This is a genomic window from uncultured Psychroserpens sp. (genome assembly GCF_947494225.1).
In the GTDB taxonomy this organism is placed as follows: Bacteria; Bacteroidota; Bacteroidia; order Flavobacteriales; family Flavobacteriaceae; genus Psychroserpens.
This window is the reverse complement of sequence record NZ_CANLUG010000007.1, coordinates 115,344-173,014: the sequence shown is the minus strand read 5'-3', so window position 1 is coordinate 173,014 and position 57,671 is coordinate 115,344. Positions and strand designations below refer to the sequence as shown.

At 34.4% G+C, this 57,671-nt stretch carries 63 protein-coding genes (2 of these 63 cut by a window edge); 50 read left to right on the top strand and 13 right to left on the bottom strand.

Annotation, left to right across the window (positions count from 1 at the left end; all coding sequences use genetic code 11):
* A protein-coding gene (locus Q0893_RS15790) for a DUF4136 domain-containing protein (protein ID WP_299277413.1) crosses the window boundary here: on the top strand, window positions 1–241 show its 3' portion. The gene continues 284 nt to the left of window position 1, outside the view; only the last 241 of its 525 coding nucleotides appear in the window; its start codon lies off the left edge, out of view; it ends in the stop codon at window positions 239–241.
* Between the two features lie 84 nt (window positions 242–325).
* On the top strand, window positions 326–874 hold the full coding sequence (locus tag Q0893_RS15785; protein ID WP_298903662.1) for a DUF664 domain-containing protein: 549 nt from the start codon (window positions 326–328) through the stop codon (window positions 872–874).
* 38 nt (window positions 875–912) lie between these two features.
* Here Q0893_RS15785 and Q0893_RS15780 read toward each other — a convergent pair whose 3' ends face one another.
* Both Q0893_RS15780 and Q0893_RS15775 read right to left on the bottom strand, forming a co-directional pair.
* A complete protein-coding gene (locus Q0893_RS15780; protein ID WP_298903661.1) occupies window positions 913–1,284 on the bottom strand; it encodes a DoxX family membrane protein in 372 nt (123 codons plus the stop codon).
* 66 nt (window positions 1,285–1,350) lie between these two features.
* Complete coding sequence (locus Q0893_RS15775) at window positions 1,351–7,749, bottom strand: carboxypeptidase-like regulatory domain-containing protein (RefSeq protein ID WP_299277408.1); 6,399 nt, start codon at window positions 7,747–7,749, stop codon at window positions 1,351–1,353.
* Between the two features lie 193 nt (window positions 7,750–7,942).
* On the opposite strand from Q0893_RS15775, the gene Q0893_RS15770 reads away from it, so the two are divergent.
* The 4 genes from Q0893_RS15770 to Q0893_RS15755 all read left to right on the top strand — a co-directional run bounded on the left by Q0893_RS15770 (window position 7,943) and on the right by Q0893_RS15755 (window position 12,568).
* Complete coding sequence (locus Q0893_RS15770) at window positions 7,943–8,899, top strand: tetratricopeptide repeat protein (protein ID WP_299277404.1); 957 nt, start codon at window positions 7,943–7,945, stop codon at window positions 8,897–8,899.
* A gap of 79 nt (window positions 8,900–8,978) precedes the next feature.
* Window positions 8,979–10,334, top strand: coding sequence for a Mur ligase family protein (gene murC / locus Q0893_RS15765; RefSeq protein WP_299277401.1), 1,356 nt, complete (start codon window positions 8,979–8,981; stop codon window positions 10,332–10,334).
* Window positions 10,335–10,420: 86 nt separating this feature from the next.
* Window positions 10,421–11,818: a hypothetical protein gene (locus Q0893_RS15760; protein WP_299277399.1), complete on the top strand. Its 1,398-nt coding sequence runs from the start codon at window positions 10,421–10,423 to the stop codon at window positions 11,816–11,818.
* A 108-nt stretch (window positions 11,819–11,926) separates the two neighbouring features.
* Window positions 11,927–12,568 carry a hypothetical protein gene (locus Q0893_RS15755; RefSeq protein ID WP_299277397.1) on the top strand — a complete coding sequence of 214 codons (642 nt, stop codon included), beginning with the start codon at window positions 11,927–11,929 and terminating at the stop codon, window positions 12,566–12,568.
* Between the two features lie 65 nt (window positions 12,569–12,633).
* Here Q0893_RS15755 and Q0893_RS15750 read toward each other — a convergent pair whose 3' ends face one another.
* The 3 genes from Q0893_RS15750 to Q0893_RS15740 form a co-directional block, all read right to left on the bottom strand.
* Window positions 12,634–13,065, bottom strand: a complete 432-nt coding sequence (locus tag Q0893_RS15750) for a hypothetical protein (protein WP_298903655.1) — start codon at window positions 13,063–13,065, stop codon at window positions 12,634–12,636.
* A 199-nt stretch (window positions 13,066–13,264) separates the two neighbouring features.
* Window positions 13,265–13,855, bottom strand: a complete 591-nt coding sequence (locus Q0893_RS15745; RefSeq protein ID WP_299277392.1) for an FMN-binding negative transcriptional regulator — start codon at window positions 13,853–13,855, stop codon at window positions 13,265–13,267.
* 27 nt (window positions 13,856–13,882) lie between these two features.
* On the bottom strand, window positions 13,883–14,326 hold the full coding sequence (locus Q0893_RS15740) for a DUF1569 domain-containing protein (RefSeq protein WP_298903653.1): 444 nt from the start codon (window positions 14,324–14,326) through the stop codon (window positions 13,883–13,885).
* Window positions 14,327–14,396: 70 nt separating this feature from the next.
* Here Q0893_RS15740 and radC point away from each other — a divergent pair, with 70 nt between their 5' ends.
* The 6 genes from radC to Q0893_RS15710 all read left to right on the top strand — a co-directional run bounded on the left by radC (window position 14,397) and on the right by Q0893_RS15710 (window position 19,954).
* Complete coding sequence (radC, locus tag Q0893_RS15735) at window positions 14,397–15,095, top strand: DNA repair protein RadC (protein ID WP_298903652.1); 699 nt, start codon at window positions 14,397–14,399, stop codon at window positions 15,093–15,095.
* 98 nt (window positions 15,096–15,193) lie between these two features.
* Window positions 15,194–16,411, top strand: a complete 1,218-nt coding sequence (locus Q0893_RS15730) for a polysaccharide deacetylase family protein (RefSeq protein ID WP_299277386.1) — start codon at window positions 15,194–15,196, stop codon at window positions 16,409–16,411.
* Window positions 16,401–17,090 (top strand): YjjG family noncanonical pyrimidine nucleotidase, encoded by a 690-nt coding sequence (locus Q0893_RS15725; RefSeq protein WP_299277383.1) that lies wholly within the window; start codon window positions 16,401–16,403, stop codon window positions 17,088–17,090. The genes Q0893_RS15730 and Q0893_RS15725 overlap by 11 nt, the downstream gene beginning before the upstream one ends.
* A 48-nt stretch (window positions 17,091–17,138) precedes the next feature.
* A complete protein-coding gene (locus Q0893_RS15720; protein WP_299277375.1) occupies window positions 17,139–17,699 on the top strand; it encodes a hypothetical protein in 561 nt (186 codons plus the stop codon).
* A gap of 4 nt (window positions 17,700–17,703) precedes the next feature.
* The gene (locus Q0893_RS15715; protein WP_299277372.1) at window positions 17,704–19,116 is read left to right on the top strand and encodes a DUF5723 family protein; all 1,413 of its coding nucleotides are present in this window, start codon (window positions 17,704–17,706) and stop codon (window positions 19,114–19,116) included.
* Entirely contained in the window at window positions 19,109–19,954 is an 846-nt protein-coding gene (locus Q0893_RS15710; protein WP_299277369.1) for a hypothetical protein, read from the top strand. Before Q0893_RS15715 ends, Q0893_RS15710 begins: the two co-directional genes overlap by 8 nt.
* Here Q0893_RS15710 and Q0893_RS15705 read toward each other — a convergent pair.
* Window positions 19,951–21,231 carry a replication-associated recombination protein A gene (locus Q0893_RS15705; RefSeq protein WP_299277366.1) on the bottom strand — a complete coding sequence of 427 codons (1,281 nt, stop codon included), beginning with the start codon at window positions 21,229–21,231 and terminating at the stop codon, window positions 19,951–19,953. The genes Q0893_RS15710 and Q0893_RS15705 overlap by 4 nt on opposite strands.
* A gap of 94 nt (window positions 21,232–21,325) precedes the next feature.
* Here Q0893_RS15705 and Q0893_RS15700 point away from each other — a divergent pair, with 94 nt between their 5' ends.
* Window positions 21,326–22,075 (top strand): rhomboid family intramembrane serine protease, encoded by a 750-nt coding sequence (locus Q0893_RS15700; RefSeq protein WP_298903645.1) that lies wholly within the window; start codon window positions 21,326–21,328, stop codon window positions 22,073–22,075.
* Here the strand turns inward: Q0893_RS15700 and rlmB are convergent.
* The 7 genes from rlmB to Q0893_RS15665 all read right to left on the bottom strand — a co-directional run bounded on the left by rlmB (window position 22,072) and on the right by Q0893_RS15665 (window position 33,007).
* Window positions 22,072–22,806: a 23S rRNA (guanosine(2251)-2'-O)-methyltransferase RlmB gene (rlmB, locus tag Q0893_RS15695; protein ID WP_298903644.1), complete on the bottom strand. Its 735-nt coding sequence runs from the start codon at window positions 22,804–22,806 to the stop codon at window positions 22,072–22,074. The two genes, Q0893_RS15700 and rlmB, sit on opposite strands and share 4 nt — an antisense overlap.
* A gap of 63 nt (window positions 22,807–22,869) precedes the next feature.
* Window positions 22,870–24,522 (bottom strand): aryl-sulfate sulfotransferase, encoded by a 1,653-nt coding sequence (locus Q0893_RS15690; RefSeq protein ID WP_298903643.1) that lies wholly within the window; start codon window positions 24,520–24,522, stop codon window positions 22,870–22,872.
* 143 nt (window positions 24,523–24,665) lie between these two features.
* Window positions 24,666–25,712 carry a hypothetical protein gene (locus tag Q0893_RS15685; protein WP_298903642.1) on the bottom strand — a complete coding sequence of 349 codons (1,047 nt, stop codon included), beginning with the start codon at window positions 25,710–25,712 and terminating at the stop codon, window positions 24,666–24,668.
* 13 nt (window positions 25,713–25,725) lie between these two features.
* Window positions 25,726–26,580, bottom strand: a complete 855-nt coding sequence (locus Q0893_RS15680) for a hypothetical protein (RefSeq protein WP_298903641.1) — start codon at window positions 26,578–26,580, stop codon at window positions 25,726–25,728.
* A gap of 12 nt (window positions 26,581–26,592) precedes the next feature.
* Window positions 26,593–28,113, bottom strand: a complete 1,521-nt coding sequence (locus Q0893_RS15675; protein WP_298903640.1) for a SusD/RagB family nutrient-binding outer membrane lipoprotein — start codon at window positions 28,111–28,113, stop codon at window positions 26,593–26,595.
* 12 nt (window positions 28,114–28,125) lie between these two features.
* Window positions 28,126–31,215 (bottom strand): SusC/RagA family TonB-linked outer membrane protein, encoded by a 3,090-nt coding sequence (locus tag Q0893_RS15670; RefSeq protein WP_298903639.1) that lies wholly within the window; start codon window positions 31,213–31,215, stop codon window positions 28,126–28,128.
* A 106-nt stretch (window positions 31,216–31,321) separates the two neighbouring features.
* The gene (locus Q0893_RS15665) at window positions 31,322–33,007 is read right to left on the bottom strand and encodes a BamA/TamA family outer membrane protein (RefSeq protein ID WP_299277356.1); all 1,686 of its coding nucleotides are present in this window, start codon (window positions 33,005–33,007) and stop codon (window positions 31,322–31,324) included.
* Window positions 33,008–33,179: 172 nt separating this feature from the next.
* On the opposite strand from Q0893_RS15665, the gene rpsL reads away from it, so the two are divergent.
* The 37 genes from rpsL to Q0893_RS15480 all read left to right on the top strand — a co-directional run.
* Window positions 33,180–33,554 carry a 30S ribosomal protein S12 gene (gene rpsL / locus Q0893_RS15660; protein ID WP_008269190.1) on the top strand — a complete coding sequence of 125 codons (375 nt, stop codon included), beginning with the start codon at window positions 33,180–33,182 and terminating at the stop codon, window positions 33,552–33,554.
* 22 nt (window positions 33,555–33,576) lie between these two features.
* A complete protein-coding gene (rpsG, locus tag Q0893_RS15655; protein WP_298903637.1) occupies window positions 33,577–34,053 on the top strand; it encodes a 30S ribosomal protein S7 in 477 nt (158 codons plus the stop codon).
* An 8-nt stretch (window positions 34,054–34,061) separates the two neighbouring features.
* Window positions 34,062–36,188, top strand: a complete 2,127-nt coding sequence (gene fusA / locus Q0893_RS15650) for an elongation factor G (protein ID WP_298903636.1) — start codon at window positions 34,062–34,064, stop codon at window positions 36,186–36,188.
* Between the two features lie 12 nt (window positions 36,189–36,200).
* Entirely contained in the window at window positions 36,201–36,506 is a 306-nt protein-coding gene (gene rpsJ / locus Q0893_RS15645; protein WP_007650482.1) for a 30S ribosomal protein S10, read from the top strand.
* Between the two features lie 137 nt (window positions 36,507–36,643).
* On the top strand, window positions 36,644–37,261 hold the full coding sequence (gene rplC, locus Q0893_RS15640; protein WP_298903635.1) for a 50S ribosomal protein L3: 618 nt from the start codon (window positions 36,644–36,646) through the stop codon (window positions 37,259–37,261).
* On the top strand, window positions 37,261–37,890 hold the full coding sequence (gene rplD / locus Q0893_RS15635; RefSeq protein ID WP_298903634.1) for a 50S ribosomal protein L4: 630 nt from the start codon (window positions 37,261–37,263) through the stop codon (window positions 37,888–37,890). The genes rplC and rplD overlap by 1 nt, the downstream gene beginning before the upstream one ends.
* A gap of 7 nt (window positions 37,891–37,897) precedes the next feature.
* The gene (gene rplW / locus Q0893_RS15630; protein WP_204346315.1) at window positions 37,898–38,188 is read left to right on the top strand and encodes a 50S ribosomal protein L23; all 291 of its coding nucleotides are present in this window, start codon (window positions 37,898–37,900) and stop codon (window positions 38,186–38,188) included.
* 10 nt (window positions 38,189–38,198) lie between these two features.
* A complete protein-coding gene (rplB, locus tag Q0893_RS15625) occupies window positions 38,199–39,026 on the top strand; it encodes a 50S ribosomal protein L2 (RefSeq protein ID WP_298903633.1) in 828 nt (275 codons plus the stop codon).
* Window positions 39,027–39,036: 10 nt separating this feature from the next.
* Window positions 39,037–39,315 carry a 30S ribosomal protein S19 gene (gene rpsS / locus Q0893_RS15620; protein ID WP_298760247.1) on the top strand — a complete coding sequence of 93 codons (279 nt, stop codon included), beginning with the start codon at window positions 39,037–39,039 and terminating at the stop codon, window positions 39,313–39,315.
* A 6-nt stretch (window positions 39,316–39,321) separates the two neighbouring features.
* Window positions 39,322–39,729, top strand: coding sequence for a 50S ribosomal protein L22 (gene rplV / locus Q0893_RS15615; protein ID WP_298903632.1), 408 nt, complete (start codon window positions 39,322–39,324; stop codon window positions 39,727–39,729).
* A gap of 8 nt (window positions 39,730–39,737) precedes the next feature.
* On the top strand, window positions 39,738–40,457 hold the full coding sequence (rpsC, locus tag Q0893_RS15610; protein ID WP_298903631.1) for a 30S ribosomal protein S3: 720 nt from the start codon (window positions 39,738–39,740) through the stop codon (window positions 40,455–40,457).
* A 22-nt stretch (window positions 40,458–40,479) separates the two neighbouring features.
* Window positions 40,480–40,899 (top strand): 50S ribosomal protein L16, encoded by a 420-nt coding sequence (gene rplP / locus Q0893_RS15605; RefSeq protein ID WP_298903630.1) that lies wholly within the window; start codon window positions 40,480–40,482, stop codon window positions 40,897–40,899.
* A 13-nt stretch (window positions 40,900–40,912) separates the two neighbouring features.
* Complete coding sequence (rpmC, locus tag Q0893_RS15600; protein WP_040278737.1) at window positions 40,913–41,104, top strand: 50S ribosomal protein L29; 192 nt, start codon at window positions 40,913–40,915, stop codon at window positions 41,102–41,104.
* A gap of 18 nt (window positions 41,105–41,122) precedes the next feature.
* Window positions 41,123–41,380, top strand: a complete 258-nt coding sequence (gene rpsQ, locus Q0893_RS15595; RefSeq protein ID WP_087491761.1) for a 30S ribosomal protein S17 — start codon at window positions 41,123–41,125, stop codon at window positions 41,378–41,380.
* Between the two features lie 2 nt (window positions 41,381–41,382).
* Entirely contained in the window at window positions 41,383–41,751 is a 369-nt protein-coding gene (gene rplN / locus Q0893_RS15590; protein WP_028871112.1) for a 50S ribosomal protein L14, read from the top strand.
* A gap of 11 nt (window positions 41,752–41,762) precedes the next feature.
* Window positions 41,763–42,074, top strand: a complete 312-nt coding sequence (rplX, locus tag Q0893_RS15585) for a 50S ribosomal protein L24 (protein ID WP_230936853.1) — start codon at window positions 41,763–41,765, stop codon at window positions 42,072–42,074.
* A gap of 2 nt (window positions 42,075–42,076) precedes the next feature.
* Window positions 42,077–42,628 carry a 50S ribosomal protein L5 gene (rplE, locus tag Q0893_RS15580; protein WP_298903628.1) on the top strand — a complete coding sequence of 184 codons (552 nt, stop codon included), beginning with the start codon at window positions 42,077–42,079 and terminating at the stop codon, window positions 42,626–42,628.
* Window positions 42,629–42,631: 3 nt separating this feature from the next.
* Complete coding sequence (rpsN, locus tag Q0893_RS15575) at window positions 42,632–42,901, top strand: 30S ribosomal protein S14 (RefSeq protein ID WP_299277340.1); 270 nt, start codon at window positions 42,632–42,634, stop codon at window positions 42,899–42,901.
* Between the two features lie 92 nt (window positions 42,902–42,993).
* A complete protein-coding gene (gene rpsH, locus Q0893_RS15570; RefSeq protein WP_298903627.1) occupies window positions 42,994–43,392 on the top strand; it encodes a 30S ribosomal protein S8 in 399 nt (132 codons plus the stop codon).
* Between the two features lie 18 nt (window positions 43,393–43,410).
* Window positions 43,411–43,953 carry a 50S ribosomal protein L6 gene (gene rplF, locus Q0893_RS15565; protein WP_298903626.1) on the top strand — a complete coding sequence of 181 codons (543 nt, stop codon included), beginning with the start codon at window positions 43,411–43,413 and terminating at the stop codon, window positions 43,951–43,953.
* A gap of 10 nt (window positions 43,954–43,963) precedes the next feature.
* A complete protein-coding gene (gene rplR / locus Q0893_RS15560) occupies window positions 43,964–44,320 on the top strand; it encodes a 50S ribosomal protein L18 (RefSeq protein WP_298903625.1) in 357 nt (118 codons plus the stop codon).
* A gap of 6 nt (window positions 44,321–44,326) precedes the next feature.
* Window positions 44,327–44,851 (top strand): 30S ribosomal protein S5, encoded by a 525-nt coding sequence (gene rpsE, locus Q0893_RS15555; protein WP_298903624.1) that lies wholly within the window; start codon window positions 44,327–44,329, stop codon window positions 44,849–44,851.
* A gap of 11 nt (window positions 44,852–44,862) precedes the next feature.
* Complete coding sequence (rpmD, locus tag Q0893_RS15550) at window positions 44,863–45,045, top strand: 50S ribosomal protein L30 (protein WP_298903623.1); 183 nt, start codon at window positions 44,863–44,865, stop codon at window positions 45,043–45,045.
* Window positions 45,046–45,054: 9 nt separating this feature from the next.
* Window positions 45,055–45,507 carry a 50S ribosomal protein L15 gene (rplO, locus tag Q0893_RS15545; protein ID WP_298903622.1) on the top strand — a complete coding sequence of 151 codons (453 nt, stop codon included), beginning with the start codon at window positions 45,055–45,057 and terminating at the stop codon, window positions 45,505–45,507.
* Between the two features lie 12 nt (window positions 45,508–45,519).
* Window positions 45,520–46,872: a preprotein translocase subunit SecY gene (secY, locus tag Q0893_RS15540; RefSeq protein ID WP_298903621.1), complete on the top strand. Its 1,353-nt coding sequence runs from the start codon at window positions 45,520–45,522 to the stop codon at window positions 46,870–46,872.
* 86 nt (window positions 46,873–46,958) lie between these two features.
* A complete protein-coding gene (infA, locus tag Q0893_RS15535) occupies window positions 46,959–47,174 on the top strand; it encodes a translation initiation factor IF-1 (RefSeq protein WP_026753784.1) in 216 nt (71 codons plus the stop codon).
* Window positions 47,175–47,178: 4 nt separating this feature from the next.
* Window positions 47,179–47,295, top strand: coding sequence for a type B 50S ribosomal protein L36 (ykgO, locus tag Q0893_RS15530; protein ID WP_081990159.1), 117 nt, complete (start codon window positions 47,179–47,181; stop codon window positions 47,293–47,295).
* A 2-nt stretch (window positions 47,296–47,297) separates the two neighbouring features.
* Window positions 47,298–47,672 (top strand): 30S ribosomal protein S13, encoded by a 375-nt coding sequence (rpsM, locus tag Q0893_RS15525; protein ID WP_230936862.1) that lies wholly within the window; start codon window positions 47,298–47,300, stop codon window positions 47,670–47,672.
* Window positions 47,673–47,777: 105 nt separating this feature from the next.
* A complete protein-coding gene (gene rpsK, locus Q0893_RS15520) occupies window positions 47,778–48,161 on the top strand; it encodes a 30S ribosomal protein S11 (RefSeq protein ID WP_298903620.1) in 384 nt (127 codons plus the stop codon).
* A 170-nt stretch (window positions 48,162–48,331) separates the two neighbouring features.
* Window positions 48,332–48,937: a 30S ribosomal protein S4 gene (gene rpsD / locus Q0893_RS15515; RefSeq protein ID WP_298903619.1), complete on the top strand. Its 606-nt coding sequence runs from the start codon at window positions 48,332–48,334 to the stop codon at window positions 48,935–48,937.
* A 94-nt stretch (window positions 48,938–49,031) separates the two neighbouring features.
* Entirely contained in the window at window positions 49,032–50,024 is a 993-nt protein-coding gene (locus tag Q0893_RS15510; protein WP_298903618.1) for a DNA-directed RNA polymerase subunit alpha, read from the top strand.
* Window positions 50,025–50,089: 65 nt separating this feature from the next.
* Complete coding sequence (gene rplQ, locus Q0893_RS15505; protein WP_298903617.1) at window positions 50,090–50,560, top strand: 50S ribosomal protein L17; 471 nt, start codon at window positions 50,090–50,092, stop codon at window positions 50,558–50,560.
* Window positions 50,561–50,646: 86 nt separating this feature from the next.
* Window positions 50,647–51,750, top strand: a complete 1,104-nt coding sequence (carA, locus tag Q0893_RS15500; RefSeq protein ID WP_298903616.1) for a glutamine-hydrolyzing carbamoyl-phosphate synthase small subunit — start codon at window positions 50,647–50,649, stop codon at window positions 51,748–51,750.
* Window positions 51,751–51,908: 158 nt separating this feature from the next.
* Window positions 51,909–53,201, top strand: a complete 1,293-nt coding sequence (eno, locus tag Q0893_RS15495) for a phosphopyruvate hydratase (RefSeq protein ID WP_298903615.1) — start codon at window positions 51,909–51,911, stop codon at window positions 53,199–53,201.
* Window positions 53,202–53,633: 432 nt separating this feature from the next.
* Complete coding sequence (locus Q0893_RS15490; protein ID WP_299277323.1) at window positions 53,634–55,613, top strand: tetratricopeptide repeat protein; 1,980 nt, start codon at window positions 53,634–53,636, stop codon at window positions 55,611–55,613.
* Window positions 55,614–55,633: 20 nt separating this feature from the next.
* Window positions 55,634–56,395 carry a LytTR family DNA-binding domain-containing protein gene (locus tag Q0893_RS15485; RefSeq protein ID WP_298903613.1) on the top strand — a complete coding sequence of 254 codons (762 nt, stop codon included), beginning with the start codon at window positions 55,634–55,636 and terminating at the stop codon, window positions 56,393–56,395.
* 96 nt (window positions 56,396–56,491) lie between these two features.
* Window positions 56,492–57,671, top strand: partial view of a T9SS type A sorting domain-containing protein gene (locus tag Q0893_RS15480; protein ID WP_299277320.1) — the 5' portion only. 1,169 nt of this gene lie beyond the right edge of the window; 1,180 of the gene's 2,349 nt are visible here — the first part of the coding sequence; its start codon is at window positions 56,492–56,494; the stop codon falls past the right edge of the window.

The window sequence follows — 57,671 nt, the reverse complement described above, 5'->3', positions numbered from 1 at the left end:
AGGCGTTGGAGGTACTGGCCGCAATGTTGGTGGCGGAATTTCTATTGGGTTGCCAATCGGTCAAAGTCAATTAGGAAGAGAAATTATATTTGATTTTGTAGACGAACGTAAAAACGGACTCTTTTGGCAGGCTGTTTCGGAGTCGAACTATAAACCAAATGCCACGCCAGACAAACGCGAAGCGCTATTTACTGCTCTAGTAGATAAAGTACTTCAAGGATTTCCTCCAGAATCAAAATAACTAGTAAGAGCGTTAAGGAGCTGTTAATGATATCGCTATGAGTTGCGAATTGTTTTATTTTTAATAGAAATTAAAACAATAACCATGAAAACAGTATCACTAGTATTTGCCCTATTCCTTTCTTCTGTCACATTATTTGCACAACGTTCTGAAATTAAAATCCCTAAAGGATATTCTAATGATGTTGGGCAGATGGTATCTATGTTAGATAACTTAAAAGCCCGTGTCGAAAGAAATGTTCGAGGCTTAGATCAAAAAGGCACCGATTTTCTTTTAGATGATCAAGCTAATAGTCCAGGAGCCATTATTTATCATTTAGCAGCCACCGAAGCCTATTATCAGGTGTATACTTTTGAAGGACGAGGATTTAATGCCGAGGAACGCAAACAATGGAATACAGCTTTAAATCTAGGTGATACAGCTAGACAGGAATTTAAAGGAAAGCCAATATCCTACTATTTAGAAATCTATGATAAAGTAAGAGCCAAAACCAAAGCATTACTAAAAACAAAAGACGATAAGTGGTTTAAGAAAAAAAATGGGACTATGACCAATCATTGGGCTTGGTTTCATGTTATGGAACATCAGGCCAATCATATGGGGCAACTAGCACTTATTGTAAAACGCATCTAAAAAAAAGAGAGGCTTTTTAAAGCCTCTCTTTTTTTTACTTAATTTAATAATGCTTTGTATTTATCTTTATAGCCTATGAGCACAGCAATGTTTAGTACCAACAACGCAATAGCGCCAGCGCTGTTTGCAGGATCTAGCGTTGCATGAAACAACACTGCGTTTACCGATACACTCATTAAAATGATGGCGAGTAAAGCTCCAAACTTATTAGTAATTAATGCTAATCCAGCTACAATTTCTACAATCGCAACTAACGTCATTGTTTTAGAGTTGGTTAATGCACCAAAATAAGCTAATGCATCACCTTCTAGTGGGAAGTCTGGAATAAACCCAATAAACTTGTTTAGTCCAAAAACTAAAACGAACAGTCCGAGTAAAATTCTCAAGACCAAAAACACCTTTGAATTCATAATATTTAATATTAGTTAGTATATCAATATAGTGAATTTGTCGAAAATGACCATGTTTACTAACAGTTAATCATTTTCTACAGAGATTCTTAGGCCTTCACTATGACTACTAAATTCTGGCGCATACATACTTTGAATCGTGGTAATTCCATTACTCATATGACCAGCATTATTGACTCTTAAATCGTATTCAAAAACATAAACGCCTTTTGGTAAATAATCAAAAAAGAAGTTGGTAGCAGCATCTTTTGTGCTTTCATAGTAGCCCAATCCATCTTGATATTTATAATGTGACAACACATTTATAGGCTCTAATCCAGCCGCACGCATATCTTTCATATGAACAAATTCCATCGCACGATCACTACGTAGTTCTATACGAACTCTTACCAAATCACCAACCTTTAACTCGGTCTCCTTTGTAATTTCAGTAATTTCTTCGCCTGTGTCTGTATTCACTTTTTTGAAAAGTTTTTTCTTCAATTTTAAAGGTGTTTCGGCAGATGTGATTTTATCCAAATCTTCAAAATATTGCCAATACAAACCTCCCCAGGCAATACCATCTCCTTTTTTGGTAAGTTTAACAGTGGCCATTTCTGGTGTAATTTCATTAGCAGACCATGAGGTTTTAAAATATCCAGTTCCAGCTTCTACTTTGACGTCCTCCAATTTTGAAGGCTCTATGGCTTGTCCGCCTAAAACAATATCAACCATATCTGTAACACTCAACCAATCACTGCCTTGCAATAATAAAGCATAAATAGCATCTGTTGTAGCCTTTGTAGTTTGCCAACGATTCGTTTGTTTATTTTTTAATAACCATATTTTTAAATTATCGATTGTGGCGGTATCATTTTCAATATCAGAAAAAGCTTCAATAAGTAAGGCTTGCGTTTCAATAGGTGCTTGATACCAATACCAAGAACTTGTATTCGCTTTCCAGTACATGCCCAATTCTTCAGACGTGATACTCGTTTCACGAAGTGATTTTAAGATGCTTTCGGCTGTGCTTTTGTCATCCATTCGATGTGTTACAAGTGCCATTAGGCCTTTGGCATAGAGCGAACGACTTAACCAATACTTTTGTATTTGCGTTTGGTAGTAGTCTATTATAGTCTGTACTTCTTTTGTGACGTCAATCTCAGGATAAAAACTACGCATATATAAATAATGTAGCTGTGTATAGCTGAGATGGTCTTTAGACAAATCGACATCAGGATTATACTTTTTAAGATCCTTGTATTCTTGAACAAACTCGGCGTCTAAGTAATTAAGAGCCTTAGTTATCATTGATGATTCTTCGCTAGTGGTCACTCCTAATTTGTTGAGATGTCCAAACCCTGTTATAATATGTTGTGTAATGTAACGACTTGGACGTCCTCCGTTAAACCAAGGCCAAGCTCCATTTGCCATTTGACCATTTTTTAATTTATTCTTAGCCATAGCCAGTTCGTTGTTCATTTTGTTCAAATCAAACAAAAGGGCAATGCGTTTTTTCTGTTCGGTTTCGCTTTGCGCATCACGTAACCAAGGCGTTTCCTGAATTAAAATAGATTTTAACTCCTGATTTTTTTCAAGATTACTTAATAAAGCATCCGTATTTCGCCATTGATTGAATACCTCTTGAATTCTTGGATTACTATGAGCAATATGACTTGCTAAAGCATTAGCATAGTATCGACTAAAGGTTTGCTCATTACATTCATAAGGATACTCCATAAGGTATGGTAAGGCTTGTACAGCATACCAAGCAGGATTCGAAGTCATTTCGAAAGTTAACTTTTGATGTCTAAGCGTAGACGACGATACATTTTTAAGTTTATCAAGAGTGAAGGTTCTTGTTTCGTTACTTTTAATCCACATTGGTAAGGTTTCTGTAACAAGCATACGATTACTTAATACAGGCAATGCATTTTGTTCGCCATCACTAAAATCGCCTGCTTTTGCAATAATTTTGTATTGTACTGCATCAATATCAAAAGGAATATCAAGATTCCATGATACACTAGTGTTTCCTTCCGCTGAAACCGTAAAACTTAATTCATTATAGGCATTAGATAATTCACTGTCAACAGATTTTCCTGTTAGTGCGTCAAATAACTGCAATACAGCAACACCTTTTAATTCTTTATCTGTAAGATTTGCAATTTTGGTACTCACTGTAATTTGATCTCCTTCACGTAAAAAACGCGGTACATTGGGTAACACCATGAGTTCTTTTTGTGTCACTGTTTCGAGAGACATAGTGCCATGGTCTAATGTTTTAGTATGCGCTAATAATTGCAATTTCCATTTGGTCAAAGACTCAGGTGTCGTAAAACTAAAACTAACATTGCCATCTTTATCGGTTTGCAATTGTGGAAAGAAAAAAGCCGTTTCTTGAAGGTTCTTTCTAATTTTAACATCGTCAAAATTTTGTTCATCCTTCTTTTCTTGTTCTTTTTTATAGGCTTCAGTAGATCGTGAATCACCATCTCTAAAGTTTTTGTTTCCAGATGTTTTAAACTTTCCATTAGTCTCAAATCCGAAACTATCCTTGTCGGCCTCATCATCCATACTAATAAGGTTTAGTATTCCTGATTCTGCTCTAGGTTGAGAAACTTGTTCGGCAACAACTACAACTTCATCTAATAGGTCTCCGTCTTCATAAAGTGTAATGGTGAAGTAATTGTCTTCTGAAATTTTTATGTTTAACGATTTATAACCTATGTATGTAATAACTAATTCGTCACCTTTTTTTGCTTTAAGCGAGAAATTGCCATCGAAATCTGTAGTAGTTCCCGTTGAGGTACCCTTTATCAAAATATTTGCTGCAGGGAGAGGAATTCCTTCATTATCATATACGATACCTTTGATGATTCCTTTTTTCTGACTCTTAATTGTTTTGCTCGTATAAGTCGACGGAATTGAATGTTTAAGGCGTTTTAGGTATTGTTGTCGACCATAGTAGTAATGACTAAAATAGAGTCCGAAAAAATTCAATCTATCATAATTTTGAACGTGATAACTACCAATGTCTCTTTTTAGGTTTTCAACTCTAAACTGCTGAACACTAAAACTTCGGCCATAATTTGGTCTAAATGAAGAATAATAAGTCCTATTACTTATTGGATTAAAATGCCATTGATGTGCTTTAAACTGATCTAAAGACATATCATACATGCTAGCTAATAACTCTGCCGCGACTTTATCTCCCTTCGGTCCTTTAATTTTAAAACGCCATGTTTCATCAACTCCAGGTTGTAGTTTATCTCTAAATGTTAACGTTTCGATATCTAGATCTGTTTTTGGGTAAGGCACAGAAATAGTTAAGGTACTTTGAGCATGCGTATTTTGAAACGCATAGGTATAATGAATAGCAAAACCTCCTAAGTCATTACGAGTTACAGGAATGTTTATGGTTTTCTTATTATTATTTAAATGAATGATTTGTGTATCAATAATTTCATGATTTTTTTCAATATCAACAGTAACATAAATATTGGCAGAAGATCCTAAAGTAAGCTCGACAGTGTCATTGATTTTATACGAACTTTTATTAGTACTTACACTAAAAAGTTGATGGTCGGCAAGATGTTTATCATTATCACTATACAGTGAAAATCGGGCTTCATCTTTTATGTTTTGCCCAAAACGATCTTTACTTTCTAGAATGACAAGGTATTTGCCAGATTTCCAGCGTTTAATGCGGCCTAATTCTAAGGCTTTCGATTTTTCCGTGTCAAACGCTTTAGAATAAACCATTTCACCCTTTTCCCAAAACAAAACATTATGCTCGTTAGAAAAGGCTTCATTAGGAAATAAGGTTTTAAATTCTTCTTTTGTAAACTGAACATAATCTGGCGCAGGCCATGGTCGTGTTCTTAAAACAGAATTTGGAGCTTTAAGTTTATATATCTTAACAGACCCTGTGGCAGGTGCAAATTCACCATTTAAATTTCTAGTATCGATATTTATTTGGTTCTTTTTATCGTTTTTATCCAAACGATCCGTTACAGTAACGGAAGCCACAAGCGCATGATAACCTACCTTTACAGTAGTTGTAGTGCTTCTTGTTTCACCATTAATATCTGTGATGTCGGCAATGACTTCATAATTAAAAATAGGCTGTGATGCCTTATCTACACTTTCATCTGGAATGGCTTTAAATTTAATCTCAAAGTTTCCAGAAGCATCTGTCGTGGTTTCTCCGTGAGTGATTTCTTGAGGCTCACTATTAAAATAAGGCCTGTACCAATAGTACCAGTTTGGGTAACGTACCTTTCGATGAACACGATATACTACTTTAGCATCGGTTATATTACTTCCTGCGTAGGCAAGTGCGTTTCCGTTAACGCTAATGGTATCATTTATTTTGTAAGTTTTAGAAACAGGTTTGAAAGTCGCTTCAAATTTTGGACGCTTATATTCTTCAACAGAAAAAGAATGATAAACGTTTAAGTTATTTCCGCCTGTAAGGCGCAACGAAAAATGACCTGTTAGTCCTGTGTTGGGAAGAATAAATTCTCCTGATACCGAACCAAAATCATTTGTTGTTAATTCTAGTTTTTTGACTTCCTCTCCATTAGTGTTGTATAAGGTTACGTTAACAGCTTGATCCTTGGTAACCATAGATTTGTTATCTCTAGTTACCATGGTTATGCCTTTAAAATAGAGAGTTTGACCTGGCCTATAGATACTTCGATCAGTAAATAGAAACCCCTTATAGGCTTGATTTTTAGATGGCCTATTATTGTAATAGCGATTTACATACAGGTTTTCAAAGTATGCTATATCATCCTGAGATTCAATTTTGAGTTTGATACTATTTCTCCTGTAAACTTTTCTTTTGATATGAAATTCTCCTTTAGTGTCAGTCGTATACGTATTGGTTTTATGATCACCTTGATAATCCTTAATATAGGAGTAAGTGATTTTGGCATTAGCTATAGGGTTTCCATTTGCTCTATTAATGACCTGATAGGTAGTAACTTCTTTTTGCTCTTTTTGGATATAAGCTATGTTAGTCGCCTGTATTTCTTTAAAAGCATATGTATTGTTACTATTTTGGACTTTACCAAAAATAAAATAACGACCGTTTTTAAGTTTAGGTACAGCTATTTCTGTACTATGTGTTTGGTAATCATTTTCGTCTTTGAGTTTTGCCGTCCAACTATGGATTGCTTGCATTCTATTAAGAATATCAAACTGCATGTCTTTGCGATGACTATAAATAATCTTTATATCTTCAGGATCACTAATAACTCCAATCTTGAAATCGATATCGGCTATGTTTTTATAACGAATTAAGGCCAATGAGTGGGTCTCAATAGGTACAAAGTTTTCAGTTGTTATTTGCAAAGACTGCGCTAAAATTTGGTTTTTAAGCACTTCACATTTTTGAGCTCCTTTACTGCCTGGGAAACCTTTAATAGCAGATTCACACAATTCTAATGCTTGTTTAAATTTCCAACGAAAATTGTTATCCTCTTTTTTTGGATCATACTGATGACCTTGTTCAACATAAATTTTAGCAATTTCAAAATCATATAACGCGGCTACATCAGACTTAATCTTATGCCAATGCGCACTCTCGTCTTTTAAAACCTTTAATAGTACATCTTGTTTGTCATCGAAAGTGGCATTTTGATACGTAAAAAACAAACGTTCCACATCAACATCAACCAAAGCCTTTGGGGAGGCATCAGACCTATGGAATTTCAATAAATCTTGATAAATTTTTAGTGCGTTTAACTGGAGAGATGTCGAATCCTTAGCATCTAATTTTAAGGTAATAAATGATTTATAAGGACTTAGTAAATCTGGGTTGTCAATTTCAAATTTGTACGCAGGTTTTGCAATATTGGTTTCGTCTGTTTTATAAAATGCAAGGGCGTTATGAGCTAAAAGATCAAAAAGTGTAGGTCTATATAATTTAGAATCTGGTTCACTCACCAAAATAGCTTCGTAATCTTTTAAAGGCGTTTGTTGAAGTATCAATCCGTTTTGTAAAGACTGCTGATAATTAGAATGGATATCATCAAATAGGGTTTGAAGGTCCCAAGTTCTAAAGTCGGTTTCATCAACTTTCTCGCTTGTTTTTGTTCGATTATAAAATTTCCACCTATTTTGATTAAAATATTGCCAGTACAGTGTAGCCAGCATATTTTGTAGCACATTTTTAGTTGGAGCTTCACTTTTTGAAATAACAGTTTTAAACTCGTTGATAATATTAAATTGCGCGTCTTCTTCAAGAATTAGTGCATATTTACTTCTGAAAAGTAAAGTCTTAATTTCTTGAGGTGTATTATGACTTGCTTTTGCTTTCTTTTCGATTGATTCGACAACTTTTAGAGCTGATTTTGGTAACCCCTTTCTTTCGAAATCGCTAACTTCTTTCCAGAGCTTATTATAGTCTTCAGGAGATTGAGCATTTGAGAAATTGGCAAAAAGGAGTATCATTAATAGGCTTATAAATGGTTTCATTTGTTTCAATTGTTTCTGTGCAAACTAAAGTTTAAAAACTTACTGTAAAACAACAAATTAGGTATTACCTCGTTTGGTTGAGTGAAGTTATGAATTTTAGCCGTAAACGCATTATATTTACAACTTGAAAATCAAAAACAATACCATTTCTAAAATTATAAATTATTGGTATGCATTTTGTTTAAAGAGACGTATGAAATATTTATATATTTTTCTGTTAGTTCCAATATTAAGTTTTGGCCAAGCATCAACATTAAATAATGCTAAGACACTTCTTGATGCCAAAAAATTTGAAAAAGCAGAGCAGTTACTTTCAACGTATGTAAAAGCACATCAAAATGACAAAGAAGGGCTTGAGTTATTAGGAGATGCTTATGGTCATCAGAAAAAATGGGACGAAGCAGCTACACACTATAAAAAATTAACAAAGCTCGAGTCTAGCAATGCAAACTTTCATTATAAATATGGAGGAGCATTAGGAATGAAGGCCCTGAGTGTAAGTAAAATAAAGGCATTAGGGATTATTGGAGATGTTAAATCAGCTTTTTTAAAAGCGGCAGAGTTAGATCCAAAACATATTGATACACGCTGGGCGCTGGTTGAACTTTATATGCAATTGCCTGGTATAATTGGTGGAAGTAAGAGCAAATCTCTTAAATATGCGAAAGAATTAGAAGCCTTGTCTAAAGTAGATGGATATTTAGCTAAAGGTTATATTTATGAGTATGATGATGAGCCAGAATTAGCCGAGAAATATTATAAATTGGCTATTAATGTAGGAGGTTCTCTAACCTGCTATGATAAACTTACCAAACTCTATGAAAAAGAGAACCAGCCTGAAAAAGCTATTGCTAATTTAGAATCTTCTGGTAAAAAACATCAACGTAATGCCATGCATTATCAAATTGGAAAAGTCTGTGCAGAATATAATATTCAACTCGATAAAGGAAGAAACTGCCTGCTAACTTATATTGAAAATTATTCGGAAAAAGATGGTGTGCCAAAGGCATGGGCTTACTATCGCTTGGCCCAAATCTACAAGAACAAAGGTCAAAAGAAAGAAGCACTAAAATGGATTGATAAAGCCATGGTGAGTTTGCCAAAGATCAAAGTTTTTAAAAAGGAAAAGCAAAAGATTCAAAAGCTATAATTTCTGTATAAAATCTTCTGAGATAGTTCGTTCATTTTAACGCTTCAATTAGTATATTTGAAGGTCTAAAATTCAGTAAATGAACGTACATTTTATAGCTATTGGAGGTAGTGCAATGCACAACTTGGCTTTGGCTCTGCACAATAAAGGATATCAGGTATCGGGAAGTGATGATACTATTTTTGAACCTTCAAAATCAAGATTAGATGCTAAGGGATTGCTACCAGAATCTTTTGGTTGGTTTCCAGAAAAAATCACATCTCATTTAGACGCTATTGTTTTAGGAATGCATGCTAAGGCTGATAACCCAGAATTATTAAAAGCGCAAGAGCTCAATTTGAAAATATACAGTTACCCTGAATTTTTGTATGAGCAATCTAAAAACAAAACACGTGTTGTGATTGGAGGGAGTCATGGGAAGACAACGATTACTTCCATGATTTTACATGTTATGCATTATCATGATAGAGATGTCGATTACATGGTTGGAGCGCAACTTGAAGGTTTTGATGTCATGGTGAAATTAACCGAAGACAATGATTTTATAGTGCTAGAAGGTGACGAGTACTTGAGCTCTCCAATAGATAGACGACCTAAATTCCATTTATACAAACCCAATATTGCCTTATTGAGTGGGATTGCGTGGGACCATATCAATGTGTTCTCAACGTATGATAATTATGTAGAACAGTTTTCAATTTTTGTAGATTCGATTGTTGAAGGTGGCAGCATCAACTATAACGAAGAAGATGAAGCAGTAAAACATGTTGTTGAGGCTAGCGAAAACACCATAAGAAAACTGGCTTATCATACGCCTGAGTATCGTGTTGAAAATGGGCAAACATTGCTTGCTACGCCAGAAGGTGATTTACCTATTGAAGTCTTTGGAAAGCATAACCTCAATAATTTGGCAGGTGCCAAATGGATTTGTCAGCATATGGGAATTGATGAAGACGATTTTTATGAGGCCATTTCAACATTTAAGGGTGCTAGCAAACGATTGGAAAAAATTGCTGAAAGCTCTAAAAGTGTTGCTTATAAAGATTTTGCCCACTCTCCAAGTAAGGTTGAAGCTACAACAAATGCTGTAAAAGAGCAATATCAAAATAGAACCTTAGTAGCATGCTTGGAGCTGCATACTTACAGCAGTTTGAATGCTGAGTTTTTAAAAGAATATAAAGGAGCTTTAGATGCCGCCGATGTTGCTGTTGTGTTTTATTCTCCGCATGCCGTAGAAATTAAGCAGTTAGATGAGGTTACCCACGAACAAATAGCCAATGCTTTTCAGCGAGACGATCTCATTATTTATACCAATCCGGACGATTTTAAGTCGTATCTCTTTTCTCAAGATTTTGGTGATAAAGCGTTACTACTCATGAGTTCTGGAAATTACGGAGGTCTAGATTTTGACGAGGTGAAAGGACTCATTGCTTAAAATCTCGACCAAGATTCAATGTATTAGCGTATTAATTATTGTAACGTTTTGATTCAGGATTGTACTTATAATTATAAGCACGATTTATGAAATTCAACCGACGGTTTTATGATGATCATATTAATCTTAGACAAATGTCTAAGCGCAAATTATTGATTACTATATTTATCGGACTTACTTCTGCCGTTGTCATCTATAGTTTTTCTTATATCATACGTGAAGTGTCTAGAGTGATATCTTTTAGCTACGATCTCTACCCAAATATTCTAAATGAAACAGACAGGAATTTTTATAATTTATTCTTTGCCGGCTTATCGCTTATTTTGGGTAATTCAATAGCCCTAAGTTTTATATTTAATCGACCTCAAAAATTGATGTCGAGAAAAAGTTTTAAACGAAAACGAATTGTAAACGAACAAATCTTCTTAGGCTTTAATTTTGCACATTGGTTTGCAAAATTAGGGTTCATGTTTGGAGCATTTGCAATATGCTGTGTAGAATATCCCATTTGGTCAGATTCTAGATATATAATAGCTGGGATTTTAATTATTGCTTTATACCTCGAATCATGGAAAACCTTAAATAAGGTTTTGAAAAGAAGAAAGTGGAAGTTTATGTTAATACACGCCATAGTACTTTGTCTACTTTCATTAGGGTTAAGTAGAATTAATTTGACTAATTATAAAGCCATAGATCAAATGGCCTTAGAAGCTAATCCTGTAGTAGATTTGCCTAGATCATTTTATCATACTAAGGTTAGCAGAGGAAGGTACCCCGAAGTTAACTTCAAAGTAATAAAAAATAACCATGACGAAATCCTTATAAAAAACGAAGATGGGGAGACCATAGAAATGCACGAAATCCCTAGTGAAATTGCAAGAAAAAGTTTATGGTTTAGGGAAGAATTATTAGACTATTTAGAGATTAGACTGTCTGTAGACAAGACCATAAAACTCAATTATGTTAAACAAATAGAGGCAAATTTATACGCTTCGGGGTATTACAAGGTGGGCTATGTTGTTTATAATGAGAACCCCTATACAAGAAATTACAATCAACAGGGTTTTAGAAATTTTATAACAAATCATGTGCTTCAATTTAGACCAGGAGATGCTTCATCTTATCCACCAATTCCTGAACCGTTTCCGAATAATAGGTCATTTAAAGATAGTTTGAATGTCCATGTTGGAAATAAGATTGTTATAGATGGCCTAATTGTTCCACAACAGATGTTGATTAGAAAATTTAAAAATTACATTTCCAAAGAGACCGTTGTTAATTATATCATTTCAGAAGAAACGACATATCAAGAGTATATTACAGCACTGTCTGCTCAATTTAGGGCAGCTCACGATTTACGGGAAAAAGAACAAACTGTATTTGATGAATTTAAAAGCAGCGAGGCTTATGTTGAAGAACAGAAAGAGCTCAGAATTAAGTACCCAATAAATACGATTGATACATATAAAAGAAATAATTTATAGGATTGTAATAAACTAAATTTTATAGCGTTATTCTTACAACAACCAAACCAACTCATTCTATACTACACTTTTACGTTTACTAATTATTAACCAAAACCATTAATTATTATGAAACGTATTCTTTTCTGCATATGCTTTACCGCATGCCTTTTTTCTTGTTCGGATGATGCTTCAACCACTCCTGAAATTCAAGAGGACAATTTTTATGCCTTGACAGTTGGCAATTTTTGGGTTTATAAGAATTATAGGTATAATCATCAAACAGAAGTTTATGACGACACTGGAGTTATTGATTCTGTAAGTATTGTTGCTACCGAAGATATTTCAGGAAACACATATTTCAAGTTTAGAAGACTAACAACAGGAAATGAAGAAGGCATTACCTTTTGTAATGCAAACGGAGAACATTTTGAGTATTTAAGAGAAACCAATGGCAATTTAGTAACGAGTGAGGGCGATGTAAAGTTCACGAATAATGATTTTTCAGTTAGGGTTTTGAGCGAAAACAATTGGGGAAATATCGTAGAGCAACTAGCTGAAGGGGAAAGCACTTTAGATGTTGAAGCGGGAACATTTACTTGCATTAATTCTCAACGTTATGCCATATTACCAGATGGCAATAACTCTCCAGCGGTAGATTATTTTTATTATGCAGATGGTTTCGGTTTAATCTATGACACATCATCTTTTGTAAGTAGTGATATACCATCAGTTATAAGACGTTTAGATAGCTATTCTATTGCAGAGTAGTATAGCTTAGTAGAAAAAAAAAGCCACGATTTAAATCGTGGCTTTTTTTTATTGATATATAGCTTTTAATTTACAGTAAGATCAATTTCTCTTACGGTTGAAGCATTGTCTTCATTGATATTAAATATTTCTGTTCTAACCACAACATTATCAATAGAAATAGTTAGCACAGCTGTATAGTCTGTCCAACTAGTACCACCTCCAGAAGAGGCACTGTACGTTCCGTTTTCTAGAAATGTTAATTTAAAATAGATACCGCTTTCTAACTCCACTTGAGCATAGGTGCGACTATATGGTAAATTTTCTACCTCTTCGGTTTCTGTATCATTATTAATAGTTGTCGTGATAATACCCTCAGTATTTCTTGTTGTTGTTACTTCAAATTTAATATTTGAAATCGTTGGTCCATCGGGTTCTGCACCAGAGTCACTATCATCTGGAAGGCATGAGTAAGTAATGCTACACACAAATAGCATTAGTAATAAAATCTTTTTCATTGTTCTTGAGTTTGCTTTTGTTTTAAATATAAAACGAAATTCGGACATTTTTATGATATAGCAAATTTATCTGATGTGAAATTAACATTTCAACTAGAAACCGAGATGGTGGTTTTAATCCTGCTGAAGCCTATTTTCTAAAACAATTTGAGGTTTGTGTATTGACCCATTTGGGCAGATTTGATTTGGGTCTAAGCGTTTAAAATACGTTATCTAAAAACTGTTTAATACTCTCTTGGTTTGCTCTTATAAGCTCCTCACGAGCATAAGTGGTATCACTAGGTTTTTTATCTTGCGACAGCTTAAATTTTCCTTCCCAATGCGTAATGCTAATCTCAAACATTTTGATGTAATCAAGATTACGATCTAGTCTCGGGTTATCTGGTTCTAACACATACTTATAATCTGGCGCCTCTAAAAATTCTGTCATTGAAATTAATGATTGTTTTAAAGCCTCTTTACTTTCAATAGCGTCAACATGTCCTTTGAGATGAACTTTTATGTAATTCCATGTAGGTAATTGAGTTGTTCCATAGACACTAGGTGAGATATAACATTCTGGCCCAGAAAATAAGAGCGTTACCTCATTACCGTTTTTTAACAAATTAGCCTGTGGATTATAGACGTCAATGTGACCAACCAGCTTTCCGTTTTTAAATATTAGGGGTAAATGTGTAATTAAAGGTTGGTTGTTTTCAACAGAAATTACAGTCGCAAGAGGATAGGTTTTTATAACCTCAATCAAGTGATTTTGGTCATTATCTTGATGATATTTAGGAGGATAATTCAATTTTCAAATGTTTTAGGTTTGTTCAAGTTATACACCAAACTGTCTAAAGTGATGATCTAAATGTTTGTATTGCATTTGTCCCCATTGCTCAGCTGTGAAGTAACCAAAGGCAGGATGTGGATTCCATTCGCTTTTAACACGTTGCGCATGAGTTTCATCGATGAGCTCTGCAAGTTTAGCTTTTTCATTAGCAAAATTTTTGTCCTCTGTAGGTTTTAAAAACTTGGCCGTAGGTAATCCTTTCCGCCATGGCTTGTCGTTGTAAAGTGATTTTTTAAAAAACATCTTGGCAAACCAACTGGGTTTCATTCCATAGTTGTTTTTTTCAAGCATAATATTAAAAGGACCTTGACAATGCCATGTCATTTGTGCAACATTCATTTTACCCCAATTGGCTTGAGAATTCTCATTGAGCTGTTCGAGTCTGTCCATAATTTCCTGATGTGCCTCAGTATTGAATATAGATTTCATAAAGTGTAGTATTTTTTCTATATAATGCATTATATTTATACTCTAGAAAGTTACAATATATCTTTATAAGATGACTCAAAAATATGGTTCATTTTCAATAAAAAATTGGTCACAGGATGATCAACCACGAGAAAAACTTAGAGATAAGGGGTTACCAGCCTTAAGCGATGCCGAATTGATTGCCATACTTATTGGTTCTGGAAATAGAGAAGAAAGCGCTGTTGATTTGTGTAAGCGAATCTTGAGTAGTGTTGATTATAACCTAAACGCCCTCGGAAAATTAACATTAAAACAATTAATGGCCTTTAAAGGTATTGGTGAGGCTAAAGCTATTTCAGTTGTTGCAGCCTTAGAATTAGGGAGACGTAGGAGAGGAGGTGAAGCCTTGTTGCAAAATAAAATCACTTCTAGTCACTCGGTCTTTGAATTGATGCAACCGATAATTGGAGAATTGCCTCATGAAGAATTTTGGATAATTTATCTCAATAATGCTAATAAAGTGATTCAAAAACAGCAATTGAGCAAAGGCGGCATAACAGGAACCTTGGTCGACGTACGTTTAGTAATGAAAACAGCCTTAGAGTCTGGTGCTGTTGGTTTAATACTAACGCATAATCACCCTTCTGGTAATTTAAAACCGAGTATAGCCGATAAAAATCTCACTCAAAAATTGAAGCTAGCCGCTCAAAGTTTAGATATTAAGGTCTTAGATCACTTGATTATCACAGAAAAAGCATATTTTAGTTTCGCAGATGAAAACCTGCTTTAAAACTAAAGAGACTATTGCTACTCGTTTATACTCATAAAATTACACCTCGACTCCGTTTTGCTTTTAAACACCTTTGTACAAGGGTTCTAGGTATACCTGTGTCATTTACAACAACCATTGAGGAGTTTATAGCGCACGATAGTTTAAAAATGTCTTATACAAGACAGCCATTGAGCCATGAGATTTTTATAAGAAATCACGAGTTGTTATTTGAACAAGGTTTGTCAGATATAGATATTAATGTTCAAGATTGGGGCGATACCAAATGCTTTTTTTCAACAGGTGAAAAGAGTGCTTTACCGTTTGATATTTTTGCAGCGTCGTTTTATTTGTTAAGTCGTTATGAGGAATACCTTCCGCATGTTAAAGATGAATTTGGTCGATTTACGGCCACAGAAAGTATAGCGTATAAGGAAGATTTTTTGCATCAACCAGTAGTAGATATTTGGGCCTATAAGTTCAAAGCAATATTAGAACAGAAATTCGAAGACTTCAAATTTCCAGAGCGCACTTATAACATACAACCTGTTATAGACGTACCTATGGCGTACTACTTTAAACAGAAAGGATTAATGCGTACAGTTGGAGGTACAATTAATGATTTATTTAGATTCAAGTTAAGACGATTTTATCAACGATTTTTAGTACTGTTTGGCTTTCAACGAGATCCGTATGATACTTTTAAGTGGATTATAAATAAACAAAAACAGTGCGATTTTAAGTTTATTGTTTTTTTTCTAATTGGAGATTATTCTACTTTCGATAAGAACATAAATATTAATAAAAAGAAATTTGTGTCGCTTATCAAATCTATTACAGATTATTGTAAGGTTGGACTTAAGGCTTCTTATTTTTCATTAGATAGTATTGCCATTCTGAAAAAAGAAAAGAAGAAAATGGAGTTTGTTACAAATTATGAGTTAGATGCCACCCGAAATTCGTTTTCTAAAATCAATTTGCCTAACTCGTACCGCAACCTTATAGAGTTAGAGATAAAGAATGATTTCACCATGGGTTATCTCAATCATTTAGGTTTTAGAGCTGGCACCTGTACACCGTTTTTGTTTTATGATCTCGATTATGAAATGCGAACACCTTTGCTAATTCATTCATTTCATTGTTTAGACCACGCCTTGCTTAAATACCAATCGCAATTAGATAAAGCTCAAGAATTGCAGCGACTTATTGATACCGTTAAAGGAGTGAATGGAACATTTACACCAGTGTTTCATAATTATTGTTTTGGAAGCGATGTGAGGTGGAAAGGATTTAGACAATTATTTACTCAAATTTTAAAATCACGACATGAAAATTGAAGGGGTAAAACATATATTTTTTGACTTAGATCATACGCTTTGGGATTTTGATAAGAATTCGGCATTAACATTTAAAAAGATCTTTGAAATACATAAATTAGATATTAATGCAAGAGATTTTTTAACGGCTTATGAGCCCATTAACCTCAGTTATTGGAAACTTTATAGGGAAGAAAAAATTGATAAACGGAGCCTGAGATATAAACGATTAAAAGATTCATTTGATGCGGTAAATTATACTGTAACAGACGATATTATTAATCAATTATCTGAAGATTATATTACATACCTAACTTCGTTTAATCACCTATTTGATGGTGCCATCTCTATTTTAGAGCATTTGCAAGAAAACTATCAATTGCACATTATTACCAATGGCTTCGAAGAGGCACAACAGAAAAAAATGGATAATGCCAATATTGCTAAATATTTTAAAACCATAACAAACTCTGAAAGAGCGGGTGTTAAGAAACCTAACCCTATCATTTTTAACTATGCCCTGAACTTAGCCAATGCAAAGCCTAATGAAAGTTTAATGATTGGAGATAACTATGAAGCTGACATTTTAGGAGCATTGGATGTGGGGTTAGATGTAATTTTATACAATTATCACGACTATAAAACTATAGATCATATTAAACAGGTAAAACGACTTGAAGATTTAAAAAAGTATTTGTGATATACTTAACTGTCGGGATTTTCGTTTAAGTACTAAGCCTAAGTCATTATGAAAAAGCCTAAGTTCTTATTGTTAGTTACTATAATAGCAAGTATTCTTCTATGCTCTTCTTGCGTAAGTGATGTAGATTTTGACCAAGCTGAGAACATCTTACCGACTCCAGTTTTTGAAGCCAGTTTAATTTTTTCTAACCTCGAAGGGCCTAGCTTTGTTGATGATGTTACTCAAGATGAGGTCTTAATTTTAACAGATACAACACGACTTGAATATATCAATTCAGACTTTTTTGTTGATCAACTCGCCAAAACTGAATTAACCTTTGAATTTACCAATAGCATAGATCGAAATTTTAATATCGATTTAGTTTTTGTTACTGATGCCGATGAACAGCGCTATTTAGCTCAAATTGATGTGCCTTCTGGTCAACATGACGCACCTATAGAGGTAACTTCTAGTTTTTTAATCGAAGAACCAGAACTCAGTACTTTTGAAGAAGCTACAAAGTTAATCTACAGGATAACATTGCCAGCAAGTACCAATCCCATTGATGCTACAACTTTAGGATCATTGAAATTGGAATCTAAGGCCACTTTTTATTTCGAATTATAAATGAATGCGTCTAAAAATAACCTACATAGCATTATTGCTTTCAGTATTGGCAATTGGCCAGAACAAAGAGCTATTGTATGATTTTAATGACCTGCCTCAAACGTTAAATCAAAATCCAGGTGCTCTCGTATCTTTTGACAAGCACTTTGGAATCCCTTTATTATCACAATTTCACTTAAATGTTGGTAGCTCAGGTATTTCGGCTTATGATATTTTTAAAGACGATGGTGTAAATATTAATACGAAAATTAGAAACGCCATTTTTTCTCTCTCTAAAAGAGATTATTTTACACTTAACCAGCAGTTAGAGGTTATTAATGGTGGATGGAGAAAAAATGAAACCACATATTTTTCATATGGTATATATGAGGAGGCCGATATCATTGCATATTTCCCTAAAGATCTTGCAATTTTACTTTGGGATGGAAATGCAGATTATATTGGACAATCATTTTCCTTAGGAGATGTGAGTTTTAAAGGGGAGGTTTTATCTGTGTTTCATTTTGGAATCAACAAGCAAGTAAGCAAAAAATTAACCATTGGAGCCAGAGCAAAGTTGTATTCAAGTATTGCAAATGTAAACAGTACAAATAACTCTGGAACATTTACAACGCGTCCAAGTACAACAGGCGATAATGTATATGAACACGTGTTTCAGTTTTTAGATGGAAAAGCGCAGACCTCAGGAATTGCTTCGCTCTTGGCTGATGACAATTCTGATATTAAAGAGGATATAAAAACACTTAGAAAACGCGTTTTTCTAGGTGGTAATTTAGGCTTAGGTGTTGATGTAGGGTTTACATATCAACCCAAAGAACAACATGTCATTACTGGTAGCTTGTTAGATCTAGGTGCTGTTTTTCATACTAAAGATGTCGAAACGTATCATCTCAATGGAAGTTATACAACAGAAGGAGTTGAGCTCGTGTTTCCGCCTTTAATTAATGCCGAAGGAACAACGCCATATTGGCAAAATTTGGAAGATGAGTTTGACGAAAATATAAAAATAGATACACTAAAAGGTAATTATGTAACATGGCGTTCAACAAAATTCAATGCATCTTATCGTTATAATTTTGGAAAGGAGAATGGGGAAGATTGTGATTGTTACGCAGGGAAAAAGCCTTATCAAAATGCCGTAGGTTTGCAATTATTTTCAATATTTAGACCAAGGCAACCTCAGTTCGCGGCTACAGCATTTTACTACCGAAGGTTATTTGATTTTTTAAGACTTAAACTCACCTATACAGTGGATGATTTTTCTTACCATAACATAGGTTTAGGAGCTTCTTTTCATATCGGTAGTTTTAATATGTACTTCATGGGTAATAATTTATCCGAATTGCAAAATATTTCTAGAGCACAAAGTGTATCTTTACAATTCGGAATAAACCTAATTTTTGATTCAGATGAATAGAATACTTTTTTTTATTGCCTTTAGCTTTATATTTCAGTTTGGTACTTACGCTCAAGATGCGATTAATAACTATAAATATATTATTGTTCCTACACAGTATGATTTTCAAAAATCTGAAGATCAATATCAATTGAACTCCTTAACCAAATTTTTGTTTAACAAACATGGTTATCAAGCATATTTGCAAAGTGATGAGTTTCCTAGTGATTTAGGAGCAGACAACTGTATGGCACTCAAAGCTGTTTTAAAGGATGTAAAAGGTGGGTTTCTAGTAACTAAAATTCAGATCGATTTGGTGGATTGTAAAAATAACACCGTTGCAACATCTGTAATAGGTATTACTAAAATTAAGAACTTTAAAAAAGCGTATACTAAGGCTACTAGAGATGCTTTTATTACGTATCAAGACTTTGATTATAAGTATAACGGAAGTTCAGAAAGCAAAACAACTAACGTTGAAGCTGTGAAAGAAAAAGCGGCCGAAACTAAAGTTGATAGTAAAGAAACACTTGAAGTCGTAGAATCTGAAATCAAAGCAGCTGATGAGAAGGTTAAAATTCCTGATGAAATTGAAATCATCGAAGAGGAGGAGGAGCCTGTTATTACTTCCGAAGTGGTGGATAAAAAAGACATATTATATGCGCAACCTATTAACAATGGATTTCAAATTGTAGATACAGAGCCTAAGAAGGTCATGATGTTATTGTACTCTGGTTCTCCCGACATGTATATTGTTCAGGGCAAAGATGCTGTTGTTTATAGAAATGAAAGCGGATGGGTTTATGCCGAAAATGATGGAAACCGTCTTCGTGTTAAAAAAATTAATCTGAAATTTTAATAATCATATTTACCTCTCCACCGCGATTTTAAAAATTCGCGTTGGGCATTTTCTCGCGCATTGTTTCCAGGCTTATAAAGCGTTGTGTTTTTAATTTCTTCTGGTAAAAATTCATGCGGAACAAAGTTGTTCTCGTATTTATGTGCGTATTGATAATTATCTCCATAACCCAATTCTTTCATCAATTTTGTAGGTGCATTTCTAATAGATAATGGTACAGAGAGGTCACCAGTTTCCTTTACCAATTGTTGGGCTTTTCCAATCGCTTCATAGGCTGCATTACTCTTAGGAGATGTAGCGAGATAGGTTGTACACTGACTTAAGATAATCCGGGACTCTGGGTAACCAATAACAGAAACAGCCTGAAATGCGTTATTAGCTATAACCAAAGCTGTTGGGTTAGCATTACCAATGTCTTCACTCGCCAAGATAAGTAATCGTCGTGCTATAAACTTAACATCTTCACCACCTTCTATCATGCGAGCTAACCAATACACAGCGGCATTTGGATCACTACCTCGTATAGATTTTATAAATGCCGAAATAATATCATAATGTTGGTCGCCTGTTTTGTCATAGCGTACAGTATTGCTTTGTACGCGTTTAGAAACGACATCATTTGTAATGACAATGGTCTCTTTTTCATCAAAAGAAGTAACAATAAGCTCAAAAATATTTAATAGTTTTCTAGCATCGCCGCCAGATAGTCTTATTAAGGCTTCGGTTTCTTTAAGCGTAATATTTCGTTTTGATAAAAGATTATCTTCTTTCAGTGCACGATGCAATAAGGCTTCTAGATCACTTTTTTCGAAAGAGTTTAAAATATAAACCTGACATCGCGATAATAGGGCAGGAATAACTTCAAAACTTGGATTTTCAGTTGTAGCACCAATTAAAGTCACCCAGCCTTTTTCTACTGCTTGTAATAAAGAATCTTGCTGCGACTTACTAAAACGATGGATTTCATCAATAAATAAAATGGGATTCTTGGTAGTAAACAAACCACCACTTTGCTTGGCTTTGTCTATAACCTCTCTAATATCTTTAACACCTGAGTTGATGGCACTTAAAGTATAAAAAGGACGTTGAGATTCATTAGCAACGATATTAGCAAGTGTGGTTTTTCCCGTCCCTGGAGGTCCCCAGAAAATCATTGATGCAATAACACCTTGATTTAATTGTTGGGTTAAAACGCCAGTTTTGCCAACTAAATGCGACTGACTTAAATAATCATCAAGAGTTTGTGGCCTTAATCGTTCTGCTAGAGGTTCATTCATAATGTAAAATTACAAAAAACAGAGGTGACAATATTTCATAGTTTTAATAAATGGACAGTATTTTGATATTAAAGTTTTAAATTAGATCATGGCTATGAGTAATAACCAACAACATTTTAAATATTCTACGGGAGTTATTGCCTATCCTATTGCTTTCGTGCTTTCCATTTGGATCGTATTTTGGTTGCAAGTCCGCTTTTTTCCATCTATTAAACGCATGGGAGTTTACCCTCAAGAATTAGAAGGTTTGCTAGGCATTTTTACAAGTCCGTTTATTCATGCAGATATAGAGCATCTGTATCATAATAGTATTCCATTGTTTATCTTGTCTGTAGCCTTATTTTACTTCTATAGGAAGATATCATGGAAAGTCTTGTTTTTTGGCATTGTACTTTCTGGGTTGTTTACGTGGGTTATTGGTAGACCAGCAAACCATATTGGGGCAAGTGGATTGGTGTATGTGCTAGTAAGTTTTATTTTTTTTAAAGGCATATTTGCAAGACACTTTAGACTTGTTGCCTTATCTCTTATTATCATTTTTCTCTACGGAAGTATGATTTGGTACGCATTTCCTGTAAAAGATGGTATGTCATGGGAAGGACATCTTGGAGGTCTTATTTCAGGTTTCATTTTTGCCGTTATTTTTAGAAAAGCTATTGCTAAGCCTGAACGTTACGTTTGGCAACAACCAGATTATAATGAAGAGGATGATCCCTTTTTGAAACATTTCGATGAAAACGGAAACTTTATTGAAAATTTAGAGCCAGAAGTAGAGGAGGAGGCTATTTCCGAAGAAAACGAGAAGCCATCGATTACGTATACATTTAAAAAGAATAACGATTAAAGACGTTGTCTAACGGCCTCGTATAAAAATGCACCACAAGCTACAGAAACATTTAGCGACTCAATATCACCTAAAAGTGGAAGTTTCGCTTTATCATCTGCTATTTTAAGCACTGAAGGATTAATGCCTCTACCCTCAGACCCCATAATAATTGCACAAGGTTCTTTAAATGAAACGTCATAAATTGTATGATCTGTCTTTTCGGTAGCAGCAATAACTTTAATACCACTGGCTTGCATATAAAATACGGCATCTTTAATATGGTCTACCTTACAAATAGGCATTTTGAAAAGCGCACCAGCACTGGTTTTGATGGCGTCTCCGTTTACGGGAGCACCACCTTTCTTTTGAATGATTATACCAGAAACACCTGTGCATTCGGCGGTACGAACAATAGCACCAAAATTACGAACGTCACTAAGTTGATCCAATAATAAAAAGAGTGGCGTTTTTCCAGATTCGATAACGTTCATTACTAAATTTTCAATATCATAAAATGAAATAGGAGCAATTTGAGCAATAACACCTTGATGATTTTTTTTAGATAAACGATTGAGCTTTTCAACTGGAACGTAAGAACTATTTAAACGCTCCTTTTTTAACAGTTGTTCTAGCTCTGTAAATAACTCACCTCGTAATCCTTTTTGTAAAAAAATTTTATCAATATTTTCTCCAGACTTTATGGCCTCAATTACAGCACGTATACCAAAAATGGTGGTTTCTTTTTCCATGGTTCAAAGGTATAAAAAAACCACTCTAAAAATAGAATGGTTTTTAATATATGTAAAGCAAGTTTATTGCTTTATTATTTTTTTACTGATACTATTATTGCCAGAATATAATCGAACGAAATATATTCCAGAATTAAAATTTGAAAGGTTCATAGTATCAACATCGTTTACTTCGTGTACTTTTTTACCTAAAACCGAATAGAGTTCAATTTTATCTATATTGCTAGTTGATGTTACATTGATGTAATCTGTTGCTGGATTAGGATGTATTGATATTTCAGTAATTTCAAAATCATCTACACTTAAATTGAAACAAGCCGTAAGATCTGGGTTTTGTTCTAATGGAGCTCCAGGTGTTAGGTCTCTACCAACAAATGCAGGGTAATCAGGAGCATATTTAATAGCTCTAAAAACAAGCCCGTTAACTGGTGGTGCCTCACCTTGAATATATGATGTTCCGTCGGCATTGCTTATTGGGTTTTGATATTCCCATACAATCGTATCACTCGCATCAATTTCAAAAATTTCTCCGGTTCGACCTTCACAAATAAGTGTGTTTCCGTTAGGCAGTCGTTGTGCACTACTCACAATTGCAGAATAAAAATCGGAATCTGCGGTAGGATCGGCTGGTAAATCGGAATATGTATAATCTGCTGCTAATGGCCCATAAGCTGTATCTGGCGTGTAAGAATAGATACCAGTGTCAGAAACAGGAGGATCTATAATTAAAACTTCAGAGAAATTAGGTTCTCTTCCATTGCCATTATTAAACAAAATTATTTTCCCTTCATCGGTTAGGCCATCTGCAATATAATGCGGATAATGCTGTCCGTATAATATACGATCTGTAGCCGTTCCTTGTTGGTACGATTGAGGGTTTCCCCATCGATATACGAAATCTCCACCTCTTCCTGAATTTCCTCCTGAACTTGTGGCAGCCTCTGCTGTCGTTGTAGAATGATCTATAATTAAAACTTCACTGAGGTTTCTAGAACTAATTACAATTTGATCGAAATTTTCATAATACTGAATAGAATTAAAATGTAACCAATTTTCACCACCAGAACCTCCATTTAAAAAGTTGATATCCATTTTTCCAGGGTTGGCTGAAACATCCCCGAAATTAGCTTTTGTGTTATCAAAATCTTGAATTAAGTGATCTTTTATATTCCATTCCCAAACCACATTCGCCTGATTGGTACCAACAGGTTCCACTTCAAAAATTTCCTCCATGTAGAGGCGTGTGTCAGCTAATAAAGCAGGGTTTCTTCCTTCGTCAATAGCTTCGGTATCTGTAATTGTTTTTACTGCAAGAATTAATACATTTCCGTTAGGCATAGGAAAGACATCATGATGTTGTCTAAATGTATTTGTATTATAGACATAAGACCATAGTAAATCTCCATCCCAATTATAGAGTTCTATAATACCACCTTGACCACCTAATGAAATATCACTAGAGCCATCTGCAAGCCGCCCAGCTCTGAGTAAATTTCCATTGGGTAATAAATATACGGCATTGCCAGGCAGGTAAGCGCTGGTCCATTCGTTAATGACTTCTCCACAATTATTTAATAAATACGATTTTGTATTTACGGTATAAAGGGTAAATGCTTCGAAAACATCTTCTGTAATAAATGTAGTTCCTAAAGTGTTTTGAGCAGATGAATTAAAATAAAAGAGTAAGGTAAGAGAGACGAGTAGTTTTCTTATCATAGCAATTGATTTGATAAACGGTTAGTGCTGTTTTTTTTGTAAACCTAACATTTAAAAGGCAAAAATAGTTAAGACAAGCCATATTTAACAAAAAAAAGCCACCTAAATTTAGGTGACTTTTTTTAATGTATAGATATATTAAATTATCTATTCTTTAATGCTCGTTTTTCGTTGATCGTCATTCTGTGATCAGAAAAACGTCCTTGAGCAATTTGCGTATCATTACTATCAGTAATTGTAAATGTATTTCCTGCTTTTTCTATAGTAAACGATGTAATTGCATTACCGTTCCCATCATTAAGTCCACCATCATTTAGTGGAAATAAAGACGATAAATCAACAGATTCTACAAATACACCTGCTTTCATAAAATCTATAGAAGCTGGAACATTGCTATTATCTGTAGCCGAGTTACCGTTGGCAGTCCAGAAACTTGCATCAATGATATAAGTACCATCAGCGTCAGAACCTAGAATAGTTAATTCTTCAGGACAGTCGTTATAACTAGTTTGAATATAAGCACCACCATAGATTAATTCTAAATCTAAGTCTAACCCATTATCTATATCACAAGGATCAGCACCGCTTTCGAGGTAATCTCCAGCCCAATTTAATCGAGCTACTAGGTCGTTTCCAACAAAGTCGTTAATAGTAATACTAATATCTTCTTCGATAGTTGCTTCCATTAAAGATGTAGCTGTTAATCTTAAATTAACTGTTGTTGCACCTTCAGGAATGAAATCTTGAATAGTTTCAATATTTAGCTCGATAGCTTCAGTAAAAGGAGGGAAGGATGCTACGTATCCTGTTCCGCCCAAATATCCATACTGGAACCAACCAGATTCAAACCATGTAGGATAAGGTACTTCAATAGATTCAAATTGAATTCTGTCTAAGAAACCGTTACCTGTAGTAGGATCCCCATCTGTAGGGTTTGCTGTCGGTACTGGATTTCCATCTGCGTCTAAAATATCAATCCTGATATCTATTTTTTCTGAAACTGGGTATTCTACGTCTATATTGAAGACTGCAGTTTCTCCTTCAGTTACTGTAACTGAATTGTTCGCCAATCTTAGTTCTGGTTTTCCTCTTCTAGGAATTGAATCATCATTTTCACATGAAAATGAGACAAGACCTAATAGAAATACAACAACTAAAGAGTAACTTATTTTTTTATGTATATTTTTCATGTTATTCAAAGTATTAAAGTGGTGTATAAACTGAAACTCCGTTTTCGCCATAGCCTTCGCAGAACCATGATATGGTGACAACACCTGTATCTGGATCAACAGAATTAACGCCTCCTTCTAAAGGAATAACTAATCCCCAAGGATCATTTTGGTCTACCCAAGATATTTCACCGCAATTTTCTGTAAAAACAACATCGAAGCTCGTTGGGCCTGTACCATAAGCATCTGCATATGGTCCTGAGCTATACAAACCGCTAGACATATCAAATACACGATACATACCATCACCTAAGGCCTCAATTTCTATATCGGTAGTTTGAGGATTGTAAGCTGGTAAGAAATCATGATATCCATATGTAGTTGTTACGCTGTACATACCTCCAATATCTGAAAAACAAATACCATTAATAGTAATTACTAATGTTCTAAATTCATCTGCAACTTCACCATTAGTAGCTGAAGTAATATTTAATATCAATGTTTTCGGATTGTCAACATCTATAACATCTGAGTAGAAATTGATATCCAGTTTTGCAAATTCTCTGTCTGCATCAATCGTTACTGACTGAGACGGGTTTACAAAATCAAAATCGGTTCCAGCAACGGCAGTTGAACTTTGATCGACTTCAAAGTTTACTGTAATACTTGGATTTGTTGAAAAATCATTTCCACCAAATAAAACAATATTTTCACTAAATAGATTTACTTGTCCGTCAGTTAAAAAAGCAGGACCAGCAGAGCTATTATTAAATCCAACAACAAAAGGTGTGTTGGAAAGGTCTTCCTCTATTTGAAGAGCATCGTCATCCACTAAACATGAAAATGTTAAAAGTGGAATTGCAAATAATAAAAGTTTAAATTTTTTCATCTTTCAATTTTTTTAGTTTACATCCCAGAAAATACTGGTATTAAATGCCGAAGCATTAGTTTGTCCATATTCAGAAACGTTAGCTGTATTACCTACATATTCTGAAGTAGGGTAGAGCATACGCTTAGGTTGAGTTGCTTGACTAGCAATATCTGGTAATGGCATATTACTTGGGTATCCGGTTCTGTTGAACTCGATCCAAGTTTCTAATCCGTTAGTACCACCAAGTGCAATCCATTTTTGAGTAACAATGGCCTCAACTTTATCGGCAGTACCATCCCATCCGATACCGTTAACATTATCAGAATCTGTTAAATAAGTTCCTAGGTTAGCACCTAATCTATTAAATGAAGCGGTAATACCATCTTGAAATAATGATTTCGCACTTGCGCCTCCAGATAAGTAACCACGATGTGTAGCTTCTGCTTGCAAGAATAAAGATTCTGCAGCAGTCATAATAATACCATCTTGAACAGCAGAACTCAATAGACCTTGTCCTATTTTAGAAGGTTGCCCTTCACCACCTTGGGTGTTACCTTGAATAGTGGCTTGTCCACCTCTTACTTCGTAAAGTCTAGATAATCTAGCATCAGACACACCATTGGACGTTCCGTTTAATAATTCTACTAAGAAGGTTGTTGGTCCCGTAGCGGTATTACCAAACAATTCACTACCAGTTTGACCAAATTCACCAGGGTTAAATCCGTATGTTGCAGCGAATGGATTTGATTTACCGTTCTCATCTGTATAACCAGGATTTATAGTGATATCTTCACCTAATCCAATAAAGCCAGAACCGCCATTTAAACTAGCAAATTCTTCCTGAAGGTAAGATTGTGTTGCTCCATCTTGATCTGCAAGATTCATAAGACGTACTAGCAACCTTAATTTAACGGTATTACCAAAACGTTTCCATAGGTCCATGTTACCATTAAGCATAACATCATTACCGCCCATATTTACAACAGTAGACATATCGGTATTATCTATTTGGTTAATAGCGCTATCTATTTGATCTACTAAAGCTCTATAGACTTCTGCTTGAGCGTCATATTTCGGGAAAAGATTTGCTCCACGTTTATGAGCTTCAGAATACGGAATATCACCATAGGTGTCAACTAAATATTGAAAGTAAAACGACTTTAATATTTTCGCAGCTGCTTGGTAGTAATCATAATTGGTTTCACCTTCGTAATCAATAATGTTAGAAAGGTTTCCAGTTCTAATGTATAGACCATCCCAAATATCATCGTAAAAATCTGCTGTTACTTGTTGAGAAAATTCAACGAAGTATGGCGCTTGTATTTGTTGTGCATTTCCTGACCAAGTAGCAATCATAGTATTCCCTAATTGGTTCATACGCGACATCAATAAAGCCGATGGCCTCACTTGCGCACCAGGCATTACTACCTCAGGTAATAATTCATCTACAATAACACCGTTTGGATTCTCATTGACTGATACATTTTCACAAGATTGTGTTAGCATTCCAAATGCCAATAACAATCCGAAGAGTTTTATATATGTTTTCATAGTTATCAGTGTTTAAAATGTTAAGTTAATATTCATAGCATAAAATTTTGTTGGAGGTGTTTGTCCAAAACCTCCTAGTCCTTGTCCAATTTCTGGATCATTATAGCGTCTGTTTTCTCTAGGTAAAACATTTACTAAGTTTCTTCCACTAACTCCTAATGATAAACCTTGAATAAAGGTCTTTTCAAGATACTTTGCAGGTACAGTATATCCTATAGAAATTTCTCTAAGTTTAAACGCTGTAGCATCTAAGATGAAATTTTCATCTACACCAGTAAAATCACCACTTTGAACAAAAGATTGGTACTGTGCATATGGAGTTGGTCCACCATAAGAAGGACCAGTTAATACGGTTGTATTGTCTGTTCCTGTTCCTTGTACTGTTGAATTAGGAAAGATAAAATGTCCTCTTCCATTTTCAGCAGTAATAAATGAACGACCTTGACCAGTTAGGTTATTAAAAATTGGAGAATAAAATACATGACCTGTTCTGAAATCGGCTGTAGCAGATAATCTAAACCCTTTGTACTTAAATTCAGTTGCGAAATTTAATATATAATCTGGAGTTGTAGTTCCTAGAATTTTTAAAGGATCCGATTGAGGCACACCATTGGCATCTACAATCACACGTCCTTGATCATCTCTCTGGTAAGCACTACCTTGAATTACTGGAAATTCTTGACCTTCAATTGCGTAAAGATTTGGTAAACCTCCTGCAAATATTGGAAGTGAATTAGAATCATCAGAAACTTTTACAACCGTTGTTTTCGATGTACTAAATCCAATATTACCATTCCATTCAAAGTCTTCTGTTTTGATAGGTGTAAACCCTAAATCAATTTCAAAGGCATCTGTTTCGGTTTTACCAATATTAACGATAGACGATGTAGCACCAGAAGAACTAGACACTGCTGTATTTAATATTTGATCGGTATTAGTATAAAAAGAAGCGGAAGCGTCAAGTGTAAGTCTTGGTTTACCACCTCTATTTAAAAACTCTAAATTAAGATTGGTTTCAAAAGTAGAAACAAATTCTGGTTTAATACCTGCAACGGCAGTTCCAGTTGGGCTTAAAAATGAGTTAACACCACCTGCAAACGGGAATCCTGCACCTTGAACACCTATTTCGAATAATCTATGCGGTGTTAATGCTCCAACATTACCAACTCTTACATAACCAGCAGAAACTTTTGCTCTATGTAAAATATCGCTCTTAATTTCTGGGAACGCTTTTGTTGGTATAAATGATGCACCAATTGATGGATAGAAGAAGAATGTATCATCTACTGTTGGTGATTCTAATACAGAGTTCCATTCACCTCTACCTGTTAAGTTTAGGAATAAGAAATCTTTATAGCTTAAATCAATATTAGCAAATATTGCATTTTGCCTAGAGATTGTTCTATTATCTGTAATTTGAATACCACTTGAAATGTTACTCGCTGTATACAATCCAGGAATTGTAAGATCATTACCTTGAGTATCTAAGAAGTATGTTTTTCTTTCAGTAAAGTTAACACCTAATAATGATTTCATTTCTATATCATCTGTAAGGGTGTAGTTGAAATTATTAATGAAATCCACATAAAATCTACTAGATCTACCACCTTGTAATTGTAACGCCGATTGTATATTTCTACCATCACCTGTAATTGTGAATGTTGCGGTATAAGCGTTAGTGTAATCTGTAAAGTCATAACTCGAATTAACGGCATTGGCTCTGATTAAAGAACTAATGTTATCGTTAAATTGATAAGAAATTTCACCACTTAAATCACTTGTAAACTGTCTTGTAGATCGTCTCGAATTATTTTGAATCCAGTATGGACTATCGCCAAAAGCTGTCCAGTGATCGCCATTATCACCTGAGCTGAATGTTTCAATATCAACATCACTAGGTAATTGTGATAAGTTACCATATAATGTACCACCAGAATAGCCAGATACAACATCTGTTCTTTCTTTAATAAACCTAGCAATACCACTTACTGATAATTTACCAAAAGTTTTACCTGCATTAAGGTTAAAGAAATCCTTTACGTACTCATCATCAGGAATAATACCTTCAGTTTGTCTTTTGTTACCAGAGAAAGTGAAGTAACCTTCAGCATCACCACCACTTACAGTAACTGTATTTTGTAGCGTAATACCTGTGTCAAAGAATGGTCTTATATTCTCTTTCTTAAATTCATAAACTTCATCTCTAAAATCTGTGAATGTTGGGAAAGGTAATCCTACGGGTTGAATAGAACCATCATATTCTGGTCCCCAAGATCCTTGATCAATAGCATCTATTTCTCCCCAATATCCTTTACCGTAACGATCTTGAAGCTGAGGTAAAAAAGCAATATCTTCAAAAGTAACTGATGAGTTAACACCAACGGTTACTTTTCCACCTTCTTTAGTTCCTTTTTTTGTTGTGACAACAATAACACCGTTACCACCTCTAGAACCGTATAATGCTGCACCATTAGGTCCTTTTAATATTGTGACGTTATCGATGATGTCTGGATCTAAATTAGAAAAGATCGTTGCCGATGAAATCACATTGTCAATTACTACAAGCGCCGCATTATCTCCAGATAAAGATTTTGTACCTCTTAATCGTATTTGAGTGTTAGGCGTCACACCAGTATTGATGGTGTTAATTTGTAAACCAGAAACTTTACCAGCAAGAGCTTGTACGGCATCTGGGTTGTTGGCAGCGTTAATCTCGTCTGCTTTTAAATTTTCATAGGCTGTGGTAATTTCATCAGGTTTTCTTTTAATACCTACAGCAGTTACAATAACTTCGTCTAAAGATTCAGCATCTTCTAACATTGTTACATTAATGACATTAGGATCACCTACTGTGATTTCCTGAGTTTTTAAACCGACGTATGAAAACACCAAGATAGCTCCTACATTGGCATTTACATTATAATTTCCGTCAAAGTCTGTTTGTGTTCCGGTTGTCGTTCCCTTTATTAAAACATTAACTCCGGGAATTGGCAAACCGGTATTGTCTACGACAGTTCCGGAAATGGTTTTTTCTTGTGCTAACGTAAGTTGCACAGCTAACAGCAATAAAAGCGTCAGCACTTTACTAAGCGTTATTTTCATATTGTTGATTTGATTAAAATTGGTCTAGCCCAAATTTCATAATAAAAAGCTAAAGAAACAATCAATCCGTGAGAAAATTTTGATTTTTTTTAAGAATTCATTCAAATTAGAATTGAGTTGTTAAACTTAAATGAATTTTTGAGTCCGATAATCTGAATTTTCTTTGCTCTGTTTTTCCACTAGTATAGTTAAATCGAAACAAGCCTGCTTTGGTGAGTAATCCGAATCCGAATCCGAATCCGAAAAGTTTTTCTTTTTGATTTGAAATCTGATTTTCGAAGTAGGCAGCATCTATTACAGAATGCACATAAATGGTAGAGTTTAACTTATATCTGTATTCCGTATTAAGTACGGCATATAAATTTGCAATGAGACTATTTTCTTCAAAACCACGAATAGAATTAATACCTCCAAATCTGGGTAATTCATTTTCTAAATAAGTATCTGATACCAAGTAATTGGCATTTATTCTTCCGTAGAAACTATTCTTATCGTTAAGATTGAAAATCTTAAACGTATTAATATAAAAATTAGATTGCTCTTCGTCAAAAGTCTCGTAAGACCGATTTCCAAAACTAGAAGATACATCGAATAAGAAGTTTATTGGGAATAAACGATCGTAATGTTGTCGTTTAGTAAATGTATAATTAATAAGGTATTGATTAGAGTCATAATCGGTAATTGATGCTGTTGGAATGTCTAATAAATCTGTTGATGTCACCGATTGAATTCCTGCTGAAATTATATGTTTACTATTAATTTGATAATTTATTTTTGCTGTTTGACTTACCGTTAGGAAGGAGGAGTCTCTTTTGAAAATATTTAGATTTAGATCCAGTCCTACTGGCGAATTAAATATATAAGGAGTTGTTAGTTTTAAATCAAACGTTTGTTGATCATTTTCGTCACTTTTATATAGAAGTTTTAAAGACTCTCCATAATTAAGATTATTAGTAAGGTTTAAATCGAGGTACCCATCAAATTCAATTTTATTGGTGGACTCATTGGTTCCAAAACCTAAAAAACCATCAAATGTATTACTTCTAGCTTTTTCTATATACATATATAATATGGTAGAGTCTTGAGTAAAAAGCACTTCAGGGTCTTTAATTTGATTTGCAAACACCAAATCATTTAAGACCGCCGTTTTGTCTTTTATGTTTGCTAAACTAAAAACTTCATTTGTTTTAATTTTCAAGTAACGGTTAAGAAAGGATTTTGGAAACTTTTCATAGCCTTTAATAATAATTTTATCTGTAGTTCTTGATTTAGGTTCAGAAACAGATAGTTCTCCAGACAGCGTATACTTATCAATCTTTTTTATATCCTTAATTATTAAGGAACTAAACGGATTGCCGCGATTGGCTATTTCCGTATTAATCATTTGTAACGTGCTTTCGAGATTTGCAATTGGAATAACAAGCGCATTCTCATCTAAAAAATCTGTAAGTTTTAAAATGGCAGGATCTACTAGGTTGTTATGAAAAACGGTAATCGTTTTGTATTTTGTTTTTAAACTGAAACTGGCAAGATATGAGGAGTCGTTCTGCTTTTTTAAATGAAGTAATTCGTTTTCTATATACCCTATTTGTGTTAGCTTTTTTTGAAGTTGTTTGACTTCGCTTTCTAAAGACAGATAATCACTAAAGGTTTTTTTATATCCTAAAGAATCAATGGTTTTGGTTTCTTTTTCGGTGTTGCCAACTGAGCTTAAATATAAATTTTGAGCACACAATTTTGTTGACCATAATATATATAGGAGTAATAATAAAGGACTAATTTTTCTCAGCATCAATAGAAATATTCTTCAAATCTAACGGAAATATATCAGTAAAAATATCCACGAATGAAAATAAATTAAGAAACTTTCTAAAATTAATCGTTGTGGATTTGAATTATTGATATTTATTTCTACCTTTGCAGCCCTCTAAGGAGAGGGTTTAATAAAAAATATATAGTAATATATGCCAACAATTTCACAATTAGTACGAAAAGGAAGAGCCAAAATAACTAAGAAGAGTAAATCGGCTGCTCTAGATTCGTGTCCACAAAGACGTGGTGTGTGTACTCGTGTTTACACGACGACGCCTAAGAAACCAAACTCAGCAATGCGTAAGGTAGCAAGGGTTCGTTTAACAAACGGAAACGAGGTTAATGCATACATCGGCGGTGAAGGACACAATTTACAAGAGCACTCGATAGTATTAGTTAGAGGTGGAAGGGTAAAAGATTTGCCAGGAGTTAGATATCACATCGTTCGTGGTGCCTTAGACACAGCAGGTGTTGCAGGTAGAACACAACGTAGATCTAAGTATGGAGCAAAACGCCCTAAGAAGTAATTTAAAACTTTAAGAAGAAGACATGAGAAAAAGAGCAGCAAAAAAGAGACCGCTTTTACCAGATCCAAAATTTAACGACCAGTTAGTAACTCGTTTCGTTAATATGATGATGTGGGATGGAAAGAAGTCTATCGCTTTTAAAGTATTCTATGATGCAATTGATATCGTAGAATCAAAGAAAACTGACGATGAAAAAACAGCGTTAGAGACTTGGAAAGATGCTTTATCTAACGTTATGCCTCACGTAGAAGTACGTAGTCGTAGAGTTGGTGGAGCTACATTTCAAATTCCAATGCAAATTCGTCCAGACCGTAAAGTTTCAACTGCAATGAAGTGGTTGATTGGATACGCAAGAAAAAGAAATGAAAAATCTATGCCTCAAAAATTAGCAGCTGAAATTTTAGCAGCAGCTAAAGAAGAAGGAGCGGCTGTTAAAAAGAGAGTTGATACTCATAAAATGGCAGAAGCAAACAAGGCATTCTCTCACTTTAGATTTTAATTAACGACATGGCAAGAGATTTAAAATTTACAAGAAATATAGGTATTGCTGCACATATTGATGCAGGAAAAACTACTACAACAGAGCGTATTCTTTATTATACAGGTGTTTCTCACAAAATTGGTGAAGTACATGATGGTGCTGCAACAATGGACTGGATGGAGCAAGAGCAAGAAAGAGGTATTACAATTACTTCTGCTGCTACAACTTGTACTTGGAATTTCCCAATGGAGAATGGACAACCAACTCCTGATACAAAAGGATACCACTTCAATATTATTGATACTCCTGGTCACGTTGATTTTACCGTAGAGGTGAATCGTTCATTACGTGTATTAGATGGTTTAGTATTCTTATTTAGTGCAGTTGATGGTGTTGAGCCACAATCTGAAACTAACTGGAGACTAGCTGATAACTATAAAGTTCCTAGAATTGGTTTTGTTAACAAAATGGACCGTCAAGGATCTAATTTCCTTGCTGTTTGTCAGCAGGTAAAAGATATGTTAAAATCAAATGCAGTGCCAATTGTATTAAACATTGGTGATGAAGCAGATTTTAAAGGTATCATTGATTTAGTAAAAAATAGAGCTATCGTATGGCATGATGAAACTCAAGGGGCAACTTTTGATGTTATTGACATTCCAGAAGATATGAAAGAAGAAGCTCGTAAGTATCGTGCACTTTTAATCGAAGAAGTTGCGGGTTATGATGAGAATCTTTTAGAAAAATTCATGGAAGATGAAGATTCTATTACAGAAGACGAAGTGCACGCTGCACTTAGAGCTGCTGTTATGGATATGTCTATTATTCCTATGATTTGTGGTTCTGCTTTTAAAAATAAAGGTGTACAGTTCTTATTAGATGCTGTGTGTCGTTACTTGCCTTCTCCAACAGATAAAGAAGGTATTATAGGTACAGATCCTAATTCAGGTGAAGAGATTTTACGTAAGCCAGATGTAAAAGAGCCTTTTGCGGCTTTAGCATTTAAGATTGCTACAGATCCTTATGTTGGTCGTTTAGCATTCTTTAGAGCATATTCAGGTCGTTTAGATGCTGGTTCATATATCTTGAACAATCGTTCAGGTAAGAAAGAGCGTATCTCTCGTATCTACCAAATGCACTCTAATAAACAAAATGCTATCGATTTTATCGAAGCAGGAGATATTGGAGCAGCAGTAGGATTTAAAGATATCAAGACTGGTGATACTATGTCTGATGAAAAAAATCCTATCGTTTTAGAATCTATGGATTTCCCAGATCCAGTAATTGGTATTGCTGTGGAGCCTAAGACTAAAGCAGATGTTGATAAATTAGGTATGGCTTTGGCTAAATTATCTGAAGAAGATCCAACATTTACGGCTAGAACAGATGAGGCTTCAGGACAGACAATTATTTCTGGAATGGGTGAGCTTCACTTAGATATTATTGTAGATCGTTTGAAGCGTGAGTTTAAGGTTGAAGTTAACCAAGGACAGCCTCAAGTAGAGTACAAGGAAGCTATTACACAACGTGCAGAACACAGAGAGGTTTATAAGAAGCAATCTGGTGGACGTGGTAAATTTGCCGATATTGTATTTACATTAGAACCTGCAGATGAAGGAACTGTTGGATTACAGTTTGAGTCTTTAATTAAAGGTGGTAATGTTCCTAAAGAATTTATCCCATCTATTGAGAAAGGATTTAAAATGGCAATGGTTAATGGACCATTAGCAGGATACGAAGTTGATTCAATGAAAGTAACATTAACTGATGGTTCTTACCATGATGTGGATTCTGATCAATTATCGTTCGAATTAGCAGCAAAACTTGGATTTAAAAATTCAGCAAAAGCGGCTAAAGCAGTAATCATGGAACCAATCATGAAACTTGAAGTTATTACTCCAGAAGAAAATATGGGTGATATCGTAGGTGACTTAAACCGTCGTCGTGGTCAAGTAAGTGATATGGGAGATAGAGCTGGTGCAAAAACTGTAAAAGCTACTGTGCCATTATCTGAAATGTTCGGTTATGTTACAACATTAAGAACATTATCTTCAGGTCGTGCAACATCAACAATGGAATTTTCACATTATGCTGAAACTCCTTCTAACATTTCAGAAGAAGTAATCAAAGCAGCTAAAGGCGTAGAAGCTTAAAACTAAAAGAAAATGAGTCAGAAAATTAGAATAAAATTAAAGTCTTACGATCATAATTTAGTTGACAAGTCTGCTGATAAGATTGTAAAAACAGTAAAAAGTACTGGTGCTGTTGTAACTGGACCAATTCCATTACCAACACACAAAAAGATTTTCACTGTATTACGTTCACCACACGTAAACAAGAAGTCAAGAGAACAATTTCAATTATCATCTTACAAGAGATTATTGGATATCTATTCTTCATCTTCTAAAACAATTGATGCCTTAATGAAACTTGAATTGCCAAGTGGAGTTGAAGTAGAGATTAAAGTGTAATGAACTTATTCCACAATGGTGGAAAGAACATGTCCGGAGCTGCGTGCGAAGGAAAAACGGTAAAAATACAATTCAAGGTCGAATGTATTTTCGGCCTTGAATTTTAATAAATACTAATAATAAATAAATTAATAATTATGTCTGGGTTAATAGGAAGAAAAATCGGTATGACCAGCATTTTCGATGAAAATGGAAAGAATATTCCATGTACAGTAATCGAAGCTGGACCATGTATCGTTACCCAAGTCAGAACCGAAGAGGTCGACGGGTACAATGCCCTTCAACTTGGTTTCGATGACAAGACTGAGAAAAGTGCTACTAAAGCTGAAATTGGCCATGCCAAAAAAGCCGGTACTTCTGTTAAAGTTAAAGTCGCGGAATTTCAAGGATTTGAAGGAGATTACAAATTAGGTGATGCAATAACAGTAGAGCACTTTATAGAAGGTGAGTATGTTGATGTTGCTGGTACATCAAAAGGTAAAGGTTTTCAAGGTGTTGTTAAGCGCCATGGATTTGCTGGAGTTGGTCAAGCAACGCATGGTCAACATAACCGTTTAAGAGCTCCTGGTTCTATTGGTGCTGCTTCATATCCTGCGAGAGTATTCAAAGGAATGAAAATGGCCGGAAGAATGGGTGGCGAAAGAGTGAATGTTGAAAATTTAAGAGTATATAAAGTAGTTCCAGAAAAGAACTTACTTGTAGTTAAAGGATGTGTTCCAGGACACAAAAACTCTTATGTAATTATTCAGAAGTAATGAAAGTAGCAGTTTTAGATATAAACGGAAAAGACACAGGTAGAAAGGTAGACCTTTCTAAAGATGTGTTTGCTATAGAGCCTAATAATCATGCAGTATACTTAGATGTTAAGCAATATCTTGCTAACCAACGTCAAGGAACGCATAAGGCTAAAGAAAGAGCAGAAATTACAGGAAGTACACGTAAGATTAAAAAACAAAAAGGTACAGGTACTGCGAGAGCAGGTAGTATCAAATCTGGTGTATTTAAAGGTGGTGGACGTATGTTCGGACCAAGACCTAGAAACTACAGTTTTAAACTGAACAAAAACCTGAAACGTTTAGCACGTAAATCAGCGTTAACAATGAAAGCAAATGATAAAGATATCGTTGTTTTGGAAGATTTCAATTTTGATGCGCCAAAGACGAAAAACTTTACAGCTGTATTAAAAGCACTAGACATACAAGATAAAAAATCTCTGTTTGTGTTGGGTGCGTCGAATAATAATGTATATTTGTCATCACGAAATTTTAAAGGCTCTGAAGTTGTAATGAACTCAGAATTAAGCACTTACAAAATTTTAAACGCAAATAAATTAGTTCTTTTAGAGAGTTCTTTAGAAGGAATTGAATCGAATTTAAGTAAATAAGAAGACAATGAGTATCTTAATTAAACCTATCATCACTGAAAAAGCAACAACTAATAGTGAGTTGAATAACTGCTTTACATTTCAAGTGAACACCAAGGCGAACAAGGTAGAAATCAAAAAAGCAGTAGAAGCTGCTTATGGTGTCTCTGTTGAAAAAGTTCGTACTATAAATGTCCGTCCAGATCGTAGTACTCGTTATACAAAAACAGGTATTCAACATGGTAAAACAAATGCTGTTAAAAAGGCAATTGTACAACTGGCGGAAGGTGAAGTAATTGATTTATACACTAACATGTAATTAGACAACAATGTCAGTAAGAAAATTAAAACCAATCACATCAGCTCAGCGATTTAGAGTAGTAAATGGATTTGACGCCATAACTACTGATAAGCCGGAAAAGAGTTTACTCGTTCCGAACAAAAGATCTGGTGGTAGAAACAGTCAAGGAAAAATGACCATGCGCCAAATTGGTGGAGGTCATAAGAGAAAGTATCGTATTATCGATTTTAAACGTAACAAAACAGGTGTTCCTGGTGAAGTTAAGTCTATCGAATATGATCCAAACAGAACAGCGTTTATCGCATTATTGAATTATCAAGATGGTGAGAAGCGTTACATCATTGCTCAAAATGGTTTACAAGTTGGGCAAAATGTAGTGTCTGGTAGAGAAGGAGTAGCGCCAGAAATTGGTAATGCTATGCCATTAAGTCAAATTCCATTAGGTACAATTATTTCTTGTATTGAGTTACGTCCTGGACAAGGGGCTGTAATGGCAAGAAGTGCTGGAGCGTTTGCTCAATTAATGGCAAGAGACGGTAAGTTTGCAACAGTAAAATTACCTTCTGGTGAGACAAGAATGATTCTTTCAGAATGTATGGCTACAATTGGAGTTATTTCTAACTCTGATCATCAATTAACTGTATCTGGTAAAGCAGGTAGAACAAGATGGTTAGGTAGAAGACCAAGAGTAAGACCAGTAGTAATGAATCCAGTTGATCACCCAATGGGTGGTGGTGAAGGTAAATCTTCCGGAGGACACCCTAGATCAAGAAATGGTATTCCAGCTAAAGGTTATAGAACACGTTCTAAGACGAAAGCGAGTAATAAGTATATTGTAGAACGTAGAAAGAAATAATTGAAATAATATGGCACGTTCATTAAAAAAAGGACCTTACATCCACTATAAATTGGCTAAAAAAGTAGAAGCTAATGTAGCAGCTAACAAAAAAACAGTTATCAAAACGTGGTCAAGAGCCTCAATGATTTCTCCAGATTTTGTTGGTCAAACTATTGCAGTTCACAACGGTCGTCAATTTGTACCAGTTTACGTAACAGAAAACATGGTAGGTCATAAATTAGGAGAATTTTCACCAACACGATCTTTTAGAGGTCACGCAGGTGCAAAAAATAAAGGAAAAAAATAGTAAGCTATGGGAAGTCGTAAAAAACAAATGGCAGACGCTATTAAGGAAGGCAGAAAAAACGTTGCATTTGCAAAGTTGAATAACTGCCCTACTTCACCAAGAAAAATGCGTTTAGTTGCAGACTTGGTAAGAGGAAAAGAAGCAGAGAAAGCACTACAAATCTTAAGATTTAGTTCAAAAGAAGCATCTCGTCGATTAGAGAAATTGTTGTTATCAGCAATTGCTAACTGGCAAGCAAAAAATGAAGATGCAGACATGGAAGAAGCAGATTTATTTGTGCAAGAGATTAGAGTAGATGGAGGATCTATGTTAAAGAGATTACGTCCAGCACCTCAAGGTCGTGCTCACAGAATTAGAAAAAGATCTAATCACGTAACAGTAGTGATTGGAGCTAAAAATAACACACAAGCTTAAATAGAGATATGGGACAAAAGACAAATCCAATCGGAAATCGTTTAGGAATTATCAGAGGATGGGAATCTAACTGGTATGGTGGAAATGATTATGGTGATAAACTTGCTGAAGATGATAAAATCAGAAAGTATATCCATGCTCGTTTATCGAAAGCTAGTGTATCTAGAGTTATCATTGAGCGTACGCTTAAACTTGTAACCGTTACTATCACTACTGCTAGACCTGGTATTATTATCGGTAAAGGTGGACAAGAGGTAGACAAGTTAAAAGAAGAGCTTAAGAAAATTACTGGAAAAGAAGTTCAGTTAAACATCTTTGAAATTAAGAGACCTGAACTTGATTCATATTTAGTAGCATCTAGTGTTGCTCGTCAAATTGAAAATCGTATTTCTTACAGACGTGCAATTAAAATGGCTATTGCTGCTGCTATGCGTATGAATGCTGAAGGAATAAAAATTCAGATTAGTGGTCGTTTAAACGGTGCTGAAATGGCACGTTCAGAACACTATAAAGAAGGACGTATTCCTTTATCTACATTTAGAGCTGATATTGACTATGCTTTAGTTGAAGCACATACTACTTATGGTAGATTAGGTGTTAAAGTATGGATCATGAAAGGTGAAGTGTACGGAAAAAGAGAACTTTCTCCATTAGTTGGCTTGTCTAAGAAGCAAGGTGGCAAGTCTGGAGGACGCGGTGGGAACAACAAATCTCGTCGTAGAAAGTAATTTTTAAAGAAAAAGTAATAAGATGTTACAACCTAAAAGAACAAAATTTCGTAAAGTCCAAAAAGGACGTATGAAAGGAAATACCGGAAGAGGACATATGCTTTCTAATGGTATGTTTGGAATAAAATCTTTAGATGCTAATTTCTTGACATCTCGTCAAATAGAAGCTGCGCGTATTGCTGCAACTCGTTATATGAAAAGAGAAGGTCAATTATGGATTAAAGTATTTCCAGACAAGCCAATTACAAAGAAACCATTAGAAGTACGTATGGGTAAAGGTAAAGGTGCTGTAGAATACTGGGTAGCTGTAGTAAAACCAGGAAGAATTATCTTCGAAGTTGGTGGAGTACCAATGGACGTTGCTAAGGAGGCTTTACGTTTAGCTGCACAGAAATTACCAGTAAAAACTAAGTTTTTAATCGCTAGAGATTACGAAGCATAATTTATTTGATATTATGAAACAATCAGAAATTAAAGAATTATCAGTAGCTGAGTTACAAGAGAAACTTGGTGAAACTAAAAAGAGTTATGCAGACCTTAAAATGGCACATGCAATCTCTCCATTAGATAACCCAATTCAGTTACGTAACGTAAGACGTTCAGTAGCAAGAATTGCAACAGAATTAACTAAAAGAGAAATACAATAATTGTATTCTGGCTGAAAGATGGAAAAAAGAAATTTAAGAAAAGAGCGTATAGGTGTTGTTACTAGCAACAAGATGCAAAAATCAATTGTTGTTGCTGAAGTTAAAAAAGTAAAACACCCTATGTACGGAAAGTTCGTTTTGAAAACAAAGAAATATGTTGCTCACGACGAAACAAACGATTGTAACATTGGAGATACTGTAAAGATCATGGAAACACGACCTATGAGTAAATCTAAATGTTGGAGATTAGTAGAAATAATTGAAAGAGCGAAGTAATTATGGTACAACAAGAATCAAGATTAAAAGTAGCTGATAACACAGGAGCAAAGGAAGTATTAACTATCCGTGTTCTAGGTGGTACAAAAAGAAGATACGCGTCTATTGGAGATAAAATTGTTGTCTCAGTTAAAGATGCTACTCCTAATGGAAACATTAAAAAAGGAGCAGTGTCAACAGCAGTAGTTGTTCGTACTAAAAAGGAAGTTAGACGTCCAGACGGATCTTATATTAGATTTGACGATAACGCTTGTGTACTTTTAAATCCAACAGGAGAAATGAGAGGAACACGTGTTTTTGGACCTGTAGCTAGAGAACTTCGTGATAGACAATTCATGAAAATTGTTTCATTAGCACCAGAAGTGCTTTAATGACTAATAAAATGACAAAGTTTAAAATTAAATCAGGAGATACTGTAAAAGTAATAGCTGGAGACCACAAAGGTACAGAAGGTAACGTACTTAAAGTATTAAAGGATAAAAACAAAGCCATCGTAGAAGGCGTGAACATGGTTAAGAAACATACAAAACCAAGTGCACAAAATCCTCAAGGTGGCATTGTAGAAAAAGAAGCACCAATTCATATGTCTAACCTATCGTTGTTAACCTCAAAGGGAGAAACAACAAGAGTAGGTTACAAAATGGAAGGTGACAAGAAAGTAAGATTTTCAACAAAATCAAATGAAGTAATATAGTTATGGCTTATATTCCAAGATTAAAACAAGAGTACAAGGACAAGGTTGTTTCTGCTCTTACAGAAGAATTCGGATATAAAAACGTAATGCAAGTTCCTAAACTTAAGAAGATTGTTATATCTAAAGGTGTGGGAGCTGCCGTTGCCGATAAGAAATTAATTGATCATGCTATTGATGAGTTAACAATGATATCTGGTCAAAAAGCTGTTGCTACAATGTCTAAAAAGGATGTTGCATCTTTCAAATTACGTAAAGGAATGCCAATTGGTGCCAGAGTAACTTTGAGAGGAGAGCAAATGTATGAGTTTTTAGATCGTTTAGTAACTTCTGCGTTACCACGAGTTAGAGATTTCAATGGTATCAAAGCTACAGGTTTTGATGGTAGAGGAAACTACAACTTAGGTGTTGTTGAACAAATTATCTTTCCAGAAATAAACATTGATAAAATCAATAAAATCTCTGGTATGGATATTTCTTTCGTAACATCTGCAGAAACAGATAAAGAAGCAAAATCGTTATTAACTGAAATGGGATTACCATTTCAAAAGAACTAAGATATGGCTAAAGAATCAATGAAAGCCCGTGAGGTAAAAAGAGCAAAAACAGTATCTAAATATGCTGAGAAACGTAAGGCTTTAAAAGAAGCTGGAGATTACGAAGCATTACAAAAGTTACCAAAAAATGCTTCTCCTATTAGAATGCACAACAGATGTAAACTAACAGGAAGACCAAAAGGGTACATGAGGACTTTCGGTATTTCACGTGTAACATTCCGTGAAATGGCAAACCAAGGTTTGATTCCAGGTGTTAAAAAAGCATCTTGGTAAACCAAATCGTTTTATCGCGATTATAAACAAGAATTATAAATTGGTTTTAGGTTCGGCAGAAAGTCGAAAACCATTACCGCAAATTAATATAAATGAATACAGATCCAATTGCTGATTACTTAACAAGAATCAGAAATGCTGTGAAGGCCAACCATAGAGTTGTTGAAATTCCTGCATCAAACTTAAAGAAAGAAATGACTAAAATATTATTCGATCAAGGATATGTTTTAAGTTATAAATTTGACGATTCAACTGTACAAGGGACAATTAAAATTGCCTTAAAGTACAACAAGGAAACTAAAGAATCGGTTATCAAAAAAATTCAAAGAATCAGTACACCAGGTTTACGTCAATATGCTGGCGCAAACGAAATGCCTAGAATCCTTAATGGTTTAGGTATTGCTATCGTGTCTACATCTAAAGGTGTAATTACAGGTAAGCAAGCACAGCGCGAAAATGTTGGTGGTGAATTATTGTGTTACGTTTACTAATTTAAAGCAGAAAGAGCAATGTCAAGAATAGGAAATAACCCAGTAGCAATTCCAGAAGGAGTTACAGTTGAAGTTAAAGACAACGTAATTACTGTAAAAGGTAAATTAGGAGAATTAACACAACCATACGACGCTGTTGAAGTTAAAGTTGAAGACGGAAACGTACTTGTAACACGTTCAGCAGATAACAAAGAACAAAAATCTAAACACGGTTTATACAGATCTTTAGTAAGCAACATGATTGATGGTGTTTCTAAAGGATGGACTAAAGAATTAGAACTTGTTGGTGTAGGTTACAGAGCATCTAACCAAGGTCAAAAATTAGACTTGGCTTTAGGATTCTCTCACAATATCGTTTTAGATATAGCACCAGAGGTTAAAATTGAGACCATTTCAGAAAAAGGTAAAAACCCAATAGTTAAATTAACATCTCACGATAAACAATTAGTTGGACAAGTTGCTGCGAAAATTCGCGGATTTAGAAAGCCAGAACCTTACAAAGGAAAAGGTGTTAAGTTTGTTGGTGAAGAATTAAGAAGAAAAGCAGGTAAATCAGCTTAAAAAATTAGTTATGGCATTAACAAAGAACGAAAGAAGACTAAGAATAAAAAGCAGAATACGTAAGGTAGTTTCTGGTACAGAAGCAAGACCGCGTTTAGCTGTTTACAGAAGTAATAAAGAAATTTATGCTCAAGTTGTTGATGATGTTACAGGTAAAACTTTAGCAGCATCATCTTCAAGAGATAAAGCAATAGCTTCTGAAAAAGGAACTAAAACAGAAATAGCTGCCTTAGTAGGTAAAGCTGTAGCTGAGAAAGCAATCAAAGCAGGTATCAATACCATTTCTTTTGATAGAGGAGGATACCAATATCACGGAAGAGTAAAATCATTAGCTGAAGGCGCAAGAGAAGGCGGACTTAAATTCTAAGACACTATGTATCAAAAATATAAAAACGCAGAATTAGTAAAACCAAGTGGAATTGATCTTAAAGATCGTTTAGTTGGTGTTCAAAGAGTTACTAAAGTAACAAAAGGTGGTAGAGCTTTCGGTTTTTCGGCGATCGTAGTGGTTGGTGATGAAGCTGGAGTTGTAGGACACGGTTTAGGGAAATCTAAAGATGTAGCAACTGCAATTGCAAAAGCTGTTGAAGATGCTAAGAAGAACTTAGTAAGAATTCCTATTATCAAAGGAACTTTACCTCACGAACAAAAAGGTAAATATGGTGGAGCAAGAGTAAATATCATTCCTGCTGCTCCTGGTACAGGTGTAATTGCTGGTGGAGCTGTGAGAACAGTTTTAGAAGCAGTTGGTATACATGACGTATTATCAAAATCTCAAGGATCTTCTAACCCTCATAACGTAGTAAAAGCAACTTTTGATGCTTTGTTACAATTAAGAGATGCAAATACAATTGCTAGAGATAGAGGAATTTCACTTGAAAAAGTGTTTAACGGTTAATCAATAGGACGATGGCAAAGATTAAAGTAACAAAAGTAAAAAGCGCAATAAATCGTACGCAAAATCAGAAGAGAACTTTAGAAGCTCTTGGATTGAATAAAATTGGTCAAACCAAAGTACATGATGCGTCTCCAAGTATTCTTGGAATGGTAAGTAAAGTTTCACATTTAGTTTCTGTTGAAGAAACAAAATAATAATATAAGATGAACTTAAGTAATTTAAAACCAGCAGAAGGTTCTGTAAAGAATCAAGGTAAAAGAGTAGGTCGAGGACAAGGTTCTGGAAAAGGTGGTACGGCAACACGTGGTCACAAAGGAGCGAAGTCTCGTTCTGGATACTCTAAGAAATTAGGTTTCGAAGGTGGTCAAATGCCTCTTCAAAGACGAGTTCCTAAATTTGGATTCAAAAATATTAATCGTGTAGAATATCAAGGTGTAAACTTAGATACGTTACAAGAGTTAGTAGATAACAAGAAAATAAAGGATGCAGTTGATTTTCAAACTTTAGTTGATCTAGGTTTGGCGGGAAAGAATGAATTAGTAAAAATTCTTGGTCGTGGTGAATTAAAATCAAAATTAACAGTAACTGCTCATAAATTTACGGCGACGGCAAAAGCTGCTATTGAAGCTGCAGGAGGAGAAGCTGTAACTTTATAAGAACACTTTAGTATGAAAATTATAAATACATTAAAAAATGTTTGGAAAATAACAGAGTTAAAAGACAGAATCATTCTTACGCTTGGTCTGCTTTTAGTTTACCGTTTTGGTGCTCAGGTTGTTTTACCAGGTATTGATGCAACTCAACTTGGAGGTTTGCAAGATGGTGCAGATGGTGGGATATTAGGAATTCTTAATATGTTTACTGGTGGTGCCTTCGCAAACGCTTCTGTTTTTGCATTGGGTATTATGCCTTACATTTCAGCTTCTATTGTTGTACAATTAATGGGAATTGCGATTCCTTATTTACAGAAACTTCAAAAAGAAGGTGCAAGTGGGCAAAAGAAGATTACACAAATTACACGTTGGTTAACCATTATTATTTGCTTGTTCCAAGCACCTGGATATTTGGCTAGTTTACAACCTGCATTTGGTATTCCTTCTTCAGCATTCTTATTAGGTACAGGACCAACGTTCTATATATCGTCAGTAATCATTTTGGTAACTGGTTGTATATTCGCTATGTGGTTAGGAGAGAAGATTACAGATAAAGGTATTGGTAATGGTATTTCATTATTAATTATGGTGGGTATTATCGCTACTTTACCTCAATCATTCTTACAAAATGCATCAGCTAGATTAGATGGTGGTGGAAATGGTGGATTAATGATGATCTTAATCGAACTAGTAGTTTGGTTTGTAATCATTTTAGCATCGATAATGTTAGTTATGGCAGTGCGTAAGATTGCTGTACAATATGCAAGAAGAACGGCTTCTGGTGGTTACGAGAAAAATGTGTTTGGTAATAGACAATTTTTACCATTAAAATTGAATGCATCAGGTGTAATGCCAATTATCTTTGCTCAAGCAATTATGTTTGTACCAAGTTTAATTGGAAAATCATTTGGAGCTTCTAGTGAAGTAGGACAATGGATGCAAGCCGAGTTTGGTAATCCTTTTGGATTATGGTATAATGTTGTATTTGCATTATTAATTATCATTTTTACATATTTCTATACTGCAATCACAGTTCCAACGAACAAGATGGCAGATGATTTAAAAAGAAGTGGTGGATTTATTCCAGGAATTAGACCTGGAACTGAAACATCTGAATATTTAGATAAAGTAATGTCGCAAATTACATTACCGGGCTCTATTTTCTTAGCATTGATAGCTGTGTTCCCAGCAATTATTGTAAAGATTATGGGTGTTCAAGGTGGATGGGCATTATTCTTTGGTGGCACATCGCTACTAATTATGGTTGGAGTTGCAATAGATACAATGCAGCAAGTGAATTCATATCTGTTGAATAAACATTATGATGGCTTGATGAAGACAGGTAAAAACAGAAAAGCAGTAGCTTAAATGTAATACTAATTTAGAGGGTAACCTTCGGAAAAATTTTAGGCAAGGTATTTGCTAATCCAAGGTTAAACACTAAAATATATAATATGGCAAAACAAGCAGCAATAGAACAAGACGGATCAATCATAGAAGCATTGTCAAATGCGATGTTCCGAGTTGAACTAGAAAACGGTCACATTGTGACAGCACACATTTCGGGTAAAATGCGTATGCATTACATTAAGTTGTTACCTGGAGATAAAGTAAAATTAGAAATGAGCCCGTACGATTTAACAAAGGCTCGCATAACTTATAGATACTAAAACCATGAAGGTAAGAGCATCCATTAAAAAAAGAAGCGCAGACTGTAAATTAGTCCGCAGAAAAGGTAGACTTTACGTCATTAACAAAAAGAATCCTAGATTCAAACAAAGACAAGGGTAATTATGGCAAGAATTGCAGGTGTAGACATACCAAAACAGAAAAGAGGAGTAATCTCTTTAACTTATATCTACGGAGTAGGTAGAAGTAGAGCACAAGAAATTTTAGCAACGGCTAAAGTAGACGAAAGCATCAAAGTACAAGATTGGACAGATGAGCAAATTGGAGCAATCCGTGACGCTGTTGGATCTTATACCATTGAAGGTGAATTACGTTCTGAAACACAATTAAACATTAAGCGATTAATGGATATTGGATGTTACAGAGGTATACGTCATAGAGCTGGACTTCCATTAAGAGGTCAGAGAACAAAAAACAACTCTAGAACTAGAAAAGGTAGAAGAAAAACTGTTGCTAACAAGAAAAAAGCAACTAAATAATAAATAGACATTAGTCATTAGTTTTAACCGTTAGAGGAATCTGTTTGAAATAGTAATGTTTAGGATTCTAAAAACAAAAAAACTAACAACTAGAAACTGAAAAATATGGCAAAGTCAAGTACAAAAAAACGTAAAGTCATTGTAGATGCTGTAGGTGAAGCGCATGTAGCTGCATCTTTTAACAACATCATCATCTCTTTAACAAACAAAAAAGGTGACGTAATTTCATGGTCATCAGCTGGTAAAATGGGATTTAGAGGTTCTAAGAAGAACACCCCTTACGCTGCTCAATTAGCTGCAGAAGACGCTGCTGGAGTTGCTAAAGAAGCTGGACTTAAGAAAGTTAAAGTTTACGTAAAAGGTCCTGGAAATGGTAGAGAATCTGCTATTAGATCTATCCACAATTCTGGAATTGAAGTAACAGAAATTATCGATGTTACTCCATTACCACACAATGGATGTAGACCTCCAAAAAGAAGAAGAGTATAATTTATATACATACTAAATGAATATCAACTGTTTTTAATGGTTGATATTCATTTTTTATATGTAAATTTGCAAACTGAAAAATAACAAACAAGTATCAACGAGAGATCAACGGTTGTCGAAGGATAAGATTAAGACCTTAATTCACAAACACTCTCAAAACAAATTTAAAAATGGCAAGATATACTGGTCCTAAAACTAAAATAGCTCGAAAATTTGGCGAAGCTATATTTGGAGATGATAAAGCTTTCGAAAAAAGAAACTATCCTCCAGGTCAACATGGTGCTAATAAGCGTCGTGGAAAAAAATCTGAATACGCTATCCAATTAATGGAAAAGCAAAAAGCTAAGTACACTTATGGTATCTTAGAAAAGCAATTCAGAAACATGTTCAAAAAAGCAACTGCTGCTCAAGGTATTACAGGTGAAGTTTTACTTCAATTGTGTGAATCTCGTTTAGATAATGTTGCATACAGAATGGGATTGTCTCCATCTCGTAGTGGAGCTAGACAATTAGTATCTCACAGACATATCACTGTTAACGGAGGTATCGTAAACATTCCATCTTACCAATTAAAAGCTGGTGATGTTGTTGCGGTTAGAGAAAAATCTAAATCGTTAGAATCTATTCAAAATTCATTAGCTAATTCTAGTAATGTATATGAGTGGATTACTTGGAATAATGATACAAAACAAGGAACTTATGTTTCTGTTCCTGAAAGAATTCAAATTCCAGAAAATATCAACGAACAATACATCGTCGAATTATACTCTAAATAATAAATTAATCATATTGGTATTTAGCCAAAGGGTTTATTGGCCTTCTTCAAACCTCTAAACCGCGCAACTGAATAACAATTAAAACGAAGAATACATGGCAATATTAAATTTTCAGAAGCCCGACAAAGTAATCATGATTGATTCTACTGAGTTTGAAGGTAAATTCGAATTTAGACCTTTAGAACCAGGTTATGGACTAACAGTAGGTAATGCTTTAAGAAGAGTTTTATTATCTTCTTTAGAAGGCTTCGCTATTACATCAGTTAGAATTGAAGGTGTAGACCACGAATTCTCTACTATTGCAGGTGTGGTAGAAGACGTTACAGAAATGATTTTGAACTTAAAACAAGTTAACTTCAAACGTCAAATTGACGAGGTTGATAATGAATCTGTTTCAATTTCTATCTCTGGACAAAATCAAATTACAGCAGGTGATTTTCAAAAATTCATCTCTGGATTCCAAGTATTAAATAAAGACTTAGTGATCTGTAACTTAGATCCTAAAGTTAATATTAACATGGAAATTACAATTGAAAAAGGAAGAGGTTATGTTCCTGCTGAAGAAAATAAAAAGGCTTCTGCACCAATTGGAACCATCTTTACAGATTCAATTTATACACCAATAAAAAATGTTAAATATAGCATTGAAAACTTCCGTGTTGAGCAAAAAACCGATTACGAAAAATTAGTTTTTGAAATCATTACAGATGGGTCTATTCATCCAAAAGATGCGTTAACTGAGGCTGCTAAGATTTTAATTCACCACTTCATGTTATTCTCTGATGAGCGTATCACTCTTGAAGCTGATGAAATTGCTCAAACTGAAACTTATGATGAAGAATCACTTCACATGAGACAGTTGCTTAAAACTAAATTAGTTGATATGGACTTATCGGTTCGTGCACTAAACTGTTTAAAGGCTGCAGAGGTAGATACTTTAGGAGACTTAGTATCATTCAATAAAAATGACTTAATGAAGTTCCGTAACTTTGGTAAGAAATCTTTAACAGAGCTTGAAGAGCTTGTAAATGTTAAAGGTCTTAACTTCGGAATGGATTTAGCAAAATACAAATTAGATAAAGATTAAATTATAATAATCATATTTTGCTCCTCTGAAAATGAGTTTGGAAGCAAGATGATAAATAGAAAGTCATGAGACACGGAAAGAAATTTAACCATTTAGGAAGGCAAACTGCTCATAGAAAAGCAATGTTAGCTAATATGGCATGTTCGTTAATCGAACATAAACGCATCAACACTACTGTTGCTAAAGCAAAAGCGTTAAAGCAATTTGTTGAGCCAATGATTACTAAATCAAAGGAAGATACAACTCATAACAGACGTATCGTTATGTCTAGATTAAGACAAAAAGATGCTGTTACTGAATTATTCAGAGATGTAGCTGTAAAAGTAGGAGATCGTCCAGGTGGTTATACTAGAATCATCAAATTAGGAAACAGACTTGGTGATAATGCTGATATGGCAATGATAGAGTTAGTAGATTACAACGAAATCTACAACGCTGGTAAGAAAGAGAAGAAAACTACTAGAAGAAGTAGAAGAGGAGGCTCTAAACCAGCTGCGGCTCCAGTTGAAACGAAAGCAACTAACGAAGAAGAATAAATGTTAATAAGCATTTAATATATAAAGGATAATCTATTTTAGATTATCCTTTTTTTTATGCAATTTTGTAAAACTTTTCTAAAAAAATGATATACCAAAAACGTAAAAAAGCCTTAATCCTTCTTGCAGATGGAACGATTTTTCATGGAAAATCAATAGGCAAAGAAGGAACTGCCTTTGGTGAAGTTTGCTTCAACACAGGAACAACAGGATACCAAGAAATTTTTACTGACCCTTCATACTATGGTCAGTTAATGGTAACCACTAATGCTCATATAGGTAATTATGGAACCCAATCTGAAGAAATAGAATCTGATTCTATTAAAATTGCTGGGCTCATATGTAAAAACTTCAGTTTTGAATATTCTCGACCAGCAGGCGACAAGTCGCTCGAAGAGTTTTTAAATGATAATAACCTCTTAGCTATTTCAGATGTGGATACTAGAGCCTTGGTGAGTCATATAAGAGATCATGGAGCAATGAATGCGGTAATCTCTACAGAGGTGGATGATATTGACGGATTGAAAAAACAACTAGCTCAAGTTCCAAGTATGGAAGGTTTAGAGTTGGCATCTCAAGTATCTACAAAGGAACCGTATTACTTTGGAGACGAAAATGCTACCTATAAAATTGCTGCATTAGACATTGGTATTAAAAAGAATATATTACGAAACTTAGCCAAGCGAGATGCTTACATTAAAGTGTTTCCTTATAATTCTAAGTTTGAAGACCTAGAAGCGTTTCAACCCGACGGTTACTTCTTATCAAATGGACCAGGAGATCCAGAACCGTTGGTAGAAGCTCAGGCTGTTGCCAAAGAAATTATAAGCAGAGATTTACCACTATTTGGTATTTGTCTGGGACATCAAGTGATTGCTCTAGCTAATGGAATTTCAACTTATAAAATGCATAATGGACATAGAGGAATTAACCATCCTGTAAAGAATCTTGTAACTACTAAAGGCGAAATTACATCGCAAAATCATGGATTTGCTATTAATCGAGAAGAAACTGAAAAGCATCCCGATATAGAAATTACACACGTACATCTTAATGATCATACTGTTGCCGGAATCAAAATGAAAAATAAGAATTGTTTTTCGGTACAATACCACCCAGAAGCCAGCCCTGGGCCAAATGATTCAACATATTTGTTTGATACCTTTATTGAAAACATAAAAAACAACTAATGCAGAATTGGCAATGAATTTTAAATTTCGTTGCCAATCTTGTTTTACGAAAACATTATCGTTGAGATATAATGTAAATCTGCTTTATATAAGCAGCTATTAGACCAACAATTTCGTAAATTTGAAACTTAAAATAACAACAACATAAATTAGATATAATGAGCATTATAATTAATATTCATGCAAGACAAATTTTAGATTCTAGAGGAAATCCAACAATTGAAGTGGATGTCGTTACCGAAAACGGAATGATGGGAAGAGCAGCAGTTCCTTCTGGTGCTTCGACTGGTGAACATGAAGCCGTTGAATTGAGAGATGGTGGCGATACTTATATGGGAAAAGGAGTTTCCAAAGCTGTTAATAACGTCAATACGATAATTGCTCAAGAACTATTAGGAGAATCTGTATTTGACCAAAATAGAATAGATCAATTAATGATAGATTTAGATGGTACGCCTAATAAATCTAAATTAGGAGCTAACGCAATCTTAGGCGTATCTCTGGCTGCTGCAAAAGCTGCTGCAGGTGAGTTGGGAATGCCTTTATATCGATACGTAGGAGGTGTATCTGCCAACACGCTACCTGTACCAATGATGAATATCATTAATGGAGGTTCACACAGTGATGCTCCAATAGCATTTCAAGAATTTATGGTAATGCCAGTAAAGGCCAAGAATTTTACTCACGCCATGCAAATGGGAACCGAAATCTTTCATCATCTTAAAAAGGTGTTACATGATAGAGGTTTAAGTACAGCTGTTGGTGACGAAGGTGGTTTTGCACCAAACTTAGAAGGAGGAACTGAAGATGCCTTGGATACTATTGCTAAAGCTGTATCTAATGCTGGATATACTTTAGGTGATGACGTTATGATTGCATTAGATTGCGCTGCTGCCGAGTTCTATAAAGATGGTAAATATGATTATACCATCTTTGAAGGAGATTCTGGACAAGTACGCTCTAGTAAAGAACAAGCCGATTATTTAGCCGAATTGGCCAATAATTATCCTATCATTTCTATTGAAGATGGTATGGACGAAAATGATTGGGAAGGCTGGAAATATCTTACCGAAAGAATTGGTGATAAAGTACAATTAGTAGGAGATGATTTATTCGTAACGAATGTAGAACGTCTATCTCGTGGTATTGAAAATGGTATCGCTAATTCTATCTTAATTAAAGTCAACCAGATTGGGACTTTAACTGAAACGATTTCTGCAGTGAATATGGCTCATAATGCTGGTTATACATCTGTTATGTCTCATCGTTCTGGTGAAACAGAAGATAATACTATTGCAGATTTGGCTGTAGCCTTAAATACCGGACAAATTAAAACAGGGTCTGCTTCTCGTAGTGATCGAATGGCAAAATACAACCAGTTATTACGTATTGAAGAAGAACTTGATGAAGTCGCTTATTACCCTCAAGAAAAAGCATTCAAGGTGAAATAAGGCCTATTTTCAAAAGCATATTAAACAAGCCAGTATAATTTTATTACTGGCTTTTTTTTGTATCTTCAAGTACTTATTGAAGACTATTATACCATCAAATAGTAGAATAGACCTTATTTGATGTTCAAGGAGGAAAAGCTCAAGATGTGATGATTTCAGAAACATATTAGATAGATATTTCGAACGTATCTAGTGACGTTTATTTTGTTGATGTGAAAACAACTATTGGTAATTCTGTGCTAAAATGTTTTAAAATCTAAAGTTTAATGGTATCTAAAACCCGAATCAATCTGATTTGACGAACTTATACCTCCTATTAGAAAGTCTGAAAATACGGTTTATATCGAATTCTAAGTGAAACCCCTAAAATTCTAAATGAATACATCATCTAAACAACTAAATCTTTACTTTTAACTTATCTATAAATTTAAAATGAAAGTAAAAGCACTTCTATTCTTTATAGTTCTCTTTTCGATAACTGTACATGGACAAACTCATACTTTAGACAGTTTGCAACAAAGGTTACTCGATGTTGATAACGATTTGGAGAGCGTTAAGTTATTAAATACTATTTCTAACGCTTATAAATACTCAGACCCGAATAAAATGGCAGAGTATGGTAATAGAGCACTCGAACTATCAAAGCGCAGCTCTAATTCCATAGGAGAGGCTAACGCCTACCTAAATATTGGTACCTCAAATATTATTCTAGGTAATTATAAACAATCTCTAGATGATTTTTCGATAGCCAAAACCATTTTTGAAGGGCAACAAGGTTCGGATGCTCAAAATAATGATGTAGCCGAAGGACTTGCACAAGCGTATGGCAGTATGGGAATTGTTTTTTCCGAACAAAGTAATTATCCGAGAGCGTTAGAATTTTATCTTAAATCTGTTAAACTCTATGAGCGCTTAAAAAATGATGTTAAATGCTCTAGATTATATAACAATATTGGTGTGGTTTATAAATCACAGTCGTTATATGCTAAAGCTCTAGAATATTTTGAAAAGTCTAAAAATCTTCAAGAGCGATTAAATGACCCCAATATAGGTATTACTCTAACCAATATTGCTAATATTTATCAGGATCAAGCTAATCCCAATAAGGCTTTTGAATATTATACTCTGGCAAAACAAAGTTTGGATAATAATCCAAACCCTAGAGCTTTAGGGGAATGGTATAATAATATTGGTTTGTATTACGAATCTCAGAATGAGGATTCAAAGACTATCGAAAGCTGGGAAAATGCGATAACAACGTTTAAACAATTTGATGATAAATTTGGCTTGTCTGATACCTATTTGTTTTTAGGGAAATTCTATTATGAACGAAATGATCTTGATAAAGCATTGCATATGACCCAAATAGCTTTGGGTTTATCTGAAGATATTGGTGTTCTAGAAGCAAAATCAACAACTGAAAAACTCCTAAGTGATATTTACGAGAAAAAAGGAAACACCACCTTAGCCTTAGAACATTTTCAAAAATATAGTGTTGCTAGAGACAGTTTAATCAATGAAGCTAATATTAGAAAGTCTGTTGAAGCTTCAATGAAGTACGAATTTGAAAAGAAGGAGTTACTTCAAAAAGAAGAAAATGAAAAGCGAGAAATACGCCTAAAGGAAGAAGCGAAAAGTTCAAAAATGAAATTAATTTTTGGTGCTTTAACTGCACTTTTACTGTTTGGAATTGGCTTTTTAATTTATAACAGATCTCAACTTAAAAAGCGATTAACACTTCAAAAAGAGCTAGCCGAATATGAACAAAAGGCCTTGCATTTACAAATGAATCCACATTTTGTGTTTAACTGTTTAGGATCAATATCTAGCTTTATTGTACAAAATGGGACAGATTCGGCCATTAAATACCTTTCAAAGTTTTCTAAACTTATGCGATTAACATTAGAGTATTCTAAAGAATCATTAATACCAATTGATAGAGAGATAGAGAGTTTGCAAAATTATTTAGAGCTAGAACAACTTAGATTTAATCACATGTTCGATTTCAGTATTCATAAAAGTGAACATATTGATGATGACGTATCCATGCCACCTCTACTCATACAGCCTTTTGTTGAAAACGCCATTATTCATGGGGTTATTCCTAAAAAAGAAATGGGTAACATAGCGGTTAAATTTTCGCTTGGTGATGACATTTTAATTTGCACAATTGTTGACGATGGTATAGGTATTCATACCTCAAAAAAGAATAAAGAAAACTCAGTAGTTGCTCATAAATCAATGGCCTTAGATATTATAAAAAAACGACTAGAAATGATGACGTCTTCAACTGCGCAAGTAGCAACAATACACATAGACGAAATTCGCAATGATGATATCGTAAAAGGAACAAAAGTAGAACTTCGATTGCCATTGCAATACATTGAAACCAGAACAACAATTAGTATGTAATGTAAAACATAATTTAAAATATGATAACAGCTATTTTAATTGACGATGATAAAAATCTCCGTGAGGGCATGAAAAAGTTGCTAGAATTGTTTGCTCCAAGCATCCAAATAATTGGTGAAGCAGATAGTGTCGCATCTGGCATTGTTACTATGGATACATTAAAACCAGAAGTTGTGTTTTTAGATATACAATTGAACGACGGAACGGGTTTTGATATTTTAGAAAAAGTTGCAAAAAAAAATGGTGCTATTACTTCCAATATTGTCTTTATAACAGCATACGAGCAATATGCCATAAAAGCATTTCGATTTAGTGCTTTAGATTTCTTGCTTAAGCCTGTTGATCCAGAAGAATTGCAAAAGGTTATTAAGAAAATTGAAGCCGTATTAGAAAAAAATAATGACTATGCTCATATCGACCTGTTGTTAGAAAACATAAGGAAGAAGGTTGATAATTTTAAACGTATCGCATTGTCTACTTCTGATGGTATTCACTTGTTTAATATTAGCGATATAATACGTTGTGAAAGCGAGGATAATTACACGAAATTTTATATTAAAAATACCAAAACTGTTCTCATTTCAAAAACGCTAAAAGAGTATGAAGAACTTCTTACAGAACATGGCTTTGAACGCATTCATCAGTCGCATTTAATCAACTTAAAATACCTCAAATCATATATAAAAAGAGATGGAGGCTATGTCATTATGGAGGATGAAAGTCATTTACCCATTTCTCAACGGAAAAAAGAACGCCTACAAGAAATTTTAAAAACAATTTAAGTCAGAGATTATCGAATTCTAAGTCAAACCCTTAGTTTACTCATTAACACCTAAAATTACCTTAGAACATTAGTACATTTATGTAAAATAACAACCATGAAAAACATTACGCTTTTATTATTTTTTACGGTAGGATATCTTCAAGCGCAGATCGTCGATATTCCTGATGTTAATTTTAAGGATTACTTGCTTAACTATACAGACATAGACACCAATGAAGATAATGAAATACAGTTTACAGAAGCTGCAACGGTTCAAAATTTATTTTTAAGCGGAAGAGCGATAGCTGATCTTACAGGAATAGAAGCATTTACTAACTTAGAAAAGCTGTTTTGTCAAGACAATTTACTGACCTCTATGGATTTAAGTAATAATAGTAATCTTGAAGAATTATATGTGTTTAACAATGCATTGACAGCATTAGATCTTGGCAATAACTCATCGTTAACGAATTTAGATTGTTCTTTTAATCAAATAGAAAGTCTAGATTTAAGTGGTAATGCAGCTTTAACAACTATACGTGCAATGTATAATCACTTGAGTGATATAAATTTAACTAACCTTACGTCATTAACAGATATTGAAATTTATGAGAACCAACTCACAACATTAGATCTAAGTACCAATACAGGGTTATTAAATGTCTTTGCTAGTGAAAATCTAATGTCTAGTATAGATGTGAGCAATCTTCCGCTATTGAACGCTTTAGGTCTTAGTAATAATCAATTATCTAGCCTTGATCTAAGTAGCAATCCTCTATTGTATATTTTAAGGTGTGATGGTAACCAAATGACAGATATAGACGTCAGTATTAATTCCAATCTATGGAGTTTTAATTGCGGGCATAACGCTTTTACTACATTAGATTTAAGTAGTTTAACTACTGTACAATATATTTCTATAAATGATAATCCAAATCTTACCTATTTAAACTATAAAACAGGAAATAATAATTATAGTGATGCTAATAATTATGGCAACTTTGAAAATCTAACAAGTTTAGAAGTGATGTGTGTTGATGATCCAGATAGCGACTTTGCATACTTTATGGCGTTTGAATTCGACCAGGAAGTGCTTTTTACAGATTATTGCTCGGTTACTCCTGGAGGTGACTATAACACCATTACAGGTACAGCATTTTTTGATAGCGATAATAATGGTTGTGATGTAAATGATACGGCTCAATTTAATATAAAGATTACTATCGATGATGGCGTAAATCAAGGGTCAACTTTCACTAATGCTGATGGAACATATGTTTTTTATACCAATGAAG

Bases quoted from the DNA above. Each gene is read 5' to 3' on its own strand.
- Q0893_RS15490 (WP_299277323.1), top strand. From the start codon at position 53,634: ATGAAAGTAAAAGCACTTCTATTCTTTATAGTTCTCTTTTCGATAACT.
- rplQ (WP_298903617.1), top strand. From the start codon at position 50,090: ATGAGACACGGAAAGAAATTTAACCATTTAGGAAGGCAAACTGCTCAT.
- rpsQ (WP_087491761.1), top strand. From the start codon at position 41,123: ATGGAAAAAAGAAATTTAAGAAAAGAGCGTATAGGTGTTGTTACTAGC.
- rplR (WP_298903625.1), top strand. From the start codon at position 43,964: ATGGCATTAACAAAGAACGAAAGAAGACTAAGAATAAAAAGCAGAATA.
- Q0893_RS15780 (WP_298903661.1), bottom strand. From the start codon at position 1,284: ATGAATTCAAAGGTGTTTTTGGTCTTGAGAATTTTACTCGGACTGTTC.
- Q0893_RS15760 (WP_299277399.1), top strand. From the start codon at position 10,421: ATGAAATTCAACCGACGGTTTTATGATGATCATATTAATCTTAGACAA.
- Q0893_RS15740 (WP_298903653.1), bottom strand. From the start codon at position 14,326: ATGAAATCTATATTCAATACTGAGGCACATCAGGAAATTATGGACAGA.
- ykgO (WP_081990159.1), top strand. From the start codon at position 47,179: ATGAAGGTAAGAGCATCCATTAAAAAAAGAAGCGCAGACTGTAAATTA.
- rpsJ (WP_007650482.1), top strand. From the start codon at position 36,201: ATGAGTCAGAAAATTAGAATAAAATTAAAGTCTTACGATCATAATTTA.
- Q0893_RS15675 (WP_298903640.1), bottom strand. From the start codon at position 28,113: ATGAAAACATATATAAAACTCTTCGGATTGTTATTGGCATTTGGAATG.
- Q0893_RS15510 (WP_298903618.1), top strand. From the start codon at position 49,032: ATGGCAATATTAAATTTTCAGAAGCCCGACAAAGTAATCATGATTGAT.
- rplB (WP_298903633.1), top strand. From the start codon at position 38,199: ATGTCAGTAAGAAAATTAAAACCAATCACATCAGCTCAGCGATTTAGA.
- rplN (WP_028871112.1), top strand. From the start codon at position 41,383: ATGGTACAACAAGAATCAAGATTAAAAGTAGCTGATAACACAGGAGCA.
- rplW (WP_204346315.1), top strand. From the start codon at position 37,898: ATGAGTATCTTAATTAAACCTATCATCACTGAAAAAGCAACAACTAAT.
- murC (WP_299277401.1), top strand. From the start codon at position 8,979: ATGAACGTACATTTTATAGCTATTGGAGGTAGTGCAATGCACAACTTG.
- rplX (WP_230936853.1), top strand. From the start codon at position 41,763: ATGACAAAGTTTAAAATTAAATCAGGAGATACTGTAAAAGTAATAGCT.
- rplC (WP_298903635.1), top strand. From the start codon at position 36,644: ATGTCTGGGTTAATAGGAAGAAAAATCGGTATGACCAGCATTTTCGAT.
- infA (WP_026753784.1), top strand. From the start codon at position 46,959: ATGGCAAAACAAGCAGCAATAGAACAAGACGGATCAATCATAGAAGCA.
- Q0893_RS15710 (WP_299277369.1), top strand. From the start codon at position 19,109: ATGAATAGAATACTTTTTTTTATTGCCTTTAGCTTTATATTTCAGTTT.
- Q0893_RS15785 (WP_298903662.1), top strand. From the start codon at position 326: ATGAAAACAGTATCACTAGTATTTGCCCTATTCCTTTCTTCTGTCACA.
- Q0893_RS15755 (WP_299277397.1), top strand. From the start codon at position 11,927: ATGAAACGTATTCTTTTCTGCATATGCTTTACCGCATGCCTTTTTTCT.
- rpmC (WP_040278737.1), top strand. From the start codon at position 40,913: ATGAAACAATCAGAAATTAAAGAATTATCAGTAGCTGAGTTACAAGAG.
- rpsE (WP_298903624.1), top strand. From the start codon at position 44,327: ATGTATCAAAAATATAAAAACGCAGAATTAGTAAAACCAAGTGGAATT.
- rplV (WP_298903632.1), top strand. From the start codon at position 39,322: ATGGGAAGTCGTAAAAAACAAATGGCAGACGCTATTAAGGAAGGCAGA.
- rpsK (WP_298903620.1), top strand. From the start codon at position 47,778: ATGGCAAAGTCAAGTACAAAAAAACGTAAAGTCATTGTAGATGCTGTA.
- Q0893_RS15705 (WP_299277366.1), bottom strand. From the start codon at position 21,231: ATGAATGAACCTCTAGCAGAACGATTAAGGCCACAAACTCTTGATGAT.
- Q0893_RS15485 (WP_298903613.1), top strand. From the start codon at position 55,634: ATGATAACAGCTATTTTAATTGACGATGATAAAAATCTCCGTGAGGGC.
- rpmD (WP_298903623.1), top strand. From the start codon at position 44,863: ATGGCAAAGATTAAAGTAACAAAAGTAAAAAGCGCAATAAATCGTACG.
- Q0893_RS15685 (WP_298903642.1), bottom strand. From the start codon at position 25,712: ATGAAAAATATACATAAAAAAATAAGTTACTCTTTAGTTGTTGTATTT.
- Q0893_RS15715 (WP_299277372.1), top strand. From the start codon at position 17,704: ATGCGTCTAAAAATAACCTACATAGCATTATTGCTTTCAGTATTGGCA.
- rplF (WP_298903626.1), top strand. From the start codon at position 43,411: ATGTCAAGAATAGGAAATAACCCAGTAGCAATTCCAGAAGGAGTTACA.
- eno (WP_298903615.1), top strand. From the start codon at position 51,909: ATGAGCATTATAATTAATATTCATGCAAGACAAATTTTAGATTCTAGA.
- Q0893_RS15770 (WP_299277404.1), top strand. From the start codon at position 7,943: ATGAAATATTTATATATTTTTCTGTTAGTTCCAATATTAAGTTTTGGC.
- secY (WP_298903621.1), top strand. From the start codon at position 45,520: ATGAAAATTATAAATACATTAAAAAATGTTTGGAAAATAACAGAGTTA.
- Q0893_RS15700 (WP_298903645.1), top strand. From the start codon at position 21,326: ATGAGTAATAACCAACAACATTTTAAATATTCTACGGGAGTTATTGCC.
- rplO (WP_298903622.1), top strand. From the start codon at position 45,055: ATGAACTTAAGTAATTTAAAACCAGCAGAAGGTTCTGTAAAGAATCAA.
- carA (WP_298903616.1), top strand. From the start codon at position 50,647: ATGATATACCAAAAACGTAAAAAAGCCTTAATCCTTCTTGCAGATGGA.
- Q0893_RS15690 (WP_298903643.1), bottom strand. From the start codon at position 24,522: ATGATAAGAAAACTACTCGTCTCTCTTACCTTACTCTTTTATTTTAAT.
- radC (WP_298903652.1), top strand. From the start codon at position 14,397: ATGACTCAAAAATATGGTTCATTTTCAATAAAAAATTGGTCACAGGAT.
- Q0893_RS15680 (WP_298903641.1), bottom strand. From the start codon at position 26,580: ATGAAAAAATTTAAACTTTTATTATTTGCAATTCCACTTTTAACATTT.
- Q0893_RS15670 (WP_298903639.1), bottom strand. From the start codon at position 31,215: ATGAAAATAACGCTTAGTAAAGTGCTGACGCTTTTATTGCTGTTAGCT.
- rpsC (WP_298903631.1), top strand. From the start codon at position 39,738: ATGGGACAAAAGACAAATCCAATCGGAAATCGTTTAGGAATTATCAGA.
- Q0893_RS15725 (WP_299277383.1), top strand. From the start codon at position 16,401: ATGAAAATTGAAGGGGTAAAACATATATTTTTTGACTTAGATCATACG.
- rplD (WP_298903634.1), top strand. From the start codon at position 37,261: ATGAAAGTAGCAGTTTTAGATATAAACGGAAAAGACACAGGTAGAAAG.
- rpsD (WP_298903619.1), top strand. From the start codon at position 48,332: ATGGCAAGATATACTGGTCCTAAAACTAAAATAGCTCGAAAATTTGGC.
- Q0893_RS15720 (WP_299277375.1), top strand. From the start codon at position 17,139: ATGAAAAAGCCTAAGTTCTTATTGTTAGTTACTATAATAGCAAGTATT.
- rpsG (WP_298903637.1), top strand. From the start codon at position 33,577: ATGAGAAAAAGAGCAGCAAAAAAGAGACCGCTTTTACCAGATCCAAAA.
- rpsM (WP_230936862.1), top strand. From the start codon at position 47,298: ATGGCAAGAATTGCAGGTGTAGACATACCAAAACAGAAAAGAGGAGTA.
- fusA (WP_298903636.1), top strand. From the start codon at position 34,062: ATGGCAAGAGATTTAAAATTTACAAGAAATATAGGTATTGCTGCACAT.
- rplE (WP_298903628.1), top strand. From the start codon at position 42,077: ATGGCTTATATTCCAAGATTAAAACAAGAGTACAAGGACAAGGTTGTT.
- rplP (WP_298903630.1), top strand. From the start codon at position 40,480: ATGTTACAACCTAAAAGAACAAAATTTCGTAAAGTCCAAAAAGGACGT.
- Q0893_RS15750 (WP_298903655.1), bottom strand. From the start codon at position 13,065: ATGAAAAAGATTTTATTACTAATGCTATTTGTGTGTAGCATTACTTAC.
- rpsN (WP_299277340.1), top strand. From the start codon at position 42,632: ATGGCTAAAGAATCAATGAAAGCCCGTGAGGTAAAAAGAGCAAAAACA.
- rpsS (WP_298760247.1), top strand. From the start codon at position 39,037: ATGGCACGTTCATTAAAAAAAGGACCTTACATCCACTATAAATTGGCT.
- Q0893_RS15775 (WP_299277408.1), bottom strand. From the start codon at position 7,749: ATGAAACCATTTATAAGCCTATTAATGATACTCCTTTTTGCCAATTTC.
- rlmB (WP_298903644.1), bottom strand. From the start codon at position 22,806: ATGGAAAAAGAAACCACCATTTTTGGTATACGTGCTGTAATTGAGGCC.
- rpsL (WP_008269190.1), top strand. From the start codon at position 33,180: ATGCCAACAATTTCACAATTAGTACGAAAAGGAAGAGCCAAAATAACT.
- rpsH (WP_298903627.1), top strand. From the start codon at position 42,994: ATGAATACAGATCCAATTGCTGATTACTTAACAAGAATCAGAAATGCT.
- Q0893_RS15665 (WP_299277356.1), bottom strand. From the start codon at position 33,007: ATGCTGAGAAAAATTAGTCCTTTATTATTACTCCTATATATATTATGG.